Genomic DNA, 57,671 nt, shown 5'->3' with positions numbered 1-57,671 from the left:
TATCAAGAAATATGAGATCTGCCTCGTAACTTGAAAGCCATTTAACAGACTCTTTCACCGAACCGATTTTTGCCAGCACCTCGCATTCAACCTCAATTTCCTTGAGCATCTCTTCAAGTCGCTTTGCTGCAATCGATTCGTCTTCTATAATCAGGACTTTCATGTCGTTATAGGTTTTTTATTATTTTTCCCCTTGAGGGGAGTACGGCTTTAGCCGGGAAGGGTGTTCATTGAGCGAACTCCTCCAAAACTCTATTGATTTTCCTCCACCCTCAAAGGAGCATTTTTCACTCCTCAATCAATGGCAGTACTACCCTGTATTGATCTGTACCTACATGGAACTCCGGTACTCTTGAACAGATCATTGAATACCGCTTTATCAAATTTTGCTGTCCTATTCCGGTGGATTTTCCAAATGTCATTTTAGGTTGAAGCGAGTTGGTAATAACTAAATTATTCTCTTCATCAAATATTTCAATGTGTAGTGGTTTTTCACCGCTTACCTGGTTGTGCTTAATGGCATTCTCCAAAACCACCTGCAATGACAATGGCGGCAAATAGTACGATAACAATTCTGACCGTATGTTGACACTAAAATTCAAATATTCCCCATGCCGAATCTGTTGCAAATACATATATGAACGTGCAAATTCCAACTCTTTTTCAAGAGATACAACATGTTGCTCTATCGTATCTAACACATACCGGTAGATGCTTGAAAACTCTTCGATAAAGCGCTGTGATTTTTCCGGATCGGTTTCTATCAATCCTGTTAAAACATTCAGGCTGTTGAACATAAAGTGTGGATTCATCTGATTTTTCAGAACTTCAAACCGAATTTGTGTCAGTTCTTTCATCAGTTCCTCGTTGCGCTTTTCTGCTTCCGACTCAGCAATAAAGAAGATCCATGCCTCAAATATGATCAGTATGGCAACGTTGCAAACGGCCAGTACAATAGAGTTGAAAACATAGGTGGTAAGCAGGTCCTCTTCATACGGATTGATAAGGTGTGCAACAGTTGTAATAAAAACCGCAATGATCACCCCAATCAGAATGGAAAAAATAAGTTGTATTGAGCTCCGCAGAACCCCATTTTTCTTCCAGGGATACTTGATATTTAGTTTACGAATCAGGTAGAGATCAGGATAGGCTAGCATGAAAGCGGCAATTAAGCTTAAAAACGTACCCCAGCTCAATCGAATGATTGCTTCTGCAGCGGTTTCAATCGTGTAAAATCCGCTGAAATGGTTGTATGATATAATGATGATTTGCAGTGAAAGCGCAACGCTCAGCAATAGGAAAAAGAGCTTTCGAAACGGAATAATGCTATGTAATTTTTGAAAAGCCATGGTGTACCTTCAATGTACTGCTCTGCTTGATTTTATTAAATAATATGAACTCGGAATAAGAATATTAATCTTTGGAATAGTTGAATCCCCTCCTAACACCCCGAAGTATCGAGGGCAGGTAGGAGGGGATTTGATTTTCAACTTTCTTATCCCGCGCTCAGGTTAAATCACAAAGCGTTTTTTGATATTTGATTCAAAAAGTTTTTGAGAATCCGATTTGTGTTGACAGGTAGTTCAGATCGGAACTGAATCTGTCTGTGCCGGATTCAAAGTCTCTTGAAAGAGAGCTGTATTTAAGAGTTGGAATAAGAGTCCATGATCGTCCAAGGGGAACCTCGAAACCACCGGCGGCTTGCCATCCGAATCCATGTCCGGTATCAGATACGATGTCTCCTGCATTATTTTCGATTTCAACATGGTTGTAGATTCCACCGGCCCGAACTACATAATGTAATCTTGTTCCAGCCAATGGGTGTTTAAATTGAAGGCCGTAGGTATAACCGGTTTCTTCAAAATCCATGTTATTGCCTGCAAAGGATTGATTCGATCCAAACTTTTTCCATCCCCAGCCGAGGTAAATACTCGTGTGTTCCAAGAACCGATAGTAGAATGTTCCTTCAATTGCGGGACCTGCCTTCAGGTTTGCGTCCCCGAGTTCTGTGGTTGCATACGATGCGCCGGTTGAAAGTTCAAAAGCCCATCGATCCTGATTATTTTGAGCGGTAACGTTCAGTGCTAATATTGTCAGTGCTATTGTGAGTAAACTAATTCTTGTTTTCATTTTCTTGTGATTTAATTGTTATTGTTGCTTAAGTAGCTATTAGAAATGTAGGATTGACAACGTCCCGCAACAATTTCATCCCGACGAATGCGCAGATTCAAAGGTTGAATGCGTATTTATGATTGATAAACCTTTTAGGGGAATTCAAAATGGGTTTGAATCAAGCCTGTAATAGATCTCAATTGCATTGAAATGATGCCAATATTACACATGTTTAATAAGTAAGATGGAAAGGTTCATAAATCTTCAATTCCCATGATGCAAATAACGGATTCATATCAGGAGATAATTGAAACGTTGGATTTTGTACATACGCAGGACCAGGCAGGTGAGGTCACGAAAGCTATTTTAGGAATGATCTCCAGCTCACTGACGGACCAGGAGGCGCGTGAATTTGCAGCTCAATTACCGGATTACCTGGATTACGAAACCCTGCATGGCGATCCGCAGGAACAAGACAATATTCTGCCTGAGCAGTGCATCGAAAACCTCCGGGATAAGTTTAGTTTCGATGAAAACCAGGCAAGAGCGGCTCTCAATCAGGTTATTGGAATTACCGTTCGTGAAGCAAAGGGTGAAGTCAGTGATATTGTGAAGGACCTGGATAATGAATGGAAAGAGTATTTTGATCAAACCCCCAGGCTGCGATCGTAATCATCCTGAATTTGATATAAGGAAGTGAGTTTAATCATTCGAAAAACTAACTGGTTAACCTGAGAGATAATTGCTTAGTTGAGGAGTATACGCCTTCGAAAAGCCTGCACCGACACGTTAGGGGTGCAGCGAAGGAAAAGAAACTGGATTTTCAATCATAAGCTTACATGCAAAGCTGCAATCTATAAGCAACAGTCCATTCCGTGCTCACTCCGCCTGTTTTCCGAAGCTTCAGCGCAGGCAGGTTCTCTTCCCCATTCAAAAAGCTGTGGTAAAATAAACAACCAAACGAAGATTACATTTTTTACCACGAAAACAGGTTTTCAATTTAAAATACCTCAGAGCCTCTCAATGGAGAATTTTAGAAAGTATTTTTCTTTTATTATCTCGAATGCTTACGATAATGATCTCCAATACCTTCATATGTTTTAAAGAAGATAGCTTTATCGTGTTTTAGGCTTGAAAAAAAATCCGCCCTGATGATTCAGGACGGATCCAACTTTCACCCCACCCCGACAGGGGCTCAAGATATTATCTCTCTGAATTTGTCCGGTATTTATGGGCTCAGGAACAGCGGTCCTTCGCTCTTTGTAATCATAAAGTGGGTTGTTGAGCCAAATGTAGCTCTTCTCAGCGCTGAAACTGAATGAGCACCCATAACTACAAGGTCCGGATTCTTGGTTAACTGTCTCTCAAGCAGCCGTTTACCGACGTCGCCCGGATCAAGCACAACTTTGGTTACATAGCTGAACCGATGTTCTTTGAGGTAACTTTCGGCTTGGCTCAAAATTACAGATGCCTCACCAACATCTTCGCTGGAATTACTTGCCGTTACATTCACAAGTTCAATATCAAGATCACTTCCGTACGGCAGCAGATGTACGAATGCCTGCAGCGATCTTGCCGCCGGTGAACTTCCGTCGAATGCAACCATCAACTTCTCTACATCATGGTAGGCATCGGTTACCACCAGGGTAGGGGAAACTCCGTTTTTCACAACATTGGCAAGTGTCTTGGTATCTTTATCCGGTTCATTATAAAAGAAGTGAGAATCGCGTCCCACAACCAGCAAGTCATGATATTTCATCTCCTCAACAATCATCTCAAAAGAAGCACCATGCCGCGTCACTTTCCGATGTTTCACATCTGCTTTTTGAACCGCACCGCTAAATGAATCCAATAATCGTTTGGCGATCTCCTTACTCTCCTCTTCCATCTTTTCCCAAATTTGATGTCCGTACACTTCTGTTCCATATGCTCCTACACTAATCACGGGCTGAATATTAGATGTATCCACAACAGCCAAACCTGTAAGACTGGCATCAAAGCGTTTGGCCAGGCGAATGGCATATCGCGTTGCAATCGGTGTATCCTGGTCGGGATCGAGGGCTACTACAATTCGTTTAATCATCGTCTTACCTCCATATGGTTCTCGTTATTTTTTGATCTCAAATGATTTAATGTTAATACCCCATTCTTTTCAATTGACCATTTTTGAATGGGTGGCTGTACTCATACGGTCTTTCAATCGAGAGATAATTTCTTCACCCAATTGATGGCTGTGATATTGATTTATACTTACATGCAGCGATTGAATACTGCCCGGAAGATCCCAAAGTCTTGCACTCTTCTTACTTTGAACTAATATCTCGCCTCCGGCTTCAAGCACCTCCTTAGCACCATCAACACCATCTTTACCCCCACCTGACAGAAAGACTCCCATAACGCGATTTTGATAAACATTGACTGCAGAACGCAAGAGAACATCAATAGATGGCCTGTATTTTATCTCCCGCGGTCCTCGATGAATGTTTATCATATTTCTTCTCCAGTTGCTTTTTAAAACAGTATGATATCCGCCCGGTGCCACATATACTTGTCCGGGCAGCAAAATACTGTTCTCTTCGGCCTCACGAACGTTTAAGGGCGTAATCTCATCCAGATCTGCAGCCAGTTCCCGGGTGTAAATTTTCGGCATATGCTGTAAAATCATCACAGGAACGGAAATTTCACTCATTCTCGAGATCACATCATAAAGAGTTTGTACTCCGCCTAAACAACCGCCTATTACAACCAACTCAATATCTTCTTTCTGTTTTAATTTTTTCTGAGTGGCAACAGATGAGGTTTGGGATATGACAATTTGATTCCCGAGATTGGCCCGCATATTTAAGTTGGGCAGTGCCTTTATCAACGGTGTTAGCCTCTTTCTGAAGTGTCTCCCGGCAAAAACAACTCCCTGGGAAGTATCAGGGACTGTAAGGTATTCCACAGCACCCAGTTTTAATCCTGTAAGTGCCGCCCTGGCCCCCTGTGGGGTTAATGTTGTCAGAAGCACAACAGGAATTCCCGGATACATATTGATAATACTCTTCAACAGCCAAAACTCTTTTGATTGGATAGATTCGATTCCCAATAATATGAGATCGGGATTGTGATTTTCGATCTCTATGAGTGTTTCATCATTCTGTTTATTCTCGAGTGCAATCAGGCTGGAAACATCCGTTTCTTCTCTCATTACCCGTGATAACATCTGACGGATCAGAACCCTCGGGTCGATAATAAAAACGGTTATATCTCTAAATTCGGCAGGCATCTTTTCGCGGTTGATTCTACTTTCTAATAAAGATATCGGCTTTAGTTAACTCAGACCGTGCGCAAACCTTTAGAGTGGAAGTAATCTATGAGTCAGCATTTTTGTAGTGAATAAGACTACATCTAACCTGCATTTCTCACCAAGAAATTTTGTTGTGAGCAAGGCATGCCCTGGGCAAACGCAGCTCACGGGAAAAATTTCGCCGAATTACACACTGCAATCTTTAAAATGAAATAAAGATTATTCCAAATCTTTGGCACTTAAAAGGTTATAAATTTATAACATATATGTTTGTGAGAAATGCAGGCTAAAACCGTTTCGAAATAGAACCCAGGCTATTCAGATCTTTTTAGAATCAATTTCACTTCATGATGTCGACCATCTTTTCGGAGGGGTATTCTTGCTGATTCTTTCGATGGCGTGATCGGTTTTCCGTCAAGCTCACCCTGAAGCCATCCTGTTTGCAGGCCATCCGGATTTTGTATGATTGTCTGATAGGTGGTTTGACCGTCATCCAGCCTTAACATAATCTCAAATTCCTTCCAGTCAGACGGAATGGCCGGTTTCAGTTCTGCACATTCTTTACCCGGCCGATACCCAAGAATAGATTCCACAGCCACCCGATACATCCAGCCCGCTGAACCTGTGTACCAACTCCAACCGCCCTGTCCAGTCAATGGAGGCTCACCATAAACATCTGCTGTAACTACGTATGGTTCTACTCCGTACCTTTCAGCCGCTTCATGATTCAGGGCGTGATTTACCGGGTTAATCATGGAGAAATATTTCATCGCCTCGTTGCCCATACCGCTTTGCGCAAAAGCCCTGACCACCCAAAGAGCACCGTGTGTATATTGCCCGCCATTTTCACGAACACCGGGAATATATCCTTTGATGTATCCCGGGTTCTTTTCCGTCCGGTCGAAGGGTGGCGTGAGCAATTTGATAATTCCATCCTCCTCAGAAATAAGATGCTCTTTTATTGCTTTCAGTACCTTTGCTCTCTTTTCTTTTGTAGCTACTCCAGACAGAATCGACCACGCTTGCGAGATGGCGTCTATCCGGCATTCACTATTTTGCGATGATCCCAGCGGTGTGCCGTCATCATAAAATGCCCGCAGGTACCACTCGCCGTCCCAGCCGGTTGTATTTAGATTTTTTCTGAGTTTTTCAGCTTCTTTTCGATATCTGTCTGCCCGTTCTGAATCATCCATTTTCACACAGATTTTTTCAAAATCAACCAAGACTTGATAGAGGAAGAAGCCCAGCCATACACTTTCGCCTTCACCTTTTTCTCCAACCAGGTTCATTCCGTCATTCCAGTCGCCTGTACCGATCAGCGGGAGGCCGTTTCTGCCAAACTTCAGTGATATCTCAATAGCCTTACAGCAATGTTCGTAGAGCGACTCCCGGATTCGGGATCTTTCAGGCTGCAGATAGGCTTCGTGCTCGTATTCCTCAAGTGCGCGAGCCTGGACGTATGGAATCTTTTCATCCAGTATAGAATGATCATCCGTGTGATCCAGATAATGAGAGACAGCATATGGAAGCCATAGACGATCGTCTGTAATCCGGGTTCTTACACCGCGGCCTGTTGGGGGATGCCACCAATGCAGCACATCGCCTTCCGGAAACTGGTTTGCTGCGTGAAGCAGAATCTGCTCCCTGGCAATCTTCTCATCCGTAAATAATACTGCCATTGAATCCTGCAGTTGATCCCGGAATCCGTATGCCCCGCCGGCCTGGTAATACGCCGTGCGCGCCCACATCCTGCTTGATAGATTCTGATACATCAACCACCCGTTTACAAGGAGATCCAGGGATTTGTCCGGTGTTTTCACCTGGATTCTCGACAGTTTCTCAGACCAGAATTTTCGAACTGTTTCAAGCTCTGTATTCGCTTTTTCCGGGTCCCTGAATGCCTCAACCAAGTTCTCTGCAGATTCCCAATTCTCCGCCTCTCCTTCCAGGAAAACCAATTCAACGGTCTCTCCGGGCTTGATCGTAACCATTGTTTGCAGTGCAAGACAGGGATCTTCTCCTTCAACTTTTTTCATCTTAAGTTCTGTTTCAAATTGAAGTGCTGCCGGGCAACTTACATCACGATTACGCCCGATAAACTCCTCACGGCTTGTTGTAAAGGAAAGCTCTGTGTTGTCTGAGCTACTGACCACTGTAGCAAACATCACCCGTTCAGAAAATTCATTGTTATAATAGTTTTGCATGTACAAGGTCTGCTTATCGTCTGATACAGATGGAATGATAAATCTTGATGACTTCATCCGATCCACACCAAGTACTGTATCTAGGTAGCGAAATACAGATAGACGACGAGGATCCGAGCCTTTATTATTCAGGGTGAGTTTTGAAATCTTCAGCGGATCATCCTTCGCAACAAATTGAATCAATTCTTGTTTGATCTCCGCCGACTCGTGCTCAAACCGCGTGTAACCGAATCCATGTGACACCCTGTAATGCCCATTTCCCGGAACCGGACCCGGTGTGGGCGACCAAAATTCATTTCGATTTTCGTCTCGTATGTAAAATGCTTCGGAATGTGGATCCCGAACCGGATCATTCGACCACGTTGTGAGCTTATTCTCCCTGCTGTTTTCGCTCCACGTATAACCGGCGCCCCGTTCGGTGGCGATAAATCCAAAATTGGGATTTGAAATTACATTCACCCATGGAGCAGGCGGGAGATTCAGTTTGCCCGTTTCGGAATCTTGATTTATGATTATCCGGTACTCCTCACCGGACTCTGAAAATCCACCATACCCATTAAAAAAACGGAGATCTTTAGCATCATCAATAATTTCAGACTTTTCCTGCTCATCTGGTTTTAGTTGAGCCGGCTGATATAGTTCTGAAATCTTGTTTCGACTCCAAGACCGGATCTCAGAAAGACTCGCTTTTTGAGAAAAATCATGGAGTTTATTCCTCAGAATTACATGGGCAACGCTTAACAATAGAGTAAGATCGGCCTGTGGAACCTGGTCGGTTCTCCTGAAAAAGATCCCTCCCCGTTTATTTATTAAATCTCTTCCCATGGAGGTTTCACAAGCCTCCTGTATCGCTTCCTGAACCTCATCGGCATAACTCGGTGGATGATCGTTCAAAAAGAGCATTTCAGTTTCAAGGCCCTTCATCCTCCAGAATGTGTGAGCCTTCAATAGAAGCCGAACGTGTTTGATCTGATCGGTATCGTCTAGCCTGAAAATAATGAGCGGAAAATCTCCTGAAATGCCATATGCCCATAAATCCTGCTGTTTCTTACGGTTTTCTTTCAACCTGTTGAACTCCAACCGGAATTGGTCACTCGTATAAAGAAGGTACGACGTAAGCTTTTGGAAATAGTGGGCTTGCCGGGCACTCAAGCCTATGTGATTTAGTGCCACAAGGCTGTATACATTTGCCATATCAATAGCCCGGTTCACCGCGTACTGATTGTCGTACATATCGGCCAAACGAACGGCTTCTTCGTAACTTTCGGCATATCCCAGCCCGAATGTACACTCAACTTTTTCACCCGGTTCAATCACAAATACTTTGCGGAGGCTTACAATCGGATCTGAAACATTGCCAAGGGTTCCTTCCAATGGTCCATTCCTGTCCATTACTGCCGGGTGGCTCAGAGATCTTCCCCTGCCTAAGAAAACGGACCGATCCGTCTCGTACTGAAGCGAATGACCATTATCCGAATAGAGGCTTGCAAAACTATGAATCATCCATTTTTCACCCTCCCGGTCACTTCTTGGACGTCGTTTAACGATCAGTGAATGTTCTTCCGGCAGGTAATCCGTCTGGATAAAAAGTTTTGAAAAAGCCGGGTGAGATCTGTGATCTTCATAATAATTCAGCACCACTTCTGCGTAACTTGTCAGTTCGATGGTTCTGGACTGATGCGAATAATTGGTAAGCGTAATCTTTCGCAGCTCGATGGGATCATCCGGGGAAACGCTGACTTCCGTAGTGGTTTCTATCCAGTTGTCCACCCTCGATGTAACCACCTTGCCATTGTGGAACCAGGTATCATACCGGTCCGGTTTTATCCGTACGGGCTGGTGCATGGACGACCAAAATTCGCTGGTGTCCAGATCTCTTACATATACAAAAACTCCAAGCGGATCTGCTGTAGGATCAGAAATCCAGTTATTCAGTGAAATTCCATCCTTTTCCGCCATTCCCGTTCCGGCATGAGTTACAAAAGTGGAAAAGCTGCCGTTGGAAAGAAGATGCGCTCTCGGCGGTTTTTGATCCAACTCCCCAATACCTGAATGCTCAACTACATTTTGTACAGATTCTCTTTCACCGGGCTCGAGTTCTACATCAATCGGGTGGGGCTCCTTAATGGGAACACCTCTTGGGATTTTTTCCTGCAGGATCAGCTCACAGGATCGGATATGAGGATCGGAATGGAAGTACCGGTTGATCGACCACTCATTCAACAGGTTCTCCATTGCCAGTAAACTCATTCCATGGTGATGCACCATATAGGTTCGAACTATACTGTAGGATTGATTTTCCCGGTTATGGGAAGCCGTAAAATCAACTGCATCGTAAAAACCAAACAATCCCTTTGCACCAATTTTTTCCAGTTCAACAAGGTTCTCAAGCGATGACTTCGGATCGATCATCATCGCCAGGACTGATGCGTAGGGAGCTACGACATAGGAGTCAGCCAGGCCGCGTTTCAAGCCAAGGCCGGGCGCCCCGAATGCCCTGTATTGATAGTGCAGATCCAGGTTCAGGAAGTTGTATGCACTTTCCGAAAAACCCCACGGCCTGTTTCTTTTCTTTCCATAGCTTCTCTGCCATTCTATCACATTGCTGTAAGTGTGGGCGATCAGCGTTTCGGGATAGGATCGCATAAACAGCAACGGCATCAGGTATTCAAACATAGTACCGCCCCATGAAAGTAAAATCTCCTGCCTATCCAGGCTTGTAAGTCTTCGGCTGAGCCTGAACCAGTGTTCAACCGGGATATCAGCTTTTGCTATGGCGATGTACGATGCAATTCGTGCTTCACTGGCCAGAAGATCGTATGTACCCTTATCTGCCTGGGCTTTTTCTACATTATAGCCCACGTGAAATAATCCTCGTCTCTTCTGATAGAGAAATGAGAAATCCATTTCTTCAACAAATTTCTCGCAGCTGGAAATTATCTTTCCGGCCTGATTTTGCCACCATTTTGGCAGTGCATTTTTAGGTTGATCTTGCAAATGATCGATCTTAGTACTCAGTTCTGAAGGGCTTATCTGATTCATATTCGGCAGATCTAACTTCATCAACCACCTGTATTCATCGATGATTTTTTCCATCTGCCGGAGAGGACTCTCCACCCAGAATACCAGGTCATTCAACTCCCTGTCTCCTAAACGATTTCGCAGCGACATCAGGTCGATGGAACACATATCTGTGGCATACGTCTTACAGCTTCTTACAAGTTCTAAAGATTCTGAAAGCGATAAATCACCGGCCGTTTCGAGCATCTTTAAAATTTCCGACGTGTGTTCATTCATGTTTTCATGGCAATCCTCAGGCAGAATTCCTTTCTCCCAGTATTCATTTAATATCTCACGGACAGCCCGAATCGTTACCTGCAATCCATCAAGATATTTTTTATTAAATCCGGGGGTGGTCATCTCCTCTTTAACAGCTTCTTTCACCACGATTAAACTGGCTGCCAGATTTCCTGAATCTACGGTTGACACATATTTTGGGCTCAATACCTCACCCAGCTTTGTATCGTACCAGTTGTAAAAGTGACCTCGATAACGCTCAAGTTTTTTCATCGATCTGAGCGTATTTCGCAGCCGCTCTAAACATTCGGTGTATGGAATAAATCCCATATTATATGCCACAACGGTAGATACCAGGGCCAGACCGATATTAGTTGGTGAGGTTCGGGCTGCTGCTTGAAGCGGCGGATCTTCCTGGTAATTGTCGGGAGGCAGCCATGAATGATCTTCATTCAAAAACCGCTCAAAATAGAACCAGGTACGGCGTGCATACTGTTGCAATTTTTCTTGCTCTTCATTGTTAAGCCCCTCCAATCTTGCTACGATCGGGTCGCTAATTTTTTTCAAAAAGAATGGTGAACCCGACCAAAGCAGAAAGAAAGGCATCGCCACCCATAAGTAAGTCATTCGTGTATAGATCGGGATAATCAGTACAGCGAAGCCCAATATAATGGGAACCGTCATCATTCGAGTGTAACTTACCAGGGAATGGCTGCTCATCTGCTCGGTTTGGAATGCAGTGGTCCACTCGAGCAGCGATTTATTAGATAAGTGAAGCCTGTATAAAGTTCGAAAAATTGCATCGATGTTGAGAATGGCCTGGTGCGGTAAAATGATGAGGGTACAGATCGCCTGGAGTGTGTTGATCTTCAGGTTTGCTTTCACTTTCACCATGTAGAGTTTCCACTGTACACGAGTGGGGCGATTCACAATATCAGAAGAGAGGCTTACATAAATGGGGAATGCCAGGATTCCAAATGCCGCAAGCGTCCAGACCAATGCAGACCCGGGCAGCCAAAACCATCCCGCAATAAAAAATAGAGTGAGGAAAAACGGATTCAGGGATCGACGAAGATTATCAAATATTTTCCATTTCGATAATCGATTGATAGGGTTTTCTACCTTTCCGTCCCTGCCGGGCACCTTTGAAAATAGCCAGGCTGCAATTTGCCAGTCGCCGCGGACCCACCTGTGATTTCTCTTGCTATAGCTGATGTAAGTGGAGGGATACTCATCAAATAGTTCGATATCCGTTGCCAGGCCGGCCCGAAGATATGTACTCTCAATTAAATCGTGGGAAAGTATCCTGTTTTGGGGAAATCGCCGGTTCAAAACCTTATGAAATGCTTCTACATCATAAATTCCCTTACCTGTAAAAACGGCTTCACCTGCCAGATCCTGGTAGATATCTGAAACGGCTGTTGAGTAGGGGTCAAGCCCAACGTGGCCGGAGAAAATTCTTGAAAACCATGTATTACGTGATGACTCCGGTGGTATGGATATCCGAGGCTGGATAATTCCATACCCTTTTTCTACAATTCGTTCTTCTGTATCAATAACAGCCCGATTCATCGGATGGGAGATCGTTCTGATGAGATCCCTGGCGCTGTCGGGTGGCAGCTTTGTGTCGGCATCCAGGGTTATAACATAGCGTACAGGATGCTCCTTTATCGTCTCAAAGAAATTTCCCTCAATCCACTTATAACTTGTCTCTTCATCGGCATTTTGCAGTATTCGGTTGAACTCCTCAAGTTTTCCTCGTTTACGCTCCCATCCCATCCATTTTTTTTCAACTCTGTTCCAGAGTCGCTCCCTGTGAAGAAGGAAAAATTTATCTCCGAACTTAGATTTGTACTTTTTGTTTAGCTTAGCAATTTCATTTTTTGCGGCCTCAACAATATCTGAATCGTGCGGCATCTCTTTTTCAATTGCATCGTTAAAATCAGAAAGCAACGCAAACTGTATGGACTCATCAGGATTTGCCAGGGATTTAATCTCCAGCGCCTCCACCTGACGAACTGCATCTTCTTTTGATTGCAGAAGGGTCGGTACTACAACTATTGTTCTGGATTCGTCCGGGATGAACTCTTTGTAACCCATTTTGGGTAGAATTCTCGGCGGCAGGAGAAACGCAAAAAATCGATTCACTGAGGAGACAGAAAGATCCAGCGCCGGGAAAAAAGTAACCAGGAACAGAATAGTAATTGTAAGGGTAGAGGTACTGAAAGCGCCAATTGTTAGCCAGAGAATAAGCATCAAGGCTGCTGTATGAAGTGCAATTGCCAATGTATAAACCCATGTGTTTCTCTCCAGGAATCGAACAATCCTCTCCATTGCAGGAATTTTGTAACTAATTTTGTCTACAAGGTCATCGAATCCCTCACCAACTAAGTAATATCCTACATGTCTTTTTAAGTCTTCGGCTGTTATTTCTGATGCCTCCCGGCCGGTCTCAGATACTTTTCCTTCTGCAAATAATAGAACTTGTTCAGCCGTCTCGGTTTCAGACTTTTCCGATCTCCGGCTTAACCTTTCAACCGTTCTTCTGTAAGAGTCGCGGGTTTTAAAATCCATACTTTTATAGATACCGGCCGGATCGAGGCCCAAGATCTGCTCCAAGATGGAACAATCTTCCACAAACTCCGACCAATCCATCTCCGAGGAAAGACGAAGGGATATAACTGCATTTTGAATACTCACCTGGATTCGAGATTGTTTCTGCGCTTCAATCCGCATCGCCTCTTCCAGGCTCATATCCAACTGCCGAAACCTGTAGGTAAACCAGCGTTTTTGATCCTCAAGAAGCAGACCGGCCATCTCCAATTGCTGGTACAGTTCTATCAAGTGAATATGAGCTCCCTCTCTCGGTTTATTTTTGAGCCAGTTCGAAATTACATTATTTGTTACACCCGGTTCCTTATGCTCGGTTCGTTCGAGCTTTTGAATGATACTTTGAACGTTCTTGTGAATATTTTTTCGATAGATGATGCGCGATGCTTTTTCAGCAAGTCTCTGTATGAGTATCAGCCGGATCATTATTGGAACGGCCCATATCTCACCAATCATTAAAGTTTTTATCTCCTGATAATTTTTGAGGTAGGTAGTTAAAACTTCAGGATCGAGCAAATTGTCAGTGAGGGTCAGGTAATCAAGTATTAACTCGTAAACACGCGGCAATCCTTTGTGTTCTCCATGGGTTAGAGCAGGTATACTAACCTGGTATTCCTTTGGAAAATCCACTTTTACCTGGACAATTTGCTCCTGGATGATGTAAAAATTGTCAATTAACCATTCGGCCGCAGGTGAGAGATCCTGCTCCATTTTTGCCAATCTTGAAAGTGTCCGGTATGCATCGGTTAGTTCTCTCCTGGATTCATCAAGAATAGATTTAATCCGAACAACATCATTCCCGTTAATTGCTGTAAGTTGGCTCTCTGCAATATGCGTGGCACTTTCTTTTAATTTTTTATGGCTGAATGATACGGTTTGATTGTCTGCCATCCATTCTTCCCTTCTTTAAGAATATTTGGGGATATTTAAATATCAGCAATTTCCTTAAATCAGCTTAAGAGGGTTCTATGACAATTTATGAGGGGGAAAATCTTACAACAGATCCCGGAGTGATTGATGCCTTCTGTGAAGCAGCCAAACGATAATCAAACCAAAAAGAAATGTAGAAGAAGCAGTTTCAATCATATGGCTCATCCGTACACTTGCATCAGGAATGAGAGGATTGGAGAGAAGGTGGCCAATATTTTGAGGAACACTCAGAAACAGCCCCACCAATAAAGCCGTCCACCAAGCATTTACACCCGAACCCCGAATAATTGGCACAGCGCACAATGTCCAAAGTAAACCGCGCAGTATCTGAAATGCAAAAAGACCGGGGTCGTCCTCAATAGTATTCAATGTATGTTCAAAGAACGGGGTGATCTCACCCGGTGAACCGTAAAATGCCCTCAAATCTGGATTTTGCCAGGCTATAAAATAACCGGCCAGCCAGTATAAAATCACATAAATCACAGCAATAGCCATTAGTTTCCAGATCCACTGTTTCAGTGGAATGGACTGCATGAATTTTTTCCTTCCGTTGGACGTCAATCTCGTATCGCCAACTATCCATACCGCCAGGGGAATGAACACAAAAGCTACAGGTATACCCATCATAAATAGCTGAATTAGCAGCTCTTCAGAAACGGTTAAAGAGGAGAGAAAATACCAGGTCTCAATTTGAGTGAGAAGAGTTACCGCACCGTAATAAGCAAACGAGAGTGCTGCCGATAGTTTCAAGCTCTTCCAGCGTGAGGTCAAGATTAAAAGTAAAATTACGGTTACATGTGTAACAGCATATATCAGCAAACCGGCAGTCTCAGAAAATGGGCCCGGTTCAGATATTGCGTCCACAGGTATTTCGGTCATTACCATTGTCCCGGTGATGAAAATTACACTGAACAGAACCAGCAGAAGTGCGAGCTTTAAAATCCAGCTTACGACAGAGCGTATTTTATTCATCTCTCCATATTCGTTATCAGAAAAACAGCCATATCTTTTTCAATGTAAATCAATTTCTTTAAATAATTATGTTTTTCAATGTCGGGCATGATCCTCTTTTCGGTCATCCGAATAATCGTTGAATTGTATGAAATTCTGATACTTTTTCACTCGCTTTTGTTTCATAGTTTTTTTTGCTTTCTGAAATCTTTTTAATGTTTGAAACAAATAATTTTGGATAAATAGGTATAAATATCATAATTTAATTTTCAAACGAACTAACAGAAGACAGATGATTACAAATTTTGGTTATGTCCTTCTCTTTATTATTACAGGAGCCCTGTTTGTAGGCGTTGCACTATTCGTATCAAAACTGATCCGTCCTGACCGGCCTAACGACACAAAGTTGATGACCTACGAATGCGGTGAGATTCCATTTGGAGATGCACGTATTCAATTCAACAATCGGTTCTACATTATTGGATTGATGTTCCTGATTTTTGAAGTAGAGATTTTACTTCTGTTTCCCTGGGCAGTTGTTTTTAAAGAGATTGGATGGTTTGCCTTTTTCGTGATGTTTGTATTTGTATTCCTGATTTTTATCGGGTTTATCTATGAACTCGGCAAAGGCGAATTAAAATGGGATATACCTGCGCCGCTTATACCCCGCTATGAAGAAAACGTTGGGGTGATTGAAGAGGAAGAGAAGAGAGAGACTGTACCTTCAGCAAAAAAATTATAGAAAGAGAACTTTTAAAAAAGAAGTATCTGAATTATGGGAATGCTCGATAAAAAATATCACGACAGTAACATTATTATCGTGTCGCTTGAAAGTGCCCTCAACTGGGCCAGGAAGAATTCCCTATGGTATGAACAGTTTGGTCTTGCCTGCTGCGCTATAGAGATGATGGCAACAGCTGCCTCCCGCTACGATTTTGACCGTTTTGGAATTATACCGCGCTCATCACCCCGACAGGCGGATGTGATGATTGTTGCGGGAACCGTGACGTTAAAAATGGCATCACGTATTAAACGTCTTTATGAACAGATGTCTGAGCCACGTTATGTAATTAGCATGGGTTCCTGTTCCAACTGCGGCGGCCCTTATTGGGAACATGGATATCATGTTCTAAAGGGAGTAGATAAAGTGATTCCGGTGGATGTTTACGTTCCCGGATGCCCGCCTCGACCCGAAGCTTTGCTTGAAGGATTTTTGAAACTGCAGGAAAAAATTACAGGTGAAACCATTATCGAAGGAAAAAAAGAAGATCCAGAAAAAGAAACGAAAACCGGCACCTGAGCTTAAACAAACATCGTAAAATGAAATTGCCCGAAGAGATTTTCAACTACCTGAGAGAGAACAACGAGGAAGCCGGCCTGGAATATCAAACAGGTGATATTGGCGAACCATGGATTTTGGTTGAGGCTTCCTCTCTAAAACCTGTTATGAAAACTTTACGAGACGATCCACAACTCTTGTTTGATGTATTGATGTGCCTCAGCGGTGTACATTATCAAAAAGAAGAGGAGTTAGGTGTAACGTATCATATAAACTCCACAAGTTTGGGGCATAAGCTGGCCATCAAAGTTCGGGTACCCATTGACAATCCTCATGTGCCATCCGTTGAATCGATTTGGAAAACAGCAAACTGGCATGAACGCGAAGCCTGGGATATGGTGGGAGTGATTTTTGATGAACATCCCAATCATAAACGAATACTCTGTCCCGAAGACTGGGAAGGCCATCCGCTTCGAAAGGATTATGTTCAACAAGAATTTTACCAGGGGATGCCTACCGGCGAATAAGGAGATATTATGGAAGTGATGATGAATAAAACGACCGATAGTAATTCTGAAAGAAGGGAGATGGTCATCAATATGGGGCCGCAGCACCCCTCCACGCACGGTGTTCTTCGACTGGAGCTTGTATTGGATGGCGAAGTGGTTAAAGAGGTGCGCCCAAATATTGGTTACCTGCACCGATGTTTTGAGAAATACGCCGAAGAACTGGGAGACTACGCCAGCGTAACTCCTTACACCGACCGCATGGATTATGTATCGGCCATGAATCAAGAATTGGGATATGTGATTGCCATTGAGAGATTACTTGAGTTAGAGATCCCGGAACGTGTGGAGTATATCCGCGTAATTATTTCAGAGTTGCAGCGAATCGCCAGTCACCTTTTGGGCATCGGTGCTTTTGGCCTGGACCTCGGAGCTTTTACCCCTTTTCTTTATCTCTTTACGGAAAGAGAAAAAATACTAGACATATTTGAAAAAACCAGTGGCGCCCGATTACTCTACAATTATATGACGGTCGGCGGACTGATGAAGGACGTTCCCAAAGATTTCAAAAAAGATACGGCTGAATTCGTCAAGACTTTCCGCCCAAAAATTAAAGAGCTGAATGATCTTCTCTCTTACAATAAGATTTTCATCAATCGTACGGCTGATATCGGGGTACTCCCTGAAAAAGTTGCACTCAATTATGCTGCATCCGGACCTGTACTGAGAGGTTCCGGCATGAAATGGGATCTTAGAAAAGATGATCCCTACTCTATTTATGACAGATTTGATTTTGATATCCCTGTAGGCAGCGGAGAGGTGGGAACCCTCGGCGATTGCTGGGACCGATATATGGTCCGGGTTCGTGAAATGGAACAAAGCCTTCGGATCATTGAACAGGCGCTGGACGGCATGCCCGATGAAGGAGATGTAACTGAAGCTGTGCCCAAACGGATTCGATTAAAGGAAGGCGAAATTTATTGCCGAACAGAGACTCCAAGAGGCGAATTGGGGTATTACATCATCAGTGATAAAAAGGGCGGTCCGTTTCGGGTGAAAGCGCGGGCACCAAGCTTTGTACACCTGAGTATGCTTCCGGCCATCTCCAAAGGATCACTTATTGCAGATATGGTGGCCATTGTTGGCAGTATTGATATCGTTCTTGGAGAAGTGGATCGATGAAAACGTCATAAAAAATAGAGGTGTGGAAATGTACCGAACAGCCAAACGAAACCAACTTTACTGCAAAACTAAATAAGAGTTTAATATCTAAAACGATAACAAATGATTGAGTCTTACGGAAATATCAACCCGGTACTTGCTGTGCTGATTCATGCCCTGATTCCGCTTACAATCATACTTGTTTATGCGCTTGTAGCCATTTGGGGAGAACGAAAGGTTGCCGGTTTTATACAGGACCGCCTGGGCCCTCACAGAGTTGGCGGATGGCATGGATGGGCCCAATCCATTGCTGACCTTCTGAAATTAATTCAGAAAGAAGACATTGTTCCGAAAGATGCCAGCCGGTTTCTGTTCAAATTTGCACCCTTTATGATGTTTGCTGCATCCTATGCCGCATTTGCCGTTCTCCCTTTCAGCAGTTGGTACATCGGAAGTATGATCGACATTGGTGTTTTTTACCTGATAGCGATTACATCTGTTTTAACACTAAGTGTAATAATGGCCGGATGGGCATCAAACAATAAATGGTCGCTTCTTGGAGGAATGCGGAGTGCAGCCCAGTTGGTCAGTTACGAGGTGCCTACGATTGCCACTGTGTTAACAGTGATTGTTGTATCCGGCTCTCTGAACCTGATGACAGTTACGGAAATGCAGTCCGGCAACGACATACTCGGGTTCCTTCCCAACTGGTTTATCTTTCAAAATCCATTTTTGATCATTGCTTTCGGCATCTTTTTTATCTCCATCCTTGTGGAATCACACCGGGTACCTTTCGACCTGCCCGAATCTGAATCAGAACTGGTTGCAGGATACCAAACGGAATATTCAGGAATGAGATGGGCCATGTTCATGCTTGCCGAATACGCCGATATGCTGTTGCTGTCTCTGCTGGGAGTTACACTTTTCTTTGGCGGATGGAACAGCCCGTTTGGAAGCTTTATGTCTGGTCCGGCCTGGGGATTCTTCTGGTTCTTGCTGAAAGGGTTCATGTTGGTATTCGTGATGATGTGGATACGCTGGACATTGCCAAGATACAGGGTCGATCAATTGATGCATATTTGCTGGGGCATTTTAATTCCTGCCACATTTGTTAACCTCATACTTGTGGCGCTGTGGGAAGTAGTTTTTTAATAAAAATAAGTTTGAAGCTATGACAACTGTAATTAGAGAAGGCTGGACGACATTTAAATCAATTTTTACCGGGATGGGAGTTACGATCCGTCACTTCTTCAAACCTGCAGTTACTGAACTCTACCCTGAAGAGAAAGTTGAACTTCCAAAAGGAGCCCGTGCAAAACTCTATGTTAATATTGATGATTGCATCGGGTGTAATCTGTGTGCACGCGCCTGCCCGGTAAACTGTATAGACATTGAAACCGTAATGGCCACCTCTGATGTGGACTTGGGTAAAACATCTACCGGAAATCCAAAACGTTTTTGGCTCACACAATTCGATATTGATATGGCAAAATGCATGTACTGTGATTTGTGCACCTTTCCCTGCCCTACAGACTGTATTTACATGGTTCCCGAATACGAGTATTCAGAATTTGACCGAACGAATTTAGTCTATCACTTCAGTGATTTAACGCCTGAGAAAGTAGACGAGGTAAAAGAAAAAGCTGAAAAAGAGGCGGAAGAGAAAAAGAAAGAGCGGGAACGAAAAATGAAAGAGAAAAAGGCAAAAGCAAAGGACAAGGCCAAATCGAAGCCGAAGCCAAAGCCAAAGCCGAAACAACCAGATAACAAAAAAGACGACGAGGAGTCCTGATCCATGGAATTTACTGCAATTCTTTTTTATGTCTTTGCGATCCTTACCATCGGGTCTGCGTCGATTATGGTGTTCTCAAAAAATATCGTCCACTCTGCTTTTGCATTGATGTTTACCCTGATAGGAGTCGCCGCTATCTATGTTTTGCTCTATGCCGATTTCCTGGCGGCAACTCAACTGCTTGTATATGTAGGAGGTATTTTGATACTCATTTTATTCGGTGTGATGCTTACCTCACAAGAGTCTGCCAAATTGAATTTTAAAACAGTTACAGTAAACGTTGTACCTGCTTCCATTTTGTCAGTAACTGCATTGGTTTTATTGACCTATGTATTTACTACGACTCAATGGGCTTCCCGAAACCTGGAAACACCCCAGGAAACAGTTGAAATTCTCGGAACCATGCTGATGAGTGATTACCTGCTTCCGTTTATCATAGCCGGGGTACTTCTGCTTATAGCAATTATCGGGTCTATCCTCATGGCCACCCGATTAAACTCTAAACCAACTGAAAGCAATTGATATGGAACCTTCATTCTTACAATGGCTTGCTGATCCGGGACTTTCTCACTTTTTAATATTGAGTGCCATACTATTCTCATTAGGAATTATGGCCGTCCTGTCGAAACGAAATGTAATTATGGTGTTGATGGGGGTAGAACTGATCCTGAATTCGGCAAATATAAATTTCATCGCATTTAGCCGCTTTACCGATCTCTCACTGGACGGTCACATGATCGGGCTCTTTGTGATTATTGTAGCAGCCGCGGAAGCTGCCGTTGCTCTGGCAATTGTACTTAATGCCTACAAACGCTTTAAAACAATTAATCTTGATGACATTAGCATGCTGAAAGGATGATGCTGACAGAAAAGGAAATAACATAATAGAGAATATCACATGTTTACAACTATACCGATAATCATTCTTCTGTTACCCTTACTGGGATTTGTCCTGATGATCTTCTTTGGTAAAAAATTACCCAGGCAGGGTGACTGGCTTTCCTCCGGTCTCATCTCAATTTCTTTACTTCTGTCTATATACCTGCTGATTAATAAAGTCAGTTCGCATTCCGAAGAGATGATATCTCATTCATTTACATGGGTACTGATTGGTTCCGGGAGTATCGAGATTGGAATTGCAATCGATAATCTTGCAGCGGTCATGCTGGTTGTGGTTACCCTGGTGAGTACTCTTGTTCATTTCTTCTCCATGGGATACATGAAGGATGATGTTCGATACTCGCGATACTATGCCTACCTCGGCTTGTTCTCTTTTTCAATGCTGGGGATTGTTATCACAAATAACCTGCTGCTGATGTATGCGGCCTGGGAGTTGGTTGGTATCAGTTCCTATCTGCTGATTGGTCACTGGTATGAAAAAAAATCGGCATCAAATGCGGCAAATAAAGCGTTTATTGTCAACCGAATTGGAGACTTCGGGATGTTTATCGGGATTATGATCCTCTTCTTCTCCTACTCAACTTTCACATTTGAAGCGATATTCAGTTCAATCAACAGCGGACAGCTTCCTTTTGGAAGTGAACAATGGCTGACAGCCGCCGGTATTCTGATTTTCTGCGGAGCGGTAGGAAAATCAGCCCAGTTCCCGCTTCACGTTTGGCTGCCCGACGCGATGGAAGGCCCAACGCCGGTCAGTGCTCTAATACATGCCGCTACCATGGTGGCCGCAGGCGTTTATCTTGTAGCACGAGTTTTTCCAATGCTCACATCAGACGCCTTGTTGGTGATTGCTTATATCGGGGCCATTACTTCTTTAATTGCGGCAACAATTGCAATCACACAGTTTGATATCAAAAAGGTGTTGGCCTACTCTACAATCAGTCAGCTTGGGTATATGATCATGGCACTGGGAGTGGGCGCTTTCACTGCCGGGTTTATGCACCTTGTAACACACGCGGCTTTTAAAGCCGGGCTTTTTCTGGGTGCAGGAAGCGTGATCTATGCGATGCATGAAAGTTTGCACAAAGCAAAAGATCATCATACAGATGCCCAGGATGTCCGAAATATGGGCGGCCTGAAATCAAAAATGCCGATTACCTATATCACATTTTTGGTATTTACGTTGGCTATATCGGGTATTCCTTTCACATCCGGTTTCCTAAGCAAAGATGAGATCTTGGCCGGTACTCTTGCCTTCAGCACGATGAACGGCCACTGGATACTCCCGGTCATCGGATTTGCCGTTGCTGCGATGACAGCCTTGTACATGTTCCGGCTGCTCATTCTCACATTCCATGGAAAACCAGCGGATGAATCAATCATTTCAGGGATCAAAGAGTCTCCAAAAGTGATGACGGTTCCATTGATGGTCCTGGCTGCTTTATCCCTCTTTGTATTCTACAGTTTCAATCCATTGGGTGCTGCAAGCGGTTGGTTTTATGCAGCGATAGAACAACCGATGAGCGTTGTCCCCGAACTGATTCAACCCGCCTCGGCCCACGTGTTTCACGAAGCGGTAGAAAACATTCACGGTATGGCGATGATTATCTCTATCCTGATGGCCGGTGCCGGTGTGTTATTGGCTTTTGCGATGTATCAATGGAAGAAAGTCAATGCAGATAAACTTGCAGAACATGCGGGAGTACTTTACAAAGGAGCTTTCAACAAATGGTATTTCGATGAGTTCTATAGCAAGGCTTTTGTAGGGGGTACCATTATTCTGACGAAGATATTGCGATGGTTTGATGAGAATATCATCGATGGCATTGTGAATGGTTCCGCACATATCACAAAAATTATATCGAGCATCAGCGGCTGGATTGATAACAACGTTGTAGACGGCTTGGTTAACGCAACTGCGAACACGGCTGACAGGGCCGGCGGATTGCTCAGTAAAATTCAAACGGGAAAAGTTCAGGTATACCTGGTTTACGTAGTATTCAGCTTCCTGGTGCTTTTCATCCTGTTCTTATAAATGACTTAACGATATTGAAAGAAAAACAATAAGAGAACGGTTACTATGGAACTTCAAATATTAGGCATTGGTATTCTAACCTGGCTTGTTTTTATCCCGATTTTGGGGATGGCGGCCGTACTGCTGATACCCGGGAAAAACGAAAATGCCATTCGCTGGACGGCAGCTGTCGCCACGGGTATCCAGCTTGTTTTGGCAATCGTCATCTTTTCGGTTTTTGATCGAACAAAAATTGGTATCAACGAAGCGGAAACCTTCCAGTTCGTTGAACATTTTAGTTGGATCACAGTCGATTCTGTTCCATGGGTTGGACGCATTGAAATTACCTACTTCCTCGGGCTGGACGGCCTCAGCGCAATTATGGTAATTCTTACCTCACTGATCGGTTTGATCGGGGTGATCTCTTCATGGAATATTAAGAAGATGGTGAAGGGTTATTTTGCACTTTACCTGCTGTTGGTAACCGGGATGATGGGTGTATTTGTTGCGCTTGATTTCTTCCTGTTCTTCATTTTCTGGGAAGTGATGCTTCTGCCAATGTACTTTTTGATTGGCCTCTGGGGCGGCCCAAGACGAGAATATGCGGCTATTAAGTTTTTCCTCTATACATTTGTTGGCGGTATACTGATGCTGCTTGCCATGCTTGCTCTCTACTTTAGTGTTGCTTATACCGACCCTGCAACCGGACAGACCGTTCACACCTTCAATATGCTCCATATGATGAATCCGGAGAATTATATTGAAGGGGGACTCTTAACCGGTGTTGATACAACCTGGCGCTACGTTGCCTGGATGGCACTGTTTATAAACTTTGCGATTAAAATACCACTCTTTCCATTTCATACCTGGCTGCCTGATGCCCACGTTGAGGCACCAACACCTATCAGTGTAATTTTGGCCGGTATATTGCTGAAATTGGGAACTTACGGGCTTCTTCGCGTAAACTTCCCCATCTTCCCGGATGCAACCCAGTACTTCGTAACCTTTATGGCGATCCTGGGAATGATCAGCATAATTTACGGGGCGCTATGTGCAATGGCCCAGGACGATTTCAAGAAACTGATCGCCTATTCATCCATCAGTCATATGGGTATTGTAGTGCTTGGTATTGCTGCACTCAACACGCAGGGAATGGTTGGCGGTGTTTTGCAGATGTTCAACCACGGAATAATTACAGCCGTACTCTTCCTCTCAGTAGGTGTACTCTACGACAGGACACATACCCGCGGACTCTACGATTTCGGGGGAATTGCAAACCAGATGCCCAAGTATACCGGCGTTGCAATGATCGGCATGTTTGCCGGACTTGGCCTGCCGGGATTGAACGGATTTGTGAGTGAACTCTTCTCCTTCCTGGGGGCATTCGAAGCTTACAAGTGGATTACCATGATATCCGTAACAGGCATCATCTTCACTGCGGGATATATTTTGTGGACGGTTCAGCGAGTATACCTTGGGGAACGGCCTGACAAACTGAAAGATCTTAAAGATCTCACACCGCGAGAAATCCTCGCATTTACACCGCTGATTATCCTCATCGTTTTTCTCGGCATCTACCCGGCGCCGGCGATTGAACTGATGAATACATCGCTGAGCTTCCTGGTTGAATTTGTGACGAACTGAAGAATTTAAAATCATGATCGAACAAGCATTACATAGTATAAGCCAGTTTTACCCGGAGATCGTCATTATCCTGACGCTTTGTGTGATCATTGTGGCTGATCTTATCATAAAAAGTGATAAACCGGTCACCGGTTGGATCATGCTGGGTGGGTTGGTCATTTCAGGAATCACCATTTTATTTCAAGCCGGTCAAAATGGATCCTTCTTTTACAATATGGTTGTTGTGGATCCATTTGCCGTCTTTTTCAAATTATTACTGGTTCTTGCCGGCATTTTCGTTGTACTGTTCTCGCTTCAAAGCAAAGAACTTGACAGTTACTACACCCGAAAAGGTGAATATTATATGCTTTTGTCCGGCATGATGCTTGGCATGATGCTTATGGTGAGCTCTACCAACTTGCTGATGATATACATCGCTTTTGAAGTGACGAGTATCAGTTCTTATGTACTTGTTGGTTTTACTAAAAAGGAAACAGATTCAGCCGAAGCCTCTACGAAATATATTATTTACGGGGCGGTGTCTTCGGGAATCATGTTATACGGAATTTCAATTTTAATTGGATTCACCGGCGCAACAGACCTGGCAGCTATCAATGATGCATTACAGAATCGCGCGGATATTCCAATGATTTTGAATATCTCTATCCTGATGATTTTAGTGGGAATGGGCTTTAAAATTGCAGTGGTTCCTTTTCACTTTTGGGCACCTGACGTGTATGAAGGGGCCCCCATTACCATTACCGCGATTCTTGCAGTTGCATCTAAAACGGCTGCTCTTGGGTTATTGATTCGATTTTTCTCCGTCTCCTTTATTGATTCCAACGGCCTGACGGCTACCGGAATTTGGCAAACTATTGAGGGTATTCATTGGACAACACTTCTGGGTGGAATGGCGGCACTGGCCATGATTGTAGGGAACCTGACAGCTCTCCGGCAGGATAATATCAAACGGATGCTTGCTTACTCCAGCATTGCACATGCCGGTTACTTGTTGATGGGCGTCGTAATTTTAGCCCAGGAAGGCTTGGCCTCCATCATGTTATATCTCTTTATCTACCTGTTTATGAACTTGGGTGCTTTTTATGTTGCGATGCTTTTTTCCAATTCTATTCAAACCGAGTCGATTGAAAAATATAAAGGCCTTGGATTCCGGGCTCCCCTGGAAAGTATAGCTATGACAATTTTCCTTGTATCCCTAACAGGAATTCCACCTACGGGAGGATTTGTAGCCAAGCTTTACATCTTTAGTGCTGCAATAAGCGGCGGTTGGATTTGGCTGGTGACAATTGCCGGTATTACTACCGTTATCTCCCTTTTTTACTATATCCGGGTTGTAAAAAACATGTTTTTCTACAAGCCTGAATCAAATGAAGGCATAATTCAGTTCGACCTGCCGTCCAAAACCATTTTATTAATTTTACTGGTTCCGATACTCCTGTTCGGTATATACTTTTCACCCATTCTTGAATTCGCAAAAAATTCTGTTCAGATATTTGGAATGTAAAACAAAAAATTATTGCCAGAGATGATATAACCCACAACTTATAACCCTTCGAATTATGGCTAATCAAAATTTCACCGAACTGTTTCAGAAAGCTGAGAATGATCTCAATGAAGCCAGAGAAGAACTCTATCAACCCGCCGAGGATGTTGTTACCTATTCTGTCTGTGTAACTTCAAGAAGGGCTTTGTATAACTTTTTGAGTTGCCTGACCATTCTCTATGCCGAGGAAAATGATGAACCGGTCAAGGAACATCAAACCATTGAAGCTATGATTGAATATTGCAGTCAGTATAATGATCAATTGAAGGAAATTGACTTTTCAGGTCTCTACTGTAAATGCCAGAAGGATATTCACGAAAACCAAAAAGAAGCTTACTTTTGCAACGACGTTCAAAAAGTGAACTATTGCAGAAAGCTTGCTGAAAAAGTAAGAGAACTGGTGATAGAAAAGGGTGGGGAAAAGATTCCCCAGGAAGCTTAAGAGTTACAATCCTACATTTAGGATTTTTCGAACTTTTTATCCAATTTAAGCTCCTCTTAAAAACTGAAACATAACTAATGATTCATTAATGTTTTCAACCTCTTGTCACTACGGCCTTCAGGCCATGATATTTATAGCTCTGCATGCCACAGAAAATGAAAATGTGGGACTGAGCAGGATTGCCGAAGAGCAGGATATCCCCAAACATTTCCTCAGTAAAATTTTACAAATGCTGGTGAAGAATAAACTGCTTGTTTCTATGAAAGGGCCAACGGGTGGATTCAATCTGAATCGCCCTGCTTCACAAATTTCACTCATCGAAGTGATTGATGCGATTGATGGATTGGACGTGTTTAATAAATGTGGAATCGGTTTTAAGAAGTGTAGTGATAAGCACCCGTGTCCTATTCATCACGATTATAAAAAAGTAAGAAATCGTATTCAGAAACTATTTGAAACCAAAACTCTGCAAGAGTTGGCAGAGGATGTAGAAAGTGGCGATAATATAATTAGCCTGGGAAAATCGAAGAAATAAATCTTTCGAGACAGTATTTAAAATCAGAAAGCTGCTTCATTGACAACGACTCAAAATTGATGATGCCTAGAATGTGGAATCACCTTTAGATTGTAACTAAATAAGCATTTTTATCACTTTATATTGGAGTTTTTTATCTAAATATCTTATATATGAAATGTACGGTTAAACCATTTAAGAATGGATTTGAATACCATGGTCTTAATAATCAACGACAGATGTATCAACTTTGGTTACCGGGAGAAAGAGTGGCCGTACCCTGAAAGTATCATCGTTCAGTCGGAATCTTCGGAAACCGAAACTGAACTAATCAAAAAACAAAAACAACTGAATCAAGAATTATTTGTCGGGAGAAATTAAAATCCGGGGAAAGGTTCAAAACTAATTCAGACAAAAAGATTATCAAGAAAATTAATAATTGACCTCTTTTTCAATTAATGAAGTGAGATCAAGACACATTTAAATCGGCAATTATGTTTTCAGCATCGTGCCATTACGGATTACAGGCAATGTTTTACATCGCTTCGCACTCAACAGAAGAAACCAATGTAGATCTGAATACAATTGCCCATGAGCAGGATATTCCAAAACATTTTTTAAGTAAAATTTTGCAATTGCTTGTTAAAAATAAACTACTCATTTCAATGAAGGGTCCTAATGGAGGATTTCGATTAAGCCGGCCTGCAGACGGTATTACGCTTATTGAAATAGTTGAAGCGATTGACGGGTTGGACATTTTTGAACAGTGCGGGATTGGATTTCGAGAGTGTGATGAAAATGATCCCTGTCCTATCCATACCGATTATAAACGAATACGAGACCATGTAAGATACCTGTTTGAAACCAAGACTTTAGAAGCCCTGACAAAGGATGTACTGGCGGGGATCTCCTTGCAAAAATAATAGAATGAAAACGTACTGAAGCCAAAAATTTAAACAACTACACGAATTTTATTGATATAACAATTTCGGAGGAAATAATAGAATGTCTAACAAAATGGTAACCATTGATGCAAACGAAGCGGCGGCATACGTCGCACATAAACTAAGTGAAGTAATCGCCATCTACCCTATTACACCGGCCTCACCCATGGGTGAATGGTCTGATGAATGGTCTATGGCTGGTAAGAATAATATTTGGGGAACCGTTCCCGAAGTTATTGAACTGCAAAGTGAAGGTGGTGCAGCAGGAAGTCTTCACGGGGCTCTTCAAACCGGGGCAGTTGCCTCAACGTTTACAGCCTCCCAGGGCTTACTGCTAATGATGCCGAACCTGTATAAAATTGCCGGTGAATTAACACCGGCCGTGGTGCATGTAGCTGCACGATCTGTCGCTACACATGCACTTTCAATTTTTGGAGATCACAGTGATGCTATGGCAATACGCCCCACGGGAATGGCAATGCTGAGTTCTAACAGCGTGCAGGAAGCGATGGACATGGCTTTAATTGCACATGCTGCTACGCTTGAGTCGAGAATTCCTTTCCTCCACTTTTTCGACGGCTTCAGAACATCCCACGAAGTTCAGAAAATACAGCAAATCGATCCCGATATCATGAAACAGATGATTGATGAAGACTGGATCATTGCACACCGAAACCGGGCTCTAACTCCCGATAAACCTGTTATTCGCGGTACAGCCCAAAACCCGGATGTATTTTTCCAGGCTCGTGAAACTGTAAACAGATATTACAATGCTTGCCCGGAAATCGTGCAAAAAACGATGGATAAATTTGCTGAACTTGGCGGACGTTCCTACAAGCTTTTTGAATATCTCGGACCCGAGGATGCAGAACGTGTAATGATTCTTATGGGGTCAGGAGCTGAAACGGCTCATGAAACTGTTGAAAGACTGAATGAACAAGGTGAGAAAGTAGGCCTGGTTAAAGTTCGTCTATTCCGCCCATTCAGCATGTCTCATCTCATAGAATCGCTGCCGGAAACAGTTAAAGGTATTGCCGTTCTGGATCGCACAAAAGAGCCGGGTAGTGCCGGCGAGCCACTTTATAATGATGTATTGGCTGCCATGCATGAAAATACCATGGAAGAATGGAAAGAGTTTGACAGCAATGTAAAAGTGATTAACGGGCGATTTGGTCTTTCCTCAAAAGAGTTCACACCGCCAATGGTGAAGCGTGTATTTGATGAACTTGAGGAAGAAAAACCCAAGAATCACTTTACGATTGGTATTCATGATGACCTCACAAACACAAGCCTTGAATGGAGTGAAGAGGGTTGGGAATCTGATGATGATGTATTTGAAGGATTGTTTTATGGGCTTGGGGCAGACGGTACAGTAAGCGCCAACAAAAACTCCATCAAAATTATTGGAGACAATACCGACAATTACGCACAGGGATATTTCGTTTACGATTCCAAAAAATCAGGAGCTACCACTGTTTCTCACCTGCGATTTGGACCTAAGCCGATACGCTCCGCTTACTTGATAGACAAGGCTCGATTTATTGCTTGTCATCAATTCCAGTTTTTAAGCAAACTGGATATGCTGAAACACGCGGAAAAGGGCGCCACTTTCCTTTTAAATGCTCCTTATGACAAAGATGAAGTTTGGAATCATATTCCCGACAAAGTACAGCAACAGATCATAGACAAAGAACTCAAGTTCTACAGCATTGATGCTTACAAAGTAGCCAGGGATACGGGAATGGGGACTCGCATCAATACGGTGATGCAGACCTGCTTCTTTGCTATCTCCGGTATTCTTCCAACGGACAAAGCTATCCTACTGATTAAGGGTGCGATCAAGAAAGCGTATGGAAATAAAGGAGAAAGAATTCTGCAAAGCAATTACGCTGCTGTTGATAATTCAATTGAAAATCTTTTTGAAATTGAAGTACCTGGTGAAGTGACCTCTGATCTTGAGATGAAACCGGCTGTTCCGGAGGAAGCCCCGGAATATGTTCAAGAAGTTATTGCAGAAATAATTGCCGGAAATGGTGATGATCTGCCCTCAAGTGCTTTTGAACCCGACGGAACGTTCCCGACAGGAACCACCAAATGGGAAAAAAGAAATATAGCCCTCGAAATACCGGTATTGGAATCCGATATCTGTATTCAGTGCGGCAAGTGTATGCTGGTTTGTCCGCATGCCGTAATTCGTATGAAAGCGTACGATGGTGAACTTCTCGAAGCTTCACCCGAAACCTTTAAATACATGGATGCCCGCGGACGAGAATGGCCGGACAATACCAAGATTAGCATCCAGGTGTCTCCGGAAGATTGTACAGGTTGTGAACTTTGTGTTGAGGTTTGCCCCGCAAAAGACCGGAAACAGGTTGGCCGCAAGGCACTCAACATGGCTCCGATTGAACCACTTATCGAACAGGAAAAAGAGAACTGGGATTTCTTCCTCACTCTGCCTGAATACAAGCGGTCTGATCTGAAAACCGAGACTGTGAAAGGAGCACAATTCCTTGAACCCCTCTTTGAGTTTTCAGGTGCCTGTGCCGGTTGTGGCGAGACGCCTTACATCAAACTGATTACCCAGCTTTACGGTGACCGAATGGTGATCGCCAATGCAACGGGTTGTTCTTCCATTTACGGAGGTAACCTGCCATCCACACCTTATACCACAAATAGTGATGGACTTGGGCCTGCCTGGTCGAACTCCCTGTTTGAGGATAATGCCGAATTTGGACTTGGTTTCAGGCTTACCATAGACAAACATGAAGAGCAGGCACGGAATCTGCTCAAAAATATGAATGGGGCTGTTGATTCCGAACTGAAGGAAGCCATTTTGAATGCAGATCAAACCACAGAACCCGGAATTTTTGAACAGCGGGAACGCGTGAAAAAACTGAAGGAGACCCTGGAAAGCTCTCAAGTTGACAACGGCAAGATGTTACACAGTCTCGCCGACTATCTTGTACGCAAGAGCGTCTGGATCTTTGGAGGTGACGGTTGGGCATACGACATCGGTTATGGCGGACTTGATCATGTTCTGGCAAGTGGCCGCGATGTAAACATCCTGGTCATGGATACAGAGGTGTATTCTAACACGGGTGGACAATGCTCAAAAGCAACACCACTTGGCGCCGTTGCAAAATTTGCGGCCGCAGGTAAAAGAATTGGCAAAAAAGACCTTGGCCTGATGTCAATAAATAGTGGCAACAATCATGCTTATGTAGCGAGAATTGCAATGGGAGCGAGTGACATGCAGACGATGAAGGCCATTATTGAAGCTGAACGTTATCCCGGCCCATCAATCATTATCGCTTACAGCCACTGTATTGCACATGGCTATAACATGAAAGACGGATTAAAACAGCAGAAGCTGGCCGTAGATTCAGGTTACTGGCCGCTCTTCAGGTTCGATCCAACGAAATCAGCTGAAGGTGAAAACCCGTTCCAGCTTGATTCGAAAGCTCCGAAGATAGATCTGAAAGATTACGCATACAATGAAATGCGATACTTGATGCTTGCAAAAGCGCAACCCAAAATTGCGAAACAGCTCATCACACAGGCGCAGAAAGAAGTAAATGAGCATTGGAAAATCTATGAGGAATACGAAAAACTGTATGAACCCAACGGGGAGGAATAGATCTAATCACATTTACTGAGTTAAGGCAGGTAAAATTTTATTTACCTGCCAAAACCTTCAAAAACTAATTGACCTAAAAAATTTATCGATATGAATTTAGAAACAAAATATCTTGGACTTACTCTGAAAAATCCCCTGGTCCCTTCAGCCTCTCCTCTTTCAAATGACACAGACATGGTGAAGAAACTTGAGGATGCCGGTGCTTCAGCAGTTGTTATGTATTCACTTTTTGAGGAACAGATCAATATGGAGAACGAGGCGCTCGATCATTTTCTGAATACACCTCAGGAAAGTTATGCAGAGGCTCTCAGTTATTTCCCGGAACCTGAAACATACCATAACCTCCATGCTGAAGAATACCTTGAGCATATTCAAACACTGAAGAATTCTGTGGATATCCCTATCATTGCCAGCCTGAACGGAGTTTCAAAGGGTGGGTGGATGTCGTACGCAAAAAAAATGGAAGAGGCGGGCGCTGATGCCATTGAGCTTAATATCTATTATATCGCTGTAGATCCGGATCGAACCGCTTCAGCCGTCGAACACATGTATTACGACAATGTTCGAACAGTTAAGAAATCGGTCAATATTCCGGTTTCCATTAAACTATCTCCCTATTTCACGGCCTTTGCCAATATGGCAAAACTTCTGCAGGGAGCAGGGGCCGACGGACTTGTCCTGTTCAACCGGTTTTATCAGCCCGATATTGACCTTGAAAATTTGGAAGTACTCCCAAGTCTTGCGCCCAGCAGTTCTTTTGAAAAAAGATTGCCTTTAAGATGGATTGCCATGCTTCGCCCATTTCTGAAGTGCAGCCTGGCCGCAACAACCGGAATCCACACGGCCCATGATGTGATTAAAATGATACTGGCCGGAGCAGATGTTGCAATGATGGCATCTGTACTTCTGTATAAAGGACCCGATGTATTGAGAACTATGGAAAAAGAGATTAAACTCTGGATGGAGGAGAAAGAATACACCTCCCTGGAGGAGATGAAAGGAGCGATGAGTGCATCTTCGGTTGCTGAGCCAAGTACATTTGAAAGAGCTAACTACATCAAAGTATTGCAGGGTTTCAAATTAGACGACTTCAGGTAACACTTTAATATATACTGATTCTAAATTACAACCAGAGCTCAAGATTATTGTTCAATCTCAAACTTTTAATTAAATTATAAAAGAGTTTTTTGTCCAAATATCTAAAATAGCTTTTGAGAGAAAAAAACTTGAATACAAAAACTTTAAAAAATTAAAATATCATGGCAGTATTAATAACAGACACATGTATTAATTGTGCAGCTTGCGAACCCGAATGCCCGAATCAGGCAATTTACGAACCCGGTGCGGAATGGTCTATGGCCGAGGGAACCGAACTTACAGGTTCAGTAACTCTATTGAACGGAAACGAAGTTGATGCCGATGAAATGCAGGAACCTCTTTCAGACGAGTTTTATTTCATTGTGCCCGATAAATGTACCGAATGTCATGGATTCCATGATGAAGAACAGTGCATCGCTTTTTGCCCGGTTCCGGAATGTATTATTCCCGACCCGGATCATGAGGACAGCGAAGATGTACTGGAAGAGAGATTCGAATTACTACACGGGTAATGACTCTATCTTATAACTGATTTTTCCATGCAAACTTCTTCAACATCATTAAAAACAACTGGATATGACTGATACAGTATTAACCCAGGAGATGAGGAAAGTTGTAGTTCGATTTTCCGGCGACTCCGGAGATGGCATGCAGTTAACGGGTGATATGTTTTCGCAATCATCCGGAATTGCAGGTAACGATTTAACAACAATCCCGGATTTTCCTGCTGAAATAAGGGCTCCCCAGGGAAGTATTGGTGGCGTATCCAGCTTTCAAGTCCAGATCGGGGGTACAGAAATCTATACCCCCGGTGATGCTGTTGATGTTCTTGTTGTAATGAATCCGGCGGCACTGGCTGCAAATCTCCAGTTCCTGAAGTCGGGCGGAATTATCATTGCTGATAAAGATAATTTTTCATCCCGGTATCTGAAGAAAGCTAATTACGAGGAGAACCCCCTGGAAGACGGTTCTCTCCAGGACTACTTCGTAATTCGGGCCCCAGCCACCTCTCTCACCAAAGAGGCTTTGAAAAACCTGGGCCTGCAAACGAAAGAGATCACTCGAAGCAAGAATATGTTTGCCCTGGGTGTGGTTCTTTATATGTTCAGCCGGCCCTTAGAAAAAACCATTGAGTTTATTGAGAAGAAGTTCGGCAACAAACCTAAATTGATAGAAGCGAATACAAAGGCGCTCAACGCGGGATATAATTTTGCTCATAATACGGAGCTCTATGGCCATTCCGTACATGTACCTCCGGCCAAACTACCAAAAGGTACGTATCGAAATATTAATGGCAATAAAGCCGTTGCATGGGGTTTGTTGGCAGCTGCAGAAAAAAGCGGAAGAAAATTATCCCTGAGCTCATACCCTATCACTCCAGCCTCAGAAATTCTTCACGAACTTTCCAACCGGAAAGACATGGGAGCGATTGTACTGCAGGCTGAAGATGAAATAGCTGCTGTGACTGCGGCAATTGGTGCGGCATTCAGTGGAAATCTATCCATAACTACAACATCAGGCCCCGGTGTATCCCTGAAATCTGAGGCATTGGGACTCGCAGTGATCGCAGAGTTACCGCTTGTAATTGTGAACGTTCAACGTGCCGGACCATCAACGGGATTACCCACTAAAACAGAGCAATCAGACCTTAACCAGGCTTTGTATGGGCGGCACGGTGATGCCCCCATGGTAATAATTGCGGCAAGTTCGCCTGATGATTGCTTTTACTACAGTTATGAGGCCGCAAAAATTGCATTGGAGCATGTTACCCCGGTACTTATGCTTTCCGATTCCTATCTCTCAAGCGGAACAAGCCCCTGGCGAATTCCGGAAAAAGAGGATCTGGATGAGATTAACATTCCAAGATTTGAAGGCCCACCCGATGAGTGGGAACCTTACATGCGTGACCCGGAATTTTTGAACCGCTACTGGATGGCACCCGGCGACAAAGGATTCGAACACAGGATTGGCGGGCTGGAGAAAAAAGAGATCACCGGTAACCTGTCCTACGAACCTCTGAATCATGAGAAAATGACAAAAATCCGTGAAGAGAAGATTCAGCGGATCGCTAAAAAATTACCAAAACAAAAAGTGATTGGTCCTGACTCCGGCAAACTCCTCGTGGTTGGTTGGGGCAGTACCCATGGGGCTATCAATACAGCCGTTACTGAGCTGATGGATGACGGAGAAACAGATATCGCATTTACTCACTTCAACTACATTTATCCCCTTCCTGAAAATACTGAGGAGATTTTTCAAAATTACGATCAGATTTTGGTTTGTGAATTGAACAATGGACAGTTTGTAAATTATCTTAAAAGTAAGTTTTCTGAATTTTCTTTCAGGCAGTTTAACAAAATTCAGGGTCAACCTTTCTTTACATCGGAAATCAAGGCTCAAATTATTAATCTCTTATCGGAGTAGGTATGCAGGCAGGAACAGTCAAAAATAAGGTACAACCTCCATTAACGAGAAAAGATTTTAAAAGCGATCAGGATGTTCGATGGTGTCCCGGTTGCGGTGATCACCTGATTTTGGCAAGTATGCAGAATGCTTTCGCCAAAATGGGACACAAAAAAGAGAATATTTTGAGTGTGTCCGGAATCGGCTGTTCCTCCCGAATTACGTACTATCTTGAAACGTATGGCATCCACTCTATTCACGGTCGTGCAATTGCCGTATCTACAGGTGCAAAACTTGCAAATCCCGATCTGAATGTTTGGGTATTTACCGGCGACGGTGACTCAATGGCTATCGGAGGCAACCACTTTATCCACGCCTGCCGGAGGAACATCGATCTGAATGTCGTTGTGTTCAACAACAGAATATATGGGATGACCAAAGGCCAGTCATCTCCCACAACACCTGTTGGTTTGAAAACTAAAACAGCCCCGGGAGGCAGCTATGAAAATCCGTTTAATATTGGTGAAATTGCTATTGGAGCAGGTGCCACATTCTTTGCCCGGGTTCCCGACAACGACCTCAAAATGCTCGAGGATGTGATGCTGCAGGCCTATCACCATAAAGGAATCTCCATTATTGAAGTCCTACAGAATTGTGTGATTTTTACCGATGGAATCCATGAAAAAATTACAGGAAAAGATACCAAGGATGAAAACCAGGTAATACTGGAACACGGCAAACCGATTCAGTTTGGAAAAGAGAATAGCGAAGGGCTAAAAATTAGCGGTATGCGCCTGGAAAAGACAACTGCGGAGAATACGATTATTCACGATGCAGAAGAAGCCGACACAAACATGCATCTATCACTTGTAAGACTCAAATTGCCGGAATTTCCGGTTGCAACAGGAATTATCCGCAAGGTTGAGTCAACCCCTTATGAAAAGAGTGTTCATGATGCAATTGCCGATGTTCAGGCCGGAAGCCCCTTTAAAAATGTTGATGACCTTTTCCGCAGCGGCAATACATGGGAAATTGATTAGGCCGAAAGGATCTCTTAATTATCAATAAACCTCCAGGAATAATCTTTCACTGGGATTCACTTTTCTTTTAAGCTGATTTTCGGACCATTTCAAAGGATCTACATCCTTAACCTCATCTTTAAGATCCAGGTAATCGTATAATCCCAACATAGCTAAAATTTGGAAAATACCGGTTTCCATTCCCTTCAGTCCACATGCATAGATCAGGGTATTCTTTTTCTCCAGGATAGGGAGCATCAACGCTTTTTGATCAATGATGGAATACTGCACGTATGGCTTGGACCCATCAGGGCGGGGATCCTCCCTGGATATTGACTTCAAATAGTGAAAGTTTTTGTGTTTTTCAGCAAGCTCATCAAAGAGATCATTGTACAGTAGATCCGTTCGATACGGGCAACCGAATGAGAGTATAACCTCATTTGTCATCCCCAATCGCATCAGATCTAAAACCATTCCGCGAAATGGGGCAATTCCGGTTCCCGTTGCTAAGAATATATAGTTGAAATCTTCCGGATTTTCGGGAAGAAGAAATTGTTTGCCACCCGGACCCGTCATCAGAACTTTCTCTCCTGCTTTCTTGCTGCAGAGATAGTTTGAACAGACTCCCAGGATAAGTTTTTGTGTTTCCCAGTCCTCATCAATCTCGCGCTTTACGGTGGTTGCATATATCTTTCCCTCTCCATATTCACCGCCCGTGGGTGAGCATGTTGAATATAGCCTTAATTTATGAGGCCTCCCGTTTTCATCCTCTCCGGGGGGCAATACTCCCACAGTCTGACCGGGCAAGATGCTATTTTCAAGTAACGTGCCGGAAACATCAAATTCAATATGTCGAACAATATTGGGACTTGCCGAAACAGTACAAATCTCACTTTTGGTGATGGGTACCTCTACCGGATTATTGGGTTTATAGTGAAACATATCAACTTCCGGTATGCGAACTTCTAGATCCTTAACATCAGGCATGGTGTTATAATATTAGTTACGTCTTAAGCGCACTCAGTCAATCAAACACAATGAGTGCCTCAAATTTATTTTCTGATTTTAAAATATTTCTAATCACTTATCAGCCTCCTGTACATTGAAGAAAATGTTGGGGGTTGCATTATGAATCATTTTCAAAACAGATCGTCTTCATTTCTAAACAACTCTATACCCCATTTCCAAAATGTATGGGCTTCTAATGAATTACTTTCAACCATTGTCAAACTTAGTGTGTTCCATAATCACTCCCAAAAGAATCATTTTTTATTGAATTTTAAAACTCAAGGCTCTGCTTTTCTTACATTCTCGTTATAGAATGGTTTGATGTAATTTCAAATCAAAACGATATCATTGCATCTCATCTGCTTAACGAATACATCTCTTTATTCTTCTACCTGTTCTAGATAGAAATTTCCACTTTTGTTAGAGCCGAAAATGCGATAGATTGATTGGTTATTTTATTAAAATCAGGGATTTGTTGTTTCAAGATTTAAAGATATTCCTTTTCTCTCAACATCGGGGGAAGCAATAGGTTGTGTAGGATATCACTTATGTATTATCTCAATTCATTTAGAACTCAGGTGAGCTCAAAGACTATTAACCCGGTATGTGTAAATTCGATATAATGATCTTGAAAATTGTCAGTTTTTATAATCATTCATATCTATAGAACTCAGGTTAGCTAGAAAAGCCGGTACTCAAGACTCTGACTAAATGATCTAATACCAATATGATGCAACCCTCTCATATAAGAGAGTTAATCATGGCAAATGGATGCGGACATTATGTACTCGGTGTAGCAATACCAAGATTAAATCCTTGAAATCTCACATCGATTTATAAAGCAAATGATCTATCAGTCCATTGTGCATCTCTTGTACCGGCGTAGTTATAAAAACGGGTATGCACTCTTTATTGAGAAGATTTTTCTACCTGAACTCAATAATATCTGCTCGTACAGTAACCTTTACCTGGGTGTATAAAACCAGGTTCAGGATATCTGAGTCGTAGCGAAAATTCGCAAGAGCCAATTTGCCTTCTACCACCTCTCCATGCTCAGCTTCATAATTTGCCCAGAGGTTTTCAAGAGCATCGGTGTAGAGCTTATCGGTTCCATCTACCCTTGCCAAAGCAAAAGTGTTGGCGGTCAGGCCCGTTGAATAACTAAGTCCCAGGATATACCCGGCTTCTGCTTCTCCGGTAACATTCGTTGCTGCAATAGAGTAATTCCCTTCTTCAAGGTTTACAATTGTCTGGTTTGCAGCAAGAAATGCGCCCGAATTCGTACAACCTGTAAATAGCAGCATTCCCAAGATTGAAAGAATAAATATCTGTCTCATGACTTTTTGACCTACGTTTTATTGATGAACAATTATAATTAAGGTCAGCTCGATATAAATTTAATGAAGATCGTCAGTTTGAGCCCGCCTGCACCTAGATTTGGAGTACAGGCGCAGTTCAGGCCGTTTTGGTCGGAACTGCCTGCCCCGAAGCGCCGGAGAGTCGAAATGTGACGTATTCAATTATTACATTCATCATTATTTCGAACTAACATTATATGATAAAAAGAAGTAAAATTAATATCTGTGGGGATAATGCTGATTATCCATCTTATCCGACAAATACCTCTTTTTAGAATTACTAAAATCACAAAATCACCGGTACGTAACACAGATTTTTCATTTTGAAATGATCAATGGATTCAATTTCAGCATTAGAAAACTTTCAAATGTCACAATTTTATCTTCAATAATTATCCTAACAAAGCACTATTAAAGACTAAGAATGCGAACTTCTGCCAAGACAACTTTAAAGCTGATTTTTTATCACTCGTGGATGTTTCTTAGAACCAAAACTGTGCATATTATTGCTGCTAATAAAATAGCCGGAATGATAAAAATGACCGGGATGATATTTTGCCCCATCAATCCCATTGCGATTATTTTTGAAACAAGAGCTGCCATCAGGATACAAAGAAATACCAGGTAAACAGGAGCCAATAGATATCCCATTGGTTTTTTTTGTATAAACAGAACTCCGGATACGAATGCAAGCGGAAGCAAAAGACCCAAATCCAGACCCTGGACAATGAGCGTGGTGTAATGCTCCGTTTGTTTTGGTATGATAGTTCCGTCAAGAAGTGGCGGAATAACCACACCGAGCCACAGCATGGCAATTGCCAGTGTATTCAGGATCAGAAATCCGCCCGGTAGTTTTACCGGTGTATTCTCCGAAAATCGACCCAGTAGTTCCTTCACATCAAAAGAAAGCATCACCAGGGATAAACCAAAAAACGAGGTTCCAAGCAGGGCTGCATACAGCAAAAATAGAATGTTGTACATTCCCATAACCAAGTAAAACAGGTAAGTAACCAAAAAGTAACCAAGTGCACCAGCCAGTAAAAATCGTCCTCTCAGCGATCCGGTTCGAGCCCGGAAAAACGATATCCATAGAAACGGTATCGCAATGAAAAGAGTCACATAATCCTGTGCAATGCCCTGGGGAGCTACATCTTCTGACATCTGCCTGTACAGCCCCTCACCGTAAATTTGAACCGTCTCTCCCCTGATCGACTCATATTCATATGGGCCGGGACCTCCGGTTGAAAAGATCCCAATCGACGATGCAACACCCGCCATAATCGTTATAAGCAGAACCAGTACCGTAACAGGTTTTTGATACTTCATGGCGTTGAAGTTGTCTCTGGCCGGTCAACCATGCGAATCCATGAAACCAGGGTAATGAGTACGCCGGTCACCCCATAAATCAGTTGAAGAGGAGGCTTTGATTGATAACCGATCATATATATTTCAACGACGATCCAAATCACAAGCGCTACGCCTGTTACAAAAGAACCGCTAATTGCCCAGCTTTTCTGTTTCCACAATCCGGCATAACAGATCATCGGGAAGATCCCCAACACAACGAAAAGTATCACTCCGGGAATGAAATAGGTATCAAACATAGAATTTGCCAACCATCTCTGTGGAATTCCTAAGGACTCGCCGGTGGGGTCCAGCATTAAACCAAATCCTCCTGCCAAACCACTGAGCCCCTGGAACCCGACTAAAATGCTAAGTATTCTTTTTAATAGTTTTTTCATATTCTCTCTCTAATTTTTCCAATTTAATGTCTTACCTGAATTATAAATTGGATGGGGATTATTTTGTATAGGGAAATTTCCCATAAATAGATGTGTGAATATTACGATTGATGTAATACGATATATAATCAATCTATTTACACGTAGTGTGATTGAGTCAAAATCGGATGAATTTCCCCCATGTTCGGAGGTTGACACTCCTTGGATAAATCTTAACCGTAAAACACGTTTTATCTATTCACTGCTATTATTAAAAAAAGCGGTGGAATTTTTCCCACCGCTTCAATAAAAAATGAAATCTACTTTTTAGTCCCGGATACCAAAGTATTTCTTAAGCTCCTGATAATTGTTCAGATCAATTGGTAAACTTTTAGCCTTTCTCTTAGCTAAACTTTCCTCTCCTGGAATAAGTACATAACGAAAATCTATATTCGTATTTAGTGCCATTGGAAGAGTCGTAGAATTGTCTGGGTTTATGTAGCCAATCCTCAATTGCTGAGGTTTTAACTCAAAAAAGAAACTATAATTGGGATTGGCGGGGGTATCTCCCTTACCGATGGGTAGTGAATAAATAGACTGTGTATTTAAATTTGTATAAACCTTAACAACACCATTATCTAATATATCTTGTGTCATTGCGTTTGCTAAAATATCAAAATAGCGATATTTGGTTGCATTAAATGTACCCTCTTCCCATTGCTGTGGATTTACCCATTCAGAATACATTACGTTAGCTGTGCCTTTCAAATTAATGGGAGTCCCCCAACCACTTTCAGTTTTCGGTCCATAAAGATCGAACGTTGAAGTATTTAAAAAGTAATCTCCGAGTTGTCCCATTCCTGCATCAGGAGCTGATGTTCCGGAATGTATTTGACTTCCATCTGCTCCGGGAGGCCCCTGGAGGCTAAGCGGTGTGCCCCAACCCGACTCTACTTTTGGTCCGTAAAGTTCGGCATTATCACTATCGAGGTAATAATCACCAATAGAACCTGTGTCTGATGAGGGTGCACCCGTTCCTGCCAAAATCATACTTCCGTCTTCACCGGCGGGTCCTACAGGTCCCTCAGGGCCTTGTTCACCAGCCGGTCCCTCGGGTCCTTCTGGCCCTTCGCAGGCCATAAAGACACCTAAACTTAGTGCCAGCGAAATACAAACGGTCATTAAAAGTTTTGGTATGTGTATCTTTCTCTTTTGTGAGTAGTTATTCATTGTAATCATATTTGATTCTATTTCTAATGAATGAAGAGCTTCTAATGATTCTCTTTGAAATTCTTGCTTCATAGGTTTATTAAATGGATTATTAGCCAACTTACTGTAGAAGTGAACATGCTAAATACAGGTCAAAGAAGATGAAAAAATAAACGAGCGCGAGCAGAAGCCAAAACCATTCGAACACCGGATTTCTATCAACTACTCAGGAAAAATATACTCATCAATAATTTGCCACCGGTTGTGCTTTAGCTCTTAAATAATCAAATTTGGGTTGGTATTTCTCGATCTCTACCAATCATAAATAGTTTTTATATCTATGACCTTCTCCGACATTTTTAAAGTTGCTCTCTTCATTTTAGTATCAATCGGACTTACTCTAAATTCTGAAAATTCTTTCTGTCAAATGGATCCATCAAAAACTCTTGCTGAACAATTGGGCTACCCTGCTGATGCTAAACTCCTGATTATTCATGCTGACGATCTCGGAGTGGGTCATTCTAAAAATGCAGCCAGTATCTCTGCCTGGGAGCAGAACGGTATTAACTCCGCATCCATCATGGTTCCAACACCGTGGTTTCCGGAAATTGCGCATTACGCCAGCAAGAATCCCGAATTTGATTTGGGTTTGCACCTCACCTTAACCTCCGAATGGATGTATTATAAGTGGGATGGTGTCCTTCCTTCGAACGAGATTTCCACCCTGTTGACAGACAAGAATTACTTTTACCCAACAGTGGACGAAGTGGTAGCAAATGCCGATCCTGCCGAAATTGAAAACGAGATCCGGGCCCAGGTGGAGCGGGCATACCAGTTTGGCCTCAATCCAACTCATCTCGACAGTCACATGGGAACCTTGTTTTCGCATCCTGATCTTTTTGAAGCCTACCTGAGAGTGGGGCAAGAGTACAAACTTCCCGTTTTAGTTCCTGATAACTGGATTGAAGAGGCGATGTTTTCGGATATTGAGGCTCGAAATGAAATTATAGAGTTGGCTGAAGAATACCCGCTTCACGTACAGGAAGTGGTTATGCTGGATTCCACCACACATGAAAGTGACTGGTTTGAAAAGTATGACAGTGAAATCAAAAACCTTAAACCCGGGCTAAACGAAATCTTGCTTCACCCAGCTTACGATGATGCCGAGATGAACGCCATGACCATCAATTACCACCACAACTTTGGTGCCGAATGGCGCCAACGCGATTTCAATTATTTCACCAGCCAACGGGTCAAAGATCTTCTCGAAGAAGAGAATATCAAATTAGTCACCTGGCGGGAGATTAAAGAACTGATGTATCCCGATTGATAATTAATTGTACGCCGGACAGCCTGTCCGGCTCTGGAAGCTAAAATAAAATCTGTAAGATGAAATGACGTTTATCTTCAATTTGTTGAAATAAGATTTTTATGGTTGATCAGTAACGGGCAGGCTGCCCGTTGTACTTTTTCAAAAAGAGATTCGCCTTATTCACTCCCCACTCGAAACCGAAAAACCAGCCTCATCTTTTCCATTTGGATAGAGATACACCCTTCCGGATTCATGAACAACTTTTGCCTCTTTAAGGTCAGGCTGAACGCTGATTGCTCCCTCTGACAACAACGCCTTGGTTAATCCGTCTTCATTAATCCCCACAACTGTGGCTCCTGCGCCGGATGCAGCTTTTACACCGCTGACTGAATCTTCAAAAACAATCATAGTCTCCGGATCTACATCTAATTTTTCTGCCGCGAGAAGGTAGCACTCTGGGTTGGGTTTTCCATTTTCCACAAGATTCGCGGTGATCATCACTTCAAACGGAGATGAAAAACTTAGTCCTGCAAGCATTCTGTCCACTTTTCCGGGCAAAGCACTGGTCACCAAGCCCATTCGAACCCCGTTATCCGAGCACTTTTTCAAAAGCTGTTCAACACCGGGAATCATGGGGTAGGTTTCAACGGAGGCATCAAACTCTCCACACTCTTTGATAATCTCCTCACGTTCATCTTTGGAGAGAGGGGCAAAAAGATCGTTAACTGTTGGGCGTGCCGGCCGGCCGTGAAAGCGTTCTTCTCTTTCATTTTCAGGAATGTCTATACCGTAATCAGCCAGCTTTTGAAGCCAAAACTGTTCTACATGATCTTTACTGTTTATGATGACACCGTCCATATCAAAAATAACAGCTTCGTATTGGGCGGGTTTACTCTTCAATTCAATATCCATCAATGATTGTGACGCTAATTAGACGCAATTTTTGACTGAAAATACGGGTAAACGATCTTCTATAAAACCCGAGTCCATTTCTCATCGAAACGTAATTTTTATCCCGGGGAAGCATTGCAAAACCCGGGGTTCGTGATTCATGACTTGATCCGGAATCTCTAAACCCCATAAAGATCCAAGGACGGAGATCCCATACTAAGTTCAGGATGGCCTAAAAGTTTTTTAAAAACGTTCTCTGACAATTTGAAGATCTCTCAAATAAAAAACCGACTCATCCCGGGGCAAATAAAGCAGTTGTTCAAATCGATATGATTTGCTGACCTGGCAATAATTTGAACGATCGAACGCTCCGAAGAAACCCTCAGACCGTACTCACATGATGTTCGGTAGAAAGAAGCTTTATTTATTCGCTTTTCTTTTGCTGTGATGAACGTGAGCTGGATGCTCTATTTCTCCCAATATATCCTCTACATGATGTTGATGAAAAACATTGATCAGGAATAGAAATGCCCAGTTCGTAAAAAATGAAAAGAAAACACCATCGGCAATACCGCGGTCCAGGCCGATGATGCCCATGAGGATCCCACCTACAAATCCCCAAAAGACGTTGGCTTCTAATGAAATTCCTTCCCTCTCAATAATAAGGCCAAACAAAAATCCCACAAACAAACCTACCGATGCATACCAGTAAATGAGCGTTAATGTTAGCTCTTCCATCTATATACCTCTCTTTTACTCTTAAAATTCAGTTATAATCGAGATTTTTTTTAAGTGTCCGGAGTATCCGGTACATCTCAAAAAGTTTGTAAACCTCGTTGTCTCCCACCTGGTCAAACACCTCATATACCTGCGATACCGCTCTGAAATCAATAGGTGTTTCGAGAATGATGACATTGTCAACTTTTTGGGAAAGTTTTCGCTTCATTCCATCACCGGAAACCGGAGCCGCAACTACAAGTTCTTTAGGCTTCTGTTTTTGACACATTTCAATAGCAACCATTAGTGTAGAACCGGTTGCAATACCGTCATCAACAAGAATAACTACCCTATTAGTGAGGTTTGGCAACTCTCTTTTTCCACGATATGCTTTTTTCCGTCGCTCAATCTCTTCTTTTTCAATCTTAAGGACGGTTTCTATTTCCATCTTACCCAGTCTTTTTTTTGAAAAAGGCTGTAAAACCACACTACCGTCTTCCGCTACGGCTCCAAATGCCGCTTCCGGGTTTCTCAGGTATCCAAGTTTCCTGGCTACAATTACAGAAAACTCGCAATCCAACACACTGGCAACTTCATATCCAATAACAACTCCACCGCGTGGTATGGCCAGCACAACTGGGTTCTTTGTTTTATACCCGGTTAGTTTTTTCGCCAGCTTTTTACCTGCATCACTTCTGTTTAGAAACATATTCAATCATTTGTTCAGGAAAGCCGCTCCCAGGCTATCCAATGCGGGTGTCCGTTTTCATCCCGAAGTCTGAGCAACTTATTCCCTTGTTTTAATTCTTGGGCAATCAGTACGGATTTGTGATTTAAATCTGCACGCGATCCCTTCACTGTTACGATATCTCCCTTTTTAAAATTTCCACGTTGCATGTTCATATACCATGCTGGCCCGAGGTGAACCGGAATTAACTTTTCATCGGATTGCAAAATCAGTTCCATGCCTTTGCTTTCGCTGTTGTCTTTTCCGGAAAATCGTATATCAGCAACTTTACCGGTCAGTTCTTCTAATGTGTCCAAATCAAACTCCCGGTAGTAACCTTTGTGGCGATTCCTGTATTGATATCCTGCAAGTGCTACTCCAGCTAACGTTACCAGTGCGGCTCCACCTGCAATCATTTCATTTTTTACGTTCATATCTCCTCCGTTTTTAATGAACCTTTATTCAAAAACTGGTCAATTTTTTCATTAAAAACCCTATTGTTATCACCTAATCAGTAAGTAATTGAAAAACGACCATAGTTGTAAGGGAATAGACTACATGTTTCATATCCAAACCGAGGGGGAAGTATTTAAGGTCTGCACCTATGGTGTAACGCAGAAAAAATTATAAGATTAAAATAGAAACTAAATTTTTGGGGGAGAGAGAGCCATGATAAAAATTAGACAAGTTACTATACCGGTTGGCAATAATGATCTGACAGCAACAATCAGCAAACCGGATATAGCGAAGGGAATTGTAATTTTCTCGCATGGATTAGGCAGCGGCCGGTTCAGCCCGAGAAATGTAAAAATAGCCAACAGGCTGCAAGATGCCGGTTTTGCAACGTTGCTTTGTGACCTGCACGATAAACAAGAACTCGATTCAGAAGGAATCGAATTTAATATCCAGGAGATGGCCCTTCGATTGGAGATGATTGTTTTGTGGTTAAAAAACCAAACCCAGTACGAGATGTTGCGCCCGGCATTATACGGATCGAGCACAGGTGCAGCGGCGGCAATTAAAGTAGCATCTGAACTTGATGGAGTGATCAAAGCTCTTGTTTGCAGGGGCGGACGGATTGAGTTAGCCAGGGAGTTTATCGACAAAGTTATTGCGCCCACATTGCTGATCGTTGGTGAACTTGATTTTCATCTGCTTGAAGTACACAGGAAAATTTTCAACCGGCTCAATGCTAAAAAAGAGATGGCAATTATACCCGGTGCCACACACTTGTTTGAAGAACCGAAGAAACTGGATGAGGTCGCAAAAATTTCGATAGAATGGTTTGATAAATTTTTAAATCACCCGGATCCGGAGTATAGCCAAACGGAGCATAAGGATTCCGTAGAAAGATGATCTGAGAGCTTGCATTTCATAAAATAAAGGGTGCTCAGGTCAACCTGAACACCCTTTTCTCCGCGTGGTTATGGTAGCATCTTCTAATCCAGAACGAATGTTACTTTAACATTCACCCGGTATTTAGCAATGCTGTTTCCTTCAACAATTCCCTGCATGTTTTCCACATACACACTCTTTATGTTGTGTACGGTTTTGGATGCATCAATTACGGCATTCTCTACCGCTTCTTCCATTGTTGGGCCTTCTGCAATCACTTCAATTACTTTTGCTAATGACATAATTTTACCTCTTGTTTTTGTTAACCTTTCCTGATTTATAACTTCGTTGAACTACCAAACCGTACTATTCTGCATTTCTTGCTCCCAAAGATTTACAATATCTTTTGGCATGGATTTTTTCACATCTTCCAATTCCCCGATACTTACATGTTCATACAGCACATTTAAGACGGCACTTAAAGCATCTTCAGGAGAAAGTTCGTTTGAAGCCCCCATCTCCTTGCGAATGCGGATTAAGAATTGACCGGCATTCAGTTTTACTTTTTTTCCTGATGGCCTATAACCTTCAAAGTAGTAACCCCGAAGCAACACCGGCAATTGGGCTGCAAGATGGAAAGCCTCTTCGATTGTGGTTCGGTCCCTGATAGCATGCAATACGGCCCGCAATGCATTAAAAGCCCAATCTTCCCGTTCGGGGCAGGTTGTTCTCTGCGCTACGTCATAAACCCACATTAATGTCTCTTTGCACTGATTATCAAAATTGACTTCACTATTCATATTCCCTCCTTTTCCCTGATCTTATACTAATCAATTTTTTAAGATCTCTCTTCACTTGCTGTAGGTATCGTTATTTAAACATCGTAGTCTATTTTCCAAAGTTTTAATAGGGAATTGTATTACAAACACAGATCTATTTAAGGTTTACATTATTTATGAATAATTCACTGCACTCACCATTTGCTCCCGATCCATAATGATCCTTTAAAGACTCAGGTTTTCCCTACAGATTTTATCGGGAAATTTCTATAAAGTCAGTTGAATCCATTGCAATACAGATCGTTCGTCATCTCCATAACTTTTTAGAGAGTCATAAAAAACAGAGGTGTATTATGAATTCAGAAGTTTGGCAAATAAAAATAAAACTTGATGTTCCTCAAGAGGTCATAGAATATTTTCAGCTCGAACAGCAGTGGGAAAATGAGGGAGGGGCCATAACCAAGAATGAGAAAGCCGAGATCGAGCATGATATAAAAGCACCCCTTAAACCCGGAATGTGTTATTACGTGATGGATGGCCGTTTTGAGATTCAAGACAACAATCTTCTTTACGTAGCCGATATACACCCCGATTATAACGGTTGATTTGCAATCCCGGTACACATGTAGAAATACAGCACATGTTCAAAAAACTATTCCAGCGGCTGAGGCCTGCGCTTTCTTTTACGAAGAAACATGCCGGTTTAGTAGTGATTGGCAGCTTTATTCTGTCTTTGATCGGGTTGGGCCTTGCCCGGCAACTCAGTATCGATTCCGATTTTTCAAAACTCATTCCAGAATCCTACCCCAGTGTACAGGCCCTTGAAAAATTGAAAGAGCAGGTCGGCACGATTAATGAAGTTGCCGTTGTGATTGAAAGTAATTCGTTTGCAACAAATAAAGAGTTTGCCGAACGCCTGATTCCTGAAGCTATGAACCTGCGAAATCGTTTGGATGGCGAACCCTATTTCAACAGGGTTGAGTACCGAAAAGAGATCTCATTCCTGGAACAGAATGCCCTCTATTTCGCAACAGATGAGGAGCTGACAACTCTCGAACAATTTCTGGATGATAAAATTGAGGAAGCCCGCCTCGAAGCAAATCCCTTCTATTTTGATTTGGATGGTGACGAAAGTGAGAACTCCGCCGATTCACTCGGCCAGGTTCTTGAAGACACATACAATGACCTGATTGGAGATGAATATCTCATTTCACCGGACTCCCTTACGATGGCTCTGAAATTTTTCCCGGCCGGTTCACAAACCGATATTCAATATATCGAAGAGTTATACAGCGACCTGGAATCTCTGACAGACAGCCTGGCTGCTGCTGCAGGCTTTCCGGAAATTAAGATCACTCTTGCCGGCCGTCTTATCAGAACCCTCATTGAGCTCAATAGTATTTACAGTGATGTGCAGAATTCATTTACTGCGGGTGTCATAATGCTTTTGTTGATGGTAACCGCCTATTTCTTTTACAAAAACTATATGGCGCGTACCGGCGGCCTGTGGTCCTATCGAGTGGTCTTTTCCGAAATCATGCGCATACCCGTTACCGCTTTGATCATGTCCGTCCCCTTGGCATTCAGCCTTTGCTGGACGTTTGGAATCACATGGTTACTGTTTGATACACTGAACATCATGACCTCAACCCTTTTCCTCTTACTCTTTGGGATGGGTATCGACTTTGGAATCCACTTCTATGCCCGTTACGTCGAAGAGAGAGGCGAGGGGCATGAAGTTCTCGATGCAATTGATACTACTTTCATGACGACCGGACAGGCCATTACCGCTGTGGGCATCACCACCTCGGCTGCCTTTTTTATTCTGATGCTGGCAGATTTTAAGGGATTCAGTGAATTTGGTTTCATCGCCGGGCTGGGTATCCTGTTTGCCATTATTGCAATGATATTTGTAATGGCTGCTTTCATTATTCTGCTTGAGCGATTTGGCATTTTAAAAACAGCGTCCAAAAGCGTTCAAAAAAAATCTCAATCCAACGAGATCAAATCGCCCAACACAACCGGGAAATTAATTCTTGCCACTACTGTTTTATTGATTTCAGGTGGCCTCACTTTCCTTTCGATATGGTATTCCGGACGGATCTCTTTTGAATACGATTTTGGAAATCTTGAACCTCATTATGAAACCTACAGCGCCCTTCAGAGAGAGGTGAGGAAAGTGTACAGCGATAAAAAAACCCGAAATGCAGCTTATGTAATTACAAGTAGCCCTGATGATGCCGTTCAGGTTCGCGCTGTTCTGTCCGAAAGAATCGATTCCGATACCCTCTCCCCAACAATCCGATCCGTTGAAACCCTCCAGGATCGTTTCCCTTTTACAAAGGCTGAACAGCAGAAAAAACTGGATCGCATTGCGGGAATTCGTGAGCAACTCAATGATCCTTTTATTCGAACTGACAGGTCGGATCAGCTTGAAATGCTGAGAGAAGCGGCTTCTACCGATACACCGGTTCAGCTCAAAGAGGTTCCAGGTTTTTTGCTGGACCCGTTCACAGCAAACGACGGCACCATTGGAAACCTGGTAATTATCTATCCCTCAGTAGGATTATCTGACGGGCGAAATTCTATGGAATTTGCAGACGACCTCTCCGAAATACGTATCCCAAACGGGCAAGTTTATACGGCTGCCTCAACCTCGATTGTAGCATCCGATATGCTCCGCCTGATGCTGGAGGAAGCGCCTGTAATGGTCGCTCTCACACTTACGTTTATTATTTTCATCAAACTGGTGATTTTTCAAAGTTTTAAATGGATGGGGCTCGCACTTCTGCCATTAGTTGTCAGTTTTTTATGGTTGTTTGGATTGATGGAGATAACAGCCTGGAAAATTAATTTCTACAATATCGTGGTACTTCCTACCATACTCGGTATTGGTGATGACAGCGGCATTCACATGATTCATCGATATATCGAAGAGGGGAAAGGCTCCATCTATAAGGTGGTTCGGTCTACCGGGGAGCATATCACCGTCAGTGCATTCACCACTATGCTTGGATTTGCAGGCCTGTTGTTTTCCTCTCATCCCGGCATGAGATCGATCGGCGAGCTGGCTGTGGCCGGCATCGGTTTGATGTTATTCAACTCTCTTATTTTACTGCCTTCTCTACTTTATGTGATAGAGCACTGGAGAACAAGGCCCGGTATATAGATATCCCCGTCAAACTTTGTTGATCTGTCCAATCAAGAAATTCTTACAACCATTTTGTATCAATACCTACATCAGGAGACTTTTCAAGAAGTTATGTTACAATTGAATGGTTCTTAGAGAGCACAATGAAAAGTTGCACTACGGTGCAGGTTATCAGGAATCAGGAAAAACCCGCTGATCCTCTTCGGACTTCTTCCAAAAAAGAATCCGGTGGTTGTGCTCCGGTTAATTATTCGTTTTTTAATTTGCTTTAACATCATAGAGGTTGAGTGAAAAAGTGGCTTTATAACCTTCTTGAATTTCTGCCTCTCAATTCTTTGAGAAAAGAGATCCTGGAGAATGTAAGCCAAATTAAGAGAGAGAAAAATGGCCTGCTAAGTTTTATATGCAGGCCTTTTTTATAAATCAGCAACACAAATTTCATAACCACCATGAAACCTATACGAAACTTACACGATCTTTTGATAGAGCAGCTTCAAGATCTATTTGATGGGAATTTGCGTCAGCTAAAGTTCCTGGAGCGAATCGGTGATAAACCGGATTCCACCGACTTACAGGCCAACATTGCAGAATATACACGTGAAACTACCCGGCAACACAACCGGCTTGAGAAAGTTTTCGTCCTGTTAAATGAAGAGAAACTTAACGGGCCTTGCAATGGAATTAAGGCGATGATACTCGAAACGAACAGACTGATCAACAGTTGCCACAATAAAGCTATTGCAGATGCCGCATTGATTACAGCCATTCAACATATCAACCATTACGAAATTGCCGGCTATGGCACGGCCGTAGCCTATGCAAAAGTTCTGGAGCTGCACGATGTGGCTGAAATTCTTCTCGATTCGTTGCGCGAATGCAAACTGGCTGACAGCGAACTGTCAAAGATTGCCATCGAGGAGATCAACCGTGATGCTAAACAACCTGAAGCAGTACTAAAGGTTAGTGAGTCCTAATTGGGTGAGATCGCTCAGGCTTGAATCTTAATATATCTGCGATGTGAATAAAATGTGTCAAATTCTTCTCGAAAGGAGCGCAGGGGGGATGATATTCCAAAAGTAGATTTACCCGGGGAGTGTCCCCCCTTCGAGAATTTATGAGAAAATATACAATCAAAGATATTTTTCATTTGCTTATTACCACGAAGTCACGATGACACATCTGTGTGCAGAAGCACTTCGGTGTGCAGGCACAAAGGTGAACGAAGATCAATAAAACGGAAGAGGTAGGTTGGTAGTTTCTTAAGCTCATTCCATGATCTCTTTTTCCCTGGACTGAATAGCCTCAAAACCCGCAATGATATCCAACAATTCCTCTGTAATGGCTGATTGTCTTTCGGTTGAATAGGATTGTTTCAGCTGTTCAAGACGTTCATCAATTTTTTGTTCGGCACGCTGCATTGCCAATAAACGGCTGCTATATTCTGCCGCTAACGATTCAGCTACTGCACGATACAATGACACAAACAGGTACTGCCGCAATAGTTTCTGAAAAAGAACACCGGAATCGATCTTAAATTGAGGGAGTTTATTGGTAGGCCATTTTTTCTCTTTGATGCGATTCATCCAGGCTGTTTTGGGAGGCAGTAAATTTTGAAAAATCGGGACAAATCCTCTTTTTTGCGTGGGTTGGTTATGGAAAACTCTTACAGTTTGAATATTCAATTCCATCTGCCAGTGTTCTATTCCCGATATCAGTTCAAGTACCAACCCAATAATTCCACTTACTGAACCCGGCATTTCAAACTTCTTGTCGATTGTAAAACCATCCTTCATCAACAGGTCGCCCAAACGTTCACCACAAGTGTAGATTTGAACTCGGGAATTCGCTCCCTCCGTCTTCTTTTGATGAATAAAATCAGCAATAACTTTATCGAATGAACCACACAGGCCCTGGCCGGAGCCTAAAATCAGCCACCCCTCTTTTTCGGTCTCTGTTGAAAACAGGGGTGCAGGGGTCTCTTCAAACACCTTTTTTAAAACAACCTGCATCCCCATTTCAATGGTGTCAAAATAATCACGCAGCGATTCAACCGCCTCCTCAAACTGATAGATCTCAACGGCAGACATAATCTTCATCGTGTGAACCACAGATCTCAGATCTTCAGCATTTTTTAGCTTTCGTTGTAGCTGCTCTAATCGTTGCATCTCTTTTCACTTTCAGTATTTAAAGCTGATTCAGCTAATTCCAGTAACTTCTCTTTATCCTCTTCTTCCAGGCTTCTGTGCCAGTCAATTTTCTTGATCAGGCCTGAGTTCTCTCTCACCTTCATCAAAATTCTCTTCTCTGCATCTTCAATGTCTGCGGGGGGAATTCCATCCAGCAACCCGTTTGTCTCTGCCAATAAAATGATAATTTGTTCTTCCGCACTTAACGGTTCAAACTGCGGCTGTTTTAAAACTTCACGAATACGTCTTCCACGATCGATGGTAGCCTGAGTCTCCTCATCAAGCCGGGAACTAAACCGGGAAAAACTTTCAAGTTCTTCAAATTGAGCGTAAGAGAGTCGCAGTTTTTTGGTAACCGAACGATAGGAAGGCAATTGAGCCGCACTACCCACTCTTGATACGGATTTACCCGCATCAACAGCCGGCAGGATATCTTTCCTGAACAGCTCCTGCGATAGATATAGCTGACCGTCAGTGATTGAAATCAGGTTGGTTGGAATGAAGGCCGAAATGTTTTGTGCCTGTGTTTCTATGATGGGCAATGCAGTGAGTGATCCGCCCCCATATTCAGGCTTCAGCCGGGTGGATCGCTCCAGGAGACGCGAGTGGATATAGAAGATATCACCCGGGTATGCTTCACGGCCCGGCGGACGACGCAGCAGTAATGCCAATTCCCGATAGGCTCGCGCATGCCAGGTCAGATCATCATAAACAATCAATACATCGTGTCCACGCTCCATAAAATATTCGCCCATGCTTGTAGCAGCGTATGGAGCAATGAATTGCAATCCTACCGGATCTTCACTGCTCGCTGAAACAACAATGGAATAGTCCATTGCATTGAATTTCCGAAGATCTGCAATCACTCTTGCAATGGAGGCTTTCTGCTTCCCTATAGCACAGTAGATACAAATTACATTTTTATCAGACTGATTGATGATGGTATCTACAGCTATTGCTGTTTTCCCGGTTTGCCGATCTCCTAAAATTAACTCCCGCTGACCCCGGCCAATCGGGAAGAGCGCATCAATAATTTTGATTCCTGTTTGCAGGGGAACCTCTACCGAAATCCTGTGCATAATGGGCGGTGCCGGCCTTTCAACCGGGTACCTCTCACTCGAAGGAAGAGGTTTTTTACCATCCAGTGAACGCCCTAACGGATCCAAAACCCGGCCCAACATCTGCTCATCCACCGGAACGCTCAACACCGAATGGGTTCGGTAGACTTCATCTCCCGCTTCAATATTTTTCTCTTCATCTAGGAGAATTACGCCCACTTCATGTTCGTCGAGGTTGTAAATAAGCCCCGGCTCGCCACCCTCAAAAATTACAAGTTCATCCATACCGGCGTTTGGAAGTCCGTCTACTCTCGCAAAACCTTCACCTACGGATTTGACTGTGCCGAACTCCCGGAGTTGAAATCCCGGACTTTTCTCACTGAGCCTGTCTAATACGTTCAGAACATTTTCGGTTATTGTATGTAGTAATGCATCTTCCATTTTGGATTCATTCACTCTTGCTTTGAAATGTCTGATCCAGGAGAGTATCCACTTCCGATCTCAATTCGTTTAGATACATCTTCATATTCCATCCCAGTTTCCACCCGTTCGATTGGAGTTCAATACCGAATCCCAGATCAGGATCCGTTGTGTAATTGTATATGGTTTGATCCGAGAACATTCCCGAAATCACTATATCAATTTTTTCTCGGTCTGCCTTTTTAAGTGGAAAGGATGAAACGATTTCGATCTCTTTTTCTGACCGAATCTTCTCGAGTTGAGTTTTACCCTCTTCATCTTTTGCTTTGATCTTTTCCAGGAATCGTTTTATGGTCTGCTGCTCCAGTTCGGTGTCTGAGAGATCAATCACAATCTTTTCGACGATGGAAAGTATTTTTTGAACAGATTGCCGTTCCAGGGCCTCCATCAAAGATCTCTTCTCTGACTTTATCGCTTTCATCCATTTCGCGTGAATGGCATCTACTTCGTTTCGGGCGGTCTGCAAAAGCTCTTTCCTGAATGATTCGGTTTCTTTTTTTGCCTCTTCAAGCCATTCCTCTTTTTGTTCCTCCAGTTGATCCATCTTTTCCCGGTATTCTTTAGACATCTCTTCGGCCTGAACCAATTTTTGGCGGGCTTCTTCCAGCCGAGACAACACCTCGTCCTCCCTGTTCTTCATCACATTTTGAAGAGGTGTATACAAAAAACGTTTCAGCAGCCAGATTAAAATCAGGAAGTTGACAATCTGTGCTGTAAATGTGAACCAATTAATCTCCATATCAAACCTGGATTACGTAATTCCAAAATGGGTTTGCAAAAATCAGGATCAGGGCAACCACAAAACAGTAGATTGCTGTCGATTCAACCATTGCAAGGCCTACAAAAAGCGTCCGAGTGATAGTTGGAATCTCATCCGGTTGCTGGGCAATGGCCAATAATGCCTGGGCCAGTGCCTTTCCTTCCCCAATTGCCGGCGCAATGGAACCCACGGCAATGGTTACTCCTGCTGTTATAATGGATACCATTCCAATAATGCTGATACTTTCCATAATTCATCTATTTTGAGGGTTAATAATTTCTGTTGAATCAGCTTCCTCACTATTGTGAATTCTGGATGCTGATGCGATATAAACCAGTGCCAAAATGGCAAATACATAGGCTTGGATGACACCGATCAGCAACCCAAATGCCTGCATCACAACGGGGAAGAATAGCGGACTCAAACCGAGCAAAATCGCCACGATCAGGCTCCCGCTCATAATATTTCCAAACAACCTGACGGCCAGTGCCAATGTACGCGAAAGCTCACCAATGATGTTGAAGGGCAGCATCAACGGTGTGGGTTTTACATAATTCTCGAAATAACTTTTTACTCCCCTCGAACCTATCCCAAAAATGGGAACAGCTACAAAAACTGATATTGCCAATGCCGCTGTTGTAGAAAGAGAAGCTGTTGGCGGATACACTCCCGGAATGACACTGATCAAATTTGATACCAGGATGAACAGAAAGAGTGTACCAATAAACGGCAAATACCGGTCCGTTTTTTCCTGCGTGGTTTCTTCAATCTGTTTTTGAATAACCACAACAAGCGATTCTATCAATGCTTGTTTCCGGGAGATTCCCGTTCCCTCCGTCAAATCTCTGCTTACAAACCACGAGATGGATACAAGAACCACCATAACCGCCCATGAATAAACGAGTGTAGCATTTAGCTTTATGAACCCCCATTCCCAGTATATTATTTGATCGATATTAATTTCCATATTCTTTCATTGTTTGAAGTGAAGAAGGCGTACCGATTTTACGGACTACAACCTGCCGCGTAATAATGAAAGCCAATAAAGCCAGCAGGGTGGGTACCCAGCCAAGCATCAAGATGAAGTAGAAACCGATAAGAGTAATCGTAACCCGGGCCAAAAAACTTAAGAGTAATACCAGGTAGTAGTATTTGTTTAAATTTGTGATTTTTTGAACCGTAACCCATAAGCCAAAGAAATAGATTACGCTTAGCAAAGCACCGCCGAATATTGCCAGTATATAGATCCACCAGTTAATGTTTTCCTCCATCTGTAACCTCCCTTTTGTTTAATATGTTTTTTAATAAAAGCGGAACGATAATGACCGACAGGGTGGAGATGACAACGGCGTACGTAAACATCTCTGCAGTTACCGCCCACTCTCCCATATCCAGCCCGCGCTTCATAATAATCAGAAAAATTTCTGCCCTCGGTATCATGCTCAACCCTATCACTGTAGAATAACTGAGGCCGAGACTTACCCAGGTTCCAAGGCCGGCACCCAAAAATTTCCCGATGAATGCAGCCGCTATCAATAAAAGAAGTGACATCTCGATTGAAAAAAGAGCCGAAAGATCCACATTCATGCCAATGTTGATGAAGAAAAAGGGCACAAACAGTGCATACAACGCTTCAAATGATGAATCCATTTTTACTTTCGACGGGTTACTGCTGAGCAATACTCCGATCAAAAAAGCACCGATCGCAAACGAAAATCCTAATAGAGTAGAGATCGCCGCAGCCATCAACCCGATGCCAACTACAACCAATATCCTGCTTTTACCACCATGCAGTTTGTTCAGAGTTTCGATCAGCTGTTCACCAATAAATCTCGAAAACAGAACGCATATCAATCCGAACAAGGTGAGCTTCAGCAAAAAAACACCCACCGTTGTTAGTATTTGAACTCCCGGTAACCCTGCGCCCTCGCCCAGCAAAACAGGCGCGATTGAAAAGAGAATACCCATTAGCAAAATGCCGGAGATATCATCCATTTCGGCAACATCCAGCAGCGTTTGGCCGGTGTCTGACTTTATGGCTCCCATCTCATCCCATACATTAGCAGAAATGCCTACACTTGTAGCGGTAAATGCAGTAGCTACAAACAGACTGGGAATTATTTCCCAACCGATAAGGTAATAGGAGGTTAAAAATCCAACCGCTCCGCTGATTAGAACATCCCCAACCCAAATAATTGACGCTTTCGGTAACAGCTTGATCAAGCGCGAAAGTTTACTTTCCAGTCCGATCTTCAGTAGCAGTGCGATAATTCCAAGATCCGCCAAAAACTCGATAATCTCGATTCCCTCTTGATTCAAAAAGGAAAATGTATTGTCAAGGTATTTTGCGATGATTCCCAATGCAAAATATCCAAGAAGTGCCGGCAGCCCGATCCGGTCGAACCCGTATTTGATGAAGATGGAGATCACAATGATCAAGCCAACAAAGAGGATATATGTGGCAATGATACTTTCCATTTATCTACCCGCTTTTACTTTCGTTCTTTACCCAATACCATGCATTCATGCATCCGATAAAAATGCCCAGGACCAACATCATCAATGTCCATGAATAGGGACTCTTATAGATGCTGTCGATCCATATACCCAATACCAGGAAAAGCAGAGTTGGGATACTGACAGACCATCCAACCAACCCGAACATCCCCAACCCATACCACAGGCCTTTA

52 protein-coding genes (2 of these 52 only partly in view) are annotated in these 57,671 nt (G+C 43.0%); 26 read left to right on the top strand and 26 right to left on the bottom strand.

Annotated features, from left to right (window positions below; genetic code table 11):
* The 3 genes from L6773_RS02235 to L6773_RS02225 all read right to left on the bottom strand — a co-directional run.
* Window positions 1-163, bottom strand: the 5' end (the start) of a protein-coding gene (locus tag L6773_RS02235; RefSeq protein ID WP_237852209.1) for a LytR/AlgR family response regulator transcription factor. The gene continues 593 nt to the left of window position 1, outside the view; the window shows 163 of its 756 coding nt (coding positions 1-163); it begins with the start codon at window positions 161-163; its stop codon lies beyond the left edge, outside the window.
* A 124-nt stretch (window positions 164-287) separates the two neighbouring features.
* Window positions 288-1,349, bottom strand: a complete 1,062-nt coding sequence (locus L6773_RS02230) for a sensor histidine kinase (RefSeq protein WP_237852208.1) — start codon at window positions 1,347-1,349, stop codon at window positions 288-290.
* A gap of 193 nt (window positions 1,350-1,542) precedes the next feature.
* A complete protein-coding gene (locus tag L6773_RS02225; protein ID WP_237852207.1) occupies window positions 1,543-2,130 on the bottom strand; it encodes an outer membrane beta-barrel protein in 588 nt (195 codons plus the stop codon).
* Window positions 2,131-2,385: 255 nt separating this feature from the next.
* On the opposite strand from L6773_RS02225, the gene L6773_RS02220 reads away from it, so the two are divergent.
* Window positions 2,386-2,784, top strand: a complete 399-nt coding sequence (locus L6773_RS02220) for a DUF2267 domain-containing protein (protein WP_237852206.1) — start codon at window positions 2,386-2,388, stop codon at window positions 2,782-2,784.
* Window positions 2,785-3,340: 556 nt separating this feature from the next.
* On the opposite strand, the gene L6773_RS02215 is transcribed toward L6773_RS02220, so the two are convergent.
* The 4 genes from L6773_RS02215 to L6773_RS02200 form a co-directional block, all read right to left on the bottom strand.
* On the bottom strand, window positions 3,341-4,195 hold the full coding sequence (locus L6773_RS02215) for a universal stress protein (protein WP_237852205.1): 855 nt from the start codon (window positions 4,193-4,195) through the stop codon (window positions 3,341-3,343).
* Window positions 4,196-4,264: 69 nt separating this feature from the next.
* Window positions 4,265-5,380 (bottom strand): chemotaxis protein CheB, encoded by a 1,116-nt coding sequence (locus L6773_RS02210; protein WP_237852204.1) that lies wholly within the window; start codon window positions 5,378-5,380, stop codon window positions 4,265-4,267.
* A 335-nt stretch (window positions 5,381-5,715) separates the two neighbouring features.
* On the bottom strand, window positions 5,716-14,403 hold the full coding sequence (locus tag L6773_RS02205; protein WP_237852203.1) for a GH36-type glycosyl hydrolase domain-containing protein: 8,688 nt from the start codon (window positions 14,401-14,403) through the stop codon (window positions 5,716-5,718).
* A 102-nt stretch (window positions 14,404-14,505) separates the two neighbouring features.
* Window positions 14,506-15,414 carry a hypothetical protein gene (locus L6773_RS02200; protein WP_237852202.1) on the bottom strand — a complete coding sequence of 303 codons (909 nt, stop codon included), beginning with the start codon at window positions 15,412-15,414 and terminating at the stop codon, window positions 14,506-14,508.
* A gap of 271 nt (window positions 15,415-15,685) precedes the next feature.
* On the opposite strand from L6773_RS02200, the gene L6773_RS02195 reads away from it, so the two are divergent.
* The 20 genes from L6773_RS02195 (at window position 15,686) to L6773_RS02100 (ending at window position 36,310) form a co-directional block, all read left to right on the top strand.
* Window positions 15,686-16,135 (top strand): NADH-quinone oxidoreductase subunit A, encoded by a 450-nt coding sequence (locus tag L6773_RS02195; RefSeq protein WP_237852201.1) that lies wholly within the window; start codon window positions 15,686-15,688, stop codon window positions 16,133-16,135.
* 33 nt (window positions 16,136-16,168) lie between these two features.
* Complete coding sequence (locus L6773_RS02190) at window positions 16,169-16,693, top strand: NADH-quinone oxidoreductase subunit B (RefSeq protein WP_369431046.1); 525 nt, start codon at window positions 16,169-16,171, stop codon at window positions 16,691-16,693.
* A gap of 20 nt (window positions 16,694-16,713) precedes the next feature.
* Window positions 16,714-17,199 (top strand): NADH-quinone oxidoreductase subunit C, encoded by a 486-nt coding sequence (locus L6773_RS02185; RefSeq protein WP_255727676.1) that lies wholly within the window; start codon window positions 16,714-16,716, stop codon window positions 17,197-17,199.
* A gap of 18 nt (window positions 17,200-17,217) precedes the next feature.
* Entirely contained in the window at window positions 17,218-18,360 is a 1,143-nt protein-coding gene (locus L6773_RS02180) for an NADH-quinone oxidoreductase subunit D (protein ID WP_237852200.1), read from the top strand.
* A gap of 102 nt (window positions 18,361-18,462) precedes the next feature.
* Complete coding sequence (gene nuoH / locus L6773_RS02175; protein ID WP_237852199.1) at window positions 18,463-19,491, top strand: NADH-quinone oxidoreductase subunit NuoH; 1,029 nt, start codon at window positions 18,463-18,465, stop codon at window positions 19,489-19,491.
* 19 nt (window positions 19,492-19,510) lie between these two features.
* The gene (locus tag L6773_RS02170; RefSeq protein WP_237852198.1) at window positions 19,511-20,131 is read left to right on the top strand and encodes a NuoI/complex I 23 kDa subunit family protein; all 621 of its coding nucleotides are present in this window, start codon (window positions 19,511-19,513) and stop codon (window positions 20,129-20,131) included.
* A gap of 3 nt (window positions 20,132-20,134) precedes the next feature.
* Complete coding sequence (locus L6773_RS02165) at window positions 20,135-20,653, top strand: NADH-quinone oxidoreductase subunit J family protein (protein WP_237852197.1); 519 nt, start codon at window positions 20,135-20,137, stop codon at window positions 20,651-20,653.
* Between the two features lies 1 nt (window position 20,654).
* Window positions 20,655-20,990, top strand: coding sequence for an NADH-quinone oxidoreductase subunit NuoK (nuoK, locus tag L6773_RS02160; RefSeq protein ID WP_237852196.1), 336 nt, complete (start codon window positions 20,655-20,657; stop codon window positions 20,988-20,990).
* Between the two features lie 39 nt (window positions 20,991-21,029).
* Entirely contained in the window at window positions 21,030-23,066 is a 2,037-nt protein-coding gene (nuoL, locus tag L6773_RS02155; protein WP_237852195.1) for an NADH-quinone oxidoreductase subunit L, read from the top strand.
* A gap of 45 nt (window positions 23,067-23,111) precedes the next feature.
* A complete protein-coding gene (locus L6773_RS02150; RefSeq protein WP_237852194.1) occupies window positions 23,112-24,689 on the top strand; it encodes a complex I subunit 4 family protein in 1,578 nt (525 codons plus the stop codon).
* Between the two features lie 13 nt (window positions 24,690-24,702).
* Window positions 24,703-26,193 (top strand): NADH-quinone oxidoreductase subunit N, encoded by a 1,491-nt coding sequence (locus L6773_RS02145; RefSeq protein ID WP_237852193.1) that lies wholly within the window; start codon window positions 24,703-24,705, stop codon window positions 26,191-26,193.
* Window positions 26,194-26,248: 55 nt separating this feature from the next.
* Window positions 26,249-26,674, top strand: coding sequence for a hypothetical protein (locus tag L6773_RS02140; protein WP_237852192.1), 426 nt, complete (start codon window positions 26,249-26,251; stop codon window positions 26,672-26,674).
* A gap of 88 nt (window positions 26,675-26,762) precedes the next feature.
* Window positions 26,763-27,209 carry an RrF2 family transcriptional regulator gene (locus L6773_RS02135; RefSeq protein WP_237852191.1) on the top strand — a complete coding sequence of 149 codons (447 nt, stop codon included), beginning with the start codon at window positions 26,763-26,765 and terminating at the stop codon, window positions 27,207-27,209.
* A gap of 180 nt (window positions 27,210-27,389) precedes the next feature.
* Window positions 27,390-27,569 carry a hypothetical protein gene (locus tag L6773_RS02130; protein ID WP_237852190.1) on the top strand — a complete coding sequence of 60 codons (180 nt, stop codon included), beginning with the start codon at window positions 27,390-27,392 and terminating at the stop codon, window positions 27,567-27,569.
* A 113-nt stretch (window positions 27,570-27,682) separates the two neighbouring features.
* Window positions 27,683-28,111, top strand: a complete 429-nt coding sequence (locus L6773_RS02125) for an RrF2 family transcriptional regulator (protein WP_237852189.1) — start codon at window positions 27,683-27,685, stop codon at window positions 28,109-28,111.
* Between the two features lie 82 nt (window positions 28,112-28,193).
* On the top strand, window positions 28,194-31,769 hold the full coding sequence (nifJ, locus tag L6773_RS02120; protein WP_237852188.1) for a pyruvate:ferredoxin (flavodoxin) oxidoreductase: 3,576 nt from the start codon (window positions 28,194-28,196) through the stop codon (window positions 31,767-31,769).
* A 90-nt stretch (window positions 31,770-31,859) separates the two neighbouring features.
* The gene (locus tag L6773_RS02115) at window positions 31,860-32,867 is read left to right on the top strand and encodes a dihydroorotate dehydrogenase-like protein (protein WP_237852187.1); all 1,008 of its coding nucleotides are present in this window, start codon (window positions 31,860-31,862) and stop codon (window positions 32,865-32,867) included.
* 161 nt (window positions 32,868-33,028) lie between these two features.
* Window positions 33,029-33,379: a 4Fe-4S binding protein gene (locus L6773_RS02110; protein WP_237852186.1), complete on the top strand. Its 351-nt coding sequence runs from the start codon at window positions 33,029-33,031 to the stop codon at window positions 33,377-33,379.
* Window positions 33,380-33,443: 64 nt separating this feature from the next.
* Window positions 33,444-35,291: a 2-oxoacid:acceptor oxidoreductase subunit alpha gene (locus L6773_RS02105; protein WP_237852185.1), complete on the top strand. Its 1,848-nt coding sequence runs from the start codon at window positions 33,444-33,446 to the stop codon at window positions 35,289-35,291.
* A gap of 2 nt (window positions 35,292-35,293) precedes the next feature.
* Window positions 35,294-36,310, top strand: coding sequence for a 2-oxoacid:ferredoxin oxidoreductase subunit beta (locus tag L6773_RS02100; RefSeq protein ID WP_237852184.1), 1,017 nt, complete (start codon window positions 35,294-35,296; stop codon window positions 36,308-36,310).
* Between the two features lie 21 nt (window positions 36,311-36,331).
* Here L6773_RS02100 and L6773_RS02095 read toward each other — a convergent pair whose 3' ends face one another.
* From L6773_RS02095 to L6773_RS02075, 5 genes are all read right to left on the bottom strand, one after another.
* Window positions 36,332-37,276, bottom strand: a complete 945-nt coding sequence (locus tag L6773_RS02095) for a ferredoxin reductase domain-containing protein (protein WP_237852183.1) — start codon at window positions 37,274-37,276, stop codon at window positions 36,332-36,334.
* Window positions 37,277-38,223: 947 nt separating this feature from the next.
* Window positions 38,224-38,634 carry a DUF6567 family protein gene (locus L6773_RS02090; protein ID WP_237852182.1) on the bottom strand — a complete coding sequence of 137 codons (411 nt, stop codon included), beginning with the start codon at window positions 38,632-38,634 and terminating at the stop codon, window positions 38,224-38,226.
* A 486-nt stretch (window positions 38,635-39,120) separates the two neighbouring features.
* A complete protein-coding gene (locus L6773_RS02085; RefSeq protein ID WP_237852181.1) occupies window positions 39,121-39,981 on the bottom strand; it encodes a hypothetical protein in 861 nt (286 codons plus the stop codon).
* On the bottom strand, window positions 39,978-40,397 hold the full coding sequence (locus tag L6773_RS02080) for a hypothetical protein (protein WP_237852180.1): 420 nt from the start codon (window positions 40,395-40,397) through the stop codon (window positions 39,978-39,980). The genes L6773_RS02085 and L6773_RS02080 overlap by 4 nt, the downstream gene beginning before the upstream one ends.
* Before the next feature lie 306 nt (window positions 40,398-40,703).
* Window positions 40,704-41,678 (bottom strand): collagen-like domain-containing protein, encoded by a 975-nt coding sequence (locus tag L6773_RS02075; RefSeq protein ID WP_237852179.1) that lies wholly within the window; start codon window positions 41,676-41,678, stop codon window positions 40,704-40,706.
* Window positions 41,679-42,012: 334 nt separating this feature from the next.
* Here L6773_RS02075 and L6773_RS02070 point away from each other — a divergent pair, with 334 nt between their 5' ends.
* The gene (locus tag L6773_RS02070) at window positions 42,013-42,915 is read left to right on the top strand and encodes a polysaccharide deacetylase family protein (RefSeq protein WP_237852178.1); all 903 of its coding nucleotides are present in this window, start codon (window positions 42,013-42,015) and stop codon (window positions 42,913-42,915) included.
* A 162-nt stretch (window positions 42,916-43,077) separates the two neighbouring features.
* Here the strand turns inward: L6773_RS02070 and L6773_RS02065 are convergent, their stop codons facing one another.
* The 4 genes from L6773_RS02065 to L6773_RS02050 all read right to left on the bottom strand — a co-directional run bounded on the left by L6773_RS02065 (window position 43,078) and on the right by L6773_RS02050 (window position 45,666).
* The gene (locus tag L6773_RS02065) at window positions 43,078-43,809 is read right to left on the bottom strand and encodes an HAD family hydrolase (RefSeq protein WP_237852177.1); all 732 of its coding nucleotides are present in this window, start codon (window positions 43,807-43,809) and stop codon (window positions 43,078-43,080) included.
* Between the two features lie 399 nt (window positions 43,810-44,208).
* Window positions 44,209-44,526: a hypothetical protein gene (locus L6773_RS02060; RefSeq protein ID WP_237852176.1), complete on the bottom strand. Its 318-nt coding sequence runs from the start codon at window positions 44,524-44,526 to the stop codon at window positions 44,209-44,211.
* Window positions 44,527-44,554: 28 nt separating this feature from the next.
* Complete coding sequence (locus L6773_RS02055; protein WP_237852175.1) at window positions 44,555-45,214, bottom strand: phosphoribosyltransferase; 660 nt, start codon at window positions 45,212-45,214, stop codon at window positions 44,555-44,557.
* A 14-nt stretch (window positions 45,215-45,228) separates the two neighbouring features.
* Window positions 45,229-45,666: a MamS/MamX family magnetosome protein gene (locus tag L6773_RS02050; RefSeq protein ID WP_237852174.1), complete on the bottom strand. Its 438-nt coding sequence runs from the start codon at window positions 45,664-45,666 to the stop codon at window positions 45,229-45,231.
* Between the two features lie 235 nt (window positions 45,667-45,901).
* Here L6773_RS02050 and L6773_RS02045 point away from each other — a divergent pair, with 235 nt between their 5' ends.
* Window positions 45,902-46,588, top strand: a complete 687-nt coding sequence (locus tag L6773_RS02045) for a dienelactone hydrolase family protein (protein WP_237852173.1) — start codon at window positions 45,902-45,904, stop codon at window positions 46,586-46,588.
* A gap of 83 nt (window positions 46,589-46,671) precedes the next feature.
* Here the strand turns inward: L6773_RS02045 and L6773_RS02040 are convergent, their stop codons facing one another.
* Both L6773_RS02040 and L6773_RS02035 read right to left on the bottom strand, forming a co-directional pair.
* Window positions 46,672-46,869 (bottom strand): dodecin family protein, encoded by a 198-nt coding sequence (locus tag L6773_RS02040; protein WP_237852172.1) that lies wholly within the window; start codon window positions 46,867-46,869, stop codon window positions 46,672-46,674.
* Window positions 46,870-46,920: 51 nt separating this feature from the next.
* A complete protein-coding gene (locus L6773_RS02035) occupies window positions 46,921-47,367 on the bottom strand; it encodes a DUF2267 domain-containing protein (RefSeq protein WP_237852171.1) in 447 nt (148 codons plus the stop codon).
* 332 nt (window positions 47,368-47,699) lie between these two features.
* Here L6773_RS02035 and L6773_RS02030 point away from each other — a divergent pair, with 332 nt between their 5' ends.
* From L6773_RS02030 to L6773_RS02020, 3 genes are all read left to right on the top strand, one after another.
* Entirely contained in the window at window positions 47,700-47,951 is a 252-nt protein-coding gene (locus tag L6773_RS02030) for a hypothetical protein (protein ID WP_237852170.1), read from the top strand.
* 35 nt (window positions 47,952-47,986) lie between these two features.
* The gene (locus L6773_RS02025; protein WP_237852169.1) at window positions 47,987-50,515 is read left to right on the top strand and encodes an efflux RND transporter permease subunit; all 2,529 of its coding nucleotides are present in this window, start codon (window positions 47,987-47,989) and stop codon (window positions 50,513-50,515) included.
* Window positions 50,516-50,946: 431 nt separating this feature from the next.
* Window positions 50,947-51,471: a YciE/YciF ferroxidase family protein gene (locus L6773_RS02020; RefSeq protein ID WP_237852168.1), complete on the top strand. Its 525-nt coding sequence runs from the start codon at window positions 50,947-50,949 to the stop codon at window positions 51,469-51,471.
* 291 nt (window positions 51,472-51,762) lie between these two features.
* Here the strand turns inward: L6773_RS02020 and L6773_RS02015 are convergent, their stop codons facing one another.
* The 8 genes in view from L6773_RS02015 to L6773_RS01980 are tightly spaced (at most 7 nt apart) and all read right to left on the bottom strand, a layout consistent with a single transcriptional unit that may run on beyond the window.
* Window positions 51,763-52,662 carry a F0F1 ATP synthase subunit gamma gene (locus tag L6773_RS02015; protein ID WP_237852167.1) on the bottom strand — a complete coding sequence of 300 codons (900 nt, stop codon included), beginning with the start codon at window positions 52,660-52,662 and terminating at the stop codon, window positions 51,763-51,765.
* Window positions 52,650-54,182: an alternate F1F0 ATPase, F1 subunit alpha gene (locus L6773_RS02010; RefSeq protein ID WP_237852219.1), complete on the bottom strand. Its 1,533-nt coding sequence runs from the start codon at window positions 54,180-54,182 to the stop codon at window positions 52,650-52,652. The genes L6773_RS02015 and L6773_RS02010 overlap by 13 nt, the downstream gene beginning before the upstream one ends.
* Before the next feature lie 7 nt (window positions 54,183-54,189).
* Window positions 54,190-54,960, bottom strand: a complete 771-nt coding sequence (locus tag L6773_RS02005; protein ID WP_237852166.1) for a F0F1 ATP synthase subunit B family protein — start codon at window positions 54,958-54,960, stop codon at window positions 54,190-54,192.
* Between the two features lies 1 nt (window position 54,961).
* Window positions 54,962-55,231, bottom strand: coding sequence for a F0F1 ATP synthase subunit C (locus L6773_RS02000; RefSeq protein ID WP_237852165.1), 270 nt, complete (start codon window positions 55,229-55,231; stop codon window positions 54,962-54,964).
* 3 nt (window positions 55,232-55,234) lie between these two features.
* Entirely contained in the window at window positions 55,235-55,948 is a 714-nt protein-coding gene (locus tag L6773_RS01995) for a F0F1 ATP synthase subunit A (protein WP_237852164.1), read from the bottom strand.
* Entirely contained in the window at window positions 55,938-56,252 is a 315-nt protein-coding gene (locus L6773_RS01990; protein WP_237852163.1) for an ATP synthase subunit I, read from the bottom strand. Before L6773_RS01990 ends, L6773_RS01995 begins: the two co-directional genes overlap by 11 nt.
* Window positions 56,236-57,459, bottom strand: coding sequence for a cation:proton antiporter (locus L6773_RS01985; protein ID WP_237852162.1), 1,224 nt, complete (start codon window positions 57,457-57,459; stop codon window positions 56,236-56,238). Before L6773_RS01985 ends, L6773_RS01990 begins: the two co-directional genes overlap by 17 nt.
* Before the next feature lie 4 nt (window positions 57,460-57,463).
* Window positions 57,464-57,671: the 3' portion of an AtpZ/AtpI family protein gene (locus L6773_RS01980; protein ID WP_237852161.1), read on the bottom strand. It continues 95 nt past the right edge of the window; 208 of the gene's 303 nt are visible here — the last part of the coding sequence; its start codon lies off the right edge, out of view — the gene reads right to left on this strand; the stop codon is at window positions 57,464-57,466.

The sequence above is a fragment of the Rhodohalobacter sulfatireducens genome (assembly GCF_022012475.1).
Classification (GTDB): domain Bacteria; phylum Bacteroidota; class Rhodothermia; order Balneolales; family Balneolaceae; genus Rhodohalobacter; species Rhodohalobacter sulfatireducens.
This window is presented reverse-complemented; position numbering and strand designations above follow the sequence as displayed.

Coding starts and splice junctions, on each gene's coding strand:
- L6773_RS02230 (WP_237852208.1), bottom strand. CDS start 1,349: ATGGCTTTTCAAAAATTACATAGCATTATTCCGTTTCGAAAGCTCTTT.
- L6773_RS02225 (WP_237852207.1), bottom strand. CDS start 2,130: ATGAAAACAAGAATTAGTTTACTCACAATAGCACTGACAATATTAGCA.
- L6773_RS02220 (WP_237852206.1), top strand. CDS start 2,386: ATGATGCAAATAACGGATTCATATCAGGAGATAATTGAAACGTTGGAT.
- L6773_RS02215 (WP_237852205.1), bottom strand. CDS start 4,195: ATGATTAAACGAATTGTAGTAGCCCTCGATCCCGACCAGGATACACCG.
- L6773_RS02210 (WP_237852204.1), bottom strand. CDS start 5,380: ATGCCTGCCGAATTTAGAGATATAACCGTTTTTATTATCGACCCGAGG.
- L6773_RS02205 (WP_237852203.1), bottom strand. CDS start 14,403: ATGGCAGACAATCAAACCGTATCATTCAGCCATAAAAAATTAAAAGAA.
- L6773_RS02200 (WP_237852202.1), bottom strand. CDS start 15,414: ATGAATAAAATACGCTCTGTCGTAAGCTGGATTTTAAAGCTCGCACTT.
- L6773_RS02195 (WP_237852201.1), top strand. CDS start 15,686: ATGATTACAAATTTTGGTTATGTCCTTCTCTTTATTATTACAGGAGCC.
- L6773_RS02190 (WP_369431046.1), top strand. CDS start 16,169: ATGGGAATGCTCGATAAAAAATATCACGACAGTAACATTATTATCGTG.
- L6773_RS02185 (WP_255727676.1), top strand. CDS start 16,714: ATGAAATTGCCCGAAGAGATTTTCAACTACCTGAGAGAGAACAACGAG.
- L6773_RS02180 (WP_237852200.1), top strand. CDS start 17,218: ATGATGAATAAAACGACCGATAGTAATTCTGAAAGAAGGGAGATGGTC.
- nuoH (WP_237852199.1), top strand. CDS start 18,463: ATGATTGAGTCTTACGGAAATATCAACCCGGTACTTGCTGTGCTGATT.
- L6773_RS02170 (WP_237852198.1), top strand. CDS start 19,511: ATGACAACTGTAATTAGAGAAGGCTGGACGACATTTAAATCAATTTTT.
- L6773_RS02165 (WP_237852197.1), top strand. CDS start 20,135: ATGGAATTTACTGCAATTCTTTTTTATGTCTTTGCGATCCTTACCATC.
- nuoK (WP_237852196.1), top strand. CDS start 20,655: ATGGAACCTTCATTCTTACAATGGCTTGCTGATCCGGGACTTTCTCAC.
- nuoL (WP_237852195.1), top strand. CDS start 21,030: ATGTTTACAACTATACCGATAATCATTCTTCTGTTACCCTTACTGGGA.
- L6773_RS02150 (WP_237852194.1), top strand. CDS start 23,112: ATGGAACTTCAAATATTAGGCATTGGTATTCTAACCTGGCTTGTTTTT.
- L6773_RS02145 (WP_237852193.1), top strand. CDS start 24,703: ATGATCGAACAAGCATTACATAGTATAAGCCAGTTTTACCCGGAGATC.
- L6773_RS02140 (WP_237852192.1), top strand. CDS start 26,249: ATGGCTAATCAAAATTTCACCGAACTGTTTCAGAAAGCTGAGAATGAT.
- L6773_RS02135 (WP_237852191.1), top strand. CDS start 26,763: ATGTTTTCAACCTCTTGTCACTACGGCCTTCAGGCCATGATATTTATA.
- L6773_RS02130 (WP_237852190.1), top strand. CDS start 27,390: ATGGATTTGAATACCATGGTCTTAATAATCAACGACAGATGTATCAAC.
- L6773_RS02125 (WP_237852189.1), top strand. CDS start 27,683: ATGTTTTCAGCATCGTGCCATTACGGATTACAGGCAATGTTTTACATC.
- nifJ (WP_237852188.1), top strand. CDS start 28,194: ATGTCTAACAAAATGGTAACCATTGATGCAAACGAAGCGGCGGCATAC.
- L6773_RS02115 (WP_237852187.1), top strand. CDS start 31,860: ATGAATTTAGAAACAAAATATCTTGGACTTACTCTGAAAAATCCCCTG.
- L6773_RS02110 (WP_237852186.1), top strand. CDS start 33,029: ATGGCAGTATTAATAACAGACACATGTATTAATTGTGCAGCTTGCGAA.
- L6773_RS02105 (WP_237852185.1), top strand. CDS start 33,444: ATGACTGATACAGTATTAACCCAGGAGATGAGGAAAGTTGTAGTTCGA.
- L6773_RS02100 (WP_237852184.1), top strand. CDS start 35,294: ATGCAGGCAGGAACAGTCAAAAATAAGGTACAACCTCCATTAACGAGA.
- L6773_RS02095 (WP_237852183.1), bottom strand. CDS start 37,276: ATGCCTGATGTTAAGGATCTAGAAGTTCGCATACCGGAAGTTGATATG.
- L6773_RS02090 (WP_237852182.1), bottom strand. CDS start 38,634: ATGAGACAGATATTTATTCTTTCAATCTTGGGAATGCTGCTATTTACA.
- L6773_RS02085 (WP_237852181.1), bottom strand. CDS start 39,981: ATGAAGTATCAAAAACCTGTTACGGTACTGGTTCTGCTTATAACGATT.
- L6773_RS02080 (WP_237852180.1), bottom strand. CDS start 40,397: ATGAAAAAACTATTAAAAAGAATACTTAGCATTTTAGTCGGGTTCCAG.
- L6773_RS02075 (WP_237852179.1), bottom strand. CDS start 41,678: ATGAAGCAAGAATTTCAAAGAGAATCATTAGAAGCTCTTCATTCATTA.
- L6773_RS02070 (WP_237852178.1), top strand. CDS start 42,013: ATGGATCCATCAAAAACTCTTGCTGAACAATTGGGCTACCCTGCTGAT.
- L6773_RS02065 (WP_237852177.1), bottom strand. CDS start 43,809: ATGGATATTGAATTGAAGAGTAAACCCGCCCAATACGAAGCTGTTATT.
- L6773_RS02060 (WP_237852176.1), bottom strand. CDS start 44,526: ATGGAAGAGCTAACATTAACGCTCATTTACTGGTATGCATCGGTAGGT.
- L6773_RS02055 (WP_237852175.1), bottom strand. CDS start 45,214: ATGTTTCTAAACAGAAGTGATGCAGGTAAAAAGCTGGCGAAAAAACTA.
- L6773_RS02050 (WP_237852174.1), bottom strand. CDS start 45,666: ATGAACGTAAAAAATGAAATGATTGCAGGTGGAGCCGCACTGGTAACG.
- L6773_RS02045 (WP_237852173.1), top strand. CDS start 45,902: ATGATAAAAATTAGACAAGTTACTATACCGGTTGGCAATAATGATCTG.
- L6773_RS02040 (WP_237852172.1), bottom strand. CDS start 46,869: ATGTCATTAGCAAAAGTAATTGAAGTGATTGCAGAAGGCCCAACAATG.
- L6773_RS02035 (WP_237852171.1), bottom strand. CDS start 47,367: ATGAATAGTGAAGTCAATTTTGATAATCAGTGCAAAGAGACATTAATG.
- L6773_RS02030 (WP_237852170.1), top strand. CDS start 47,700: ATGAATTCAGAAGTTTGGCAAATAAAAATAAAACTTGATGTTCCTCAA.
- L6773_RS02025 (WP_237852169.1), top strand. CDS start 47,987: ATGTTCAAAAAACTATTCCAGCGGCTGAGGCCTGCGCTTTCTTTTACG.
- L6773_RS02020 (WP_237852168.1), top strand. CDS start 50,947: ATGAAACCTATACGAAACTTACACGATCTTTTGATAGAGCAGCTTCAA.
- L6773_RS02015 (WP_237852167.1), bottom strand. CDS start 52,662: ATGCAACGATTAGAGCAGCTACAACGAAAGCTAAAAAATGCTGAAGAT.
- L6773_RS02010 (WP_237852219.1), bottom strand. CDS start 54,182: ATGGAAGATGCATTACTACATACAATAACCGAAAATGTTCTGAACGTA.
- L6773_RS02005 (WP_237852166.1), bottom strand. CDS start 54,960: ATGGAGATTAATTGGTTCACATTTACAGCACAGATTGTCAACTTCCTG.
- L6773_RS02000 (WP_237852165.1), bottom strand. CDS start 55,231: ATGGAAAGTATCAGCATTATTGGAATGGTATCCATTATAACAGCAGGA.
- L6773_RS01995 (WP_237852164.1), bottom strand. CDS start 55,948: ATGGAAATTAATATCGATCAAATAATATACTGGGAATGGGGGTTCATA.
- L6773_RS01990 (WP_237852163.1), bottom strand. CDS start 56,252: ATGGAGGAAAACATTAACTGGTGGATCTATATACTGGCAATATTCGGC.
- L6773_RS01985 (WP_237852162.1), bottom strand. CDS start 57,459: ATGGAAAGTATCATTGCCACATATATCCTCTTTGTTGGCTTGATCATT.